This window comes from Streptomyces diastaticus subsp. diastaticus (assembly GCF_011170125.1).
In the GTDB taxonomy this organism is placed as follows: Bacteria; Actinomycetota; Actinomycetes; order Streptomycetales; family Streptomycetaceae; genus Streptomyces; species Streptomyces diastaticus.
Genome location: NZ_BLLN01000001.1, coordinates 284747 through 339491, shown reverse-complemented (window position 1 = coordinate 339491; position 54745 = coordinate 284747). Strand labels below are relative to the sequence as shown.

The 54745-nt window shown below is 74.2% G+C and carries 54 protein-coding genes (2 of these 54 cut by a window edge); 33 read left to right on the top strand and 21 right to left on the bottom strand.

Annotated elements, in window-relative coordinates:
* Positions 1-362: the 5' end (the start) of an IS481 family transposase gene (locus tag Sdia_RS01510; protein ID WP_191835331.1), read on the bottom strand. Its footprint begins 637 nt before the window's first position; only the first 362 of its 999 coding nucleotides appear in the window; it begins with the start codon at positions 360-362; its stop codon lies off the left edge, out of view.
* A 579-nt stretch (positions 363-941) separates the two neighbouring features.
* Here Sdia_RS01510 and Sdia_RS01505 point away from each other — a divergent pair.
* The 4 genes from Sdia_RS01505 to Sdia_RS01490 all read left to right on the top strand — a co-directional run bounded on the left by Sdia_RS01505 (position 942) and on the right by Sdia_RS01490 (position 5599).
* Positions 942-1754, top strand: coding sequence for a helix-turn-helix domain-containing protein (locus Sdia_RS01505; protein ID WP_189500464.1), 813 nt, complete (start codon positions 942-944; stop codon positions 1752-1754).
* Positions 1751-2602: a helix-turn-helix domain-containing protein gene (locus Sdia_RS01500; protein ID WP_100452416.1), complete on the top strand. Its 852-nt coding sequence runs from the start codon at positions 1751-1753 to the stop codon at positions 2600-2602. Before Sdia_RS01505 ends, Sdia_RS01500 begins: the two co-directional genes overlap by 4 nt.
* A gap of 494 nt (positions 2603-3096) precedes the next feature.
* A complete protein-coding gene (locus Sdia_RS01495) occupies positions 3097-4170 on the top strand; it encodes a helix-turn-helix domain-containing protein (RefSeq protein WP_100452417.1) in 1074 nt (357 codons plus the stop codon).
* 439 nt (positions 4171-4609) lie between these two features.
* Positions 4610-5599, top strand: a complete 990-nt coding sequence (locus Sdia_RS01490) for a malate dehydrogenase (RefSeq protein WP_100452418.1) — start codon at positions 4610-4612, stop codon at positions 5597-5599.
* 166 nt (positions 5600-5765) lie between these two features.
* On the opposite strand, the gene Sdia_RS01485 is transcribed toward Sdia_RS01490, so the two are convergent.
* Positions 5766-6554 (bottom strand): hypothetical protein, encoded by a 789-nt coding sequence (locus Sdia_RS01485; RefSeq protein WP_189399918.1) that lies wholly within the window; start codon positions 6552-6554, stop codon positions 5766-5768.
* Between the two features lie 355 nt (positions 6555-6909).
* Here Sdia_RS01485 and Sdia_RS01480 point away from each other — a divergent pair, with 355 nt between their 5' ends.
* The 7 genes from Sdia_RS01480 (at position 6910) to Sdia_RS01450 (ending at position 15720) form a co-directional block, all read left to right on the top strand.
* Positions 6910-7227: a hypothetical protein gene (locus Sdia_RS01480; RefSeq protein WP_100452420.1), complete on the top strand. Its 318-nt coding sequence runs from the start codon at positions 6910-6912 to the stop codon at positions 7225-7227.
* 554 nt (positions 7228-7781) lie between these two features.
* Complete coding sequence (locus Sdia_RS01475) at positions 7782-9284, top strand: aldehyde dehydrogenase family protein (protein ID WP_124287241.1); 1503 nt, start codon at positions 7782-7784, stop codon at positions 9282-9284.
* A gap of 166 nt (positions 9285-9450) precedes the next feature.
* Complete coding sequence (locus Sdia_RS01470; protein WP_100452422.1) at positions 9451-10968, top strand: GMC family oxidoreductase; 1518 nt, start codon at positions 9451-9453, stop codon at positions 10966-10968.
* Positions 10965-12092 (top strand): quaternary amine ABC transporter ATP-binding protein, encoded by a 1128-nt coding sequence (locus Sdia_RS01465; protein ID WP_100452423.1) that lies wholly within the window; start codon positions 10965-10967, stop codon positions 12090-12092. Before Sdia_RS01470 ends, Sdia_RS01465 begins: the two co-directional genes overlap by 4 nt.
* Complete coding sequence (locus Sdia_RS01460) at positions 12092-14086, top strand: ABC transporter permease (protein WP_115069771.1); 1995 nt, start codon at positions 12092-12094, stop codon at positions 14084-14086. Before Sdia_RS01465 ends, Sdia_RS01460 begins: the two co-directional genes overlap by 1 nt.
* A 1-nt stretch (position 14087) precedes the next feature.
* The gene (locus Sdia_RS01455) at positions 14088-15065 is read left to right on the top strand and encodes an ABC transporter substrate-binding protein (protein ID WP_189500465.1); all 978 of its coding nucleotides are present in this window, start codon (positions 14088-14090) and stop codon (positions 15063-15065) included.
* Positions 15066-15252: 187 nt separating this feature from the next.
* The gene (locus Sdia_RS01450) at positions 15253-15720 is read left to right on the top strand and encodes a VOC family protein (RefSeq protein WP_189500466.1); all 468 of its coding nucleotides are present in this window, start codon (positions 15253-15255) and stop codon (positions 15718-15720) included.
* Positions 15721-15779: 59 nt separating this feature from the next.
* Here the strand turns inward: Sdia_RS01450 and Sdia_RS01445 are convergent, their stop codons facing one another.
* Positions 15780-17300 (bottom strand): FG-GAP repeat domain-containing protein, encoded by a 1521-nt coding sequence (locus Sdia_RS01445; protein ID WP_189500467.1) that lies wholly within the window; start codon positions 17298-17300, stop codon positions 15780-15782.
* 587 nt (positions 17301-17887) lie between these two features.
* A complete protein-coding gene (locus Sdia_RS01440; protein ID WP_185393039.1) occupies positions 17888-18733 on the bottom strand; it encodes a M55 family metallopeptidase in 846 nt (281 codons plus the stop codon).
* 348 nt (positions 18734-19081) lie between these two features.
* Between Sdia_RS01440 and Sdia_RS01435 the strand changes: the two genes are divergently transcribed.
* The 3 genes from Sdia_RS01435 (at position 19082) to Sdia_RS01425 (ending at position 20316) form a co-directional block, all read left to right on the top strand.
* Entirely contained in the window at positions 19082-19666 is a 585-nt protein-coding gene (locus Sdia_RS01435) for a DUF2975 domain-containing protein (RefSeq protein ID WP_100452429.1), read from the top strand.
* The gene (locus Sdia_RS01430) at positions 19666-19902 is read left to right on the top strand and encodes a helix-turn-helix domain-containing protein (protein ID WP_100452430.1); all 237 of its coding nucleotides are present in this window, start codon (positions 19666-19668) and stop codon (positions 19900-19902) included. The genes Sdia_RS01435 and Sdia_RS01430 overlap by 1 nt, the downstream gene beginning before the upstream one ends.
* 201 nt (positions 19903-20103) lie before the next feature.
* Positions 20104-20316: a hypothetical protein gene (locus Sdia_RS01425; protein WP_100452431.1), complete on the top strand. Its 213-nt coding sequence runs from the start codon at positions 20104-20106 to the stop codon at positions 20314-20316.
* A gap of 78 nt (positions 20317-20394) precedes the next feature.
* Here Sdia_RS01425 and Sdia_RS01420 read toward each other — a convergent pair whose 3' ends face one another.
* The gene (locus Sdia_RS01420; RefSeq protein ID WP_100452432.1) at positions 20395-20952 is read right to left on the bottom strand and encodes a carboxymuconolactone decarboxylase family protein; all 558 of its coding nucleotides are present in this window, start codon (positions 20950-20952) and stop codon (positions 20395-20397) included.
* Between the two features lie 87 nt (positions 20953-21039).
* Between Sdia_RS01420 and pdxR the strand changes: the two genes are divergently transcribed.
* The 4 genes from pdxR to Sdia_RS01400 all read left to right on the top strand — a co-directional run bounded on the left by pdxR (position 21040) and on the right by Sdia_RS01400 (position 25154).
* Positions 21040-22455, top strand: a complete 1416-nt coding sequence (gene pdxR, locus Sdia_RS01415; RefSeq protein WP_189500468.1) for a MocR-like pyridoxine biosynthesis transcription factor PdxR — start codon at positions 21040-21042, stop codon at positions 22453-22455.
* Between the two features lie 280 nt (positions 22456-22735).
* A complete protein-coding gene (locus Sdia_RS01410) occupies positions 22736-23233 on the top strand; it encodes a hypothetical protein (RefSeq protein ID WP_115069777.1) in 498 nt (165 codons plus the stop codon).
* A gap of 161 nt (positions 23234-23394) precedes the next feature.
* On the top strand, positions 23395-24615 hold the full coding sequence (locus Sdia_RS01405; protein WP_115069778.1) for a glutathionylspermidine synthase family protein: 1221 nt from the start codon (positions 23395-23397) through the stop codon (positions 24613-24615).
* A gap of 23 nt (positions 24616-24638) precedes the next feature.
* A complete protein-coding gene (locus Sdia_RS01400; protein ID WP_100452436.1) occupies positions 24639-25154 on the top strand; it encodes a GNAT family N-acetyltransferase in 516 nt (171 codons plus the stop codon).
* 155 nt (positions 25155-25309) lie between these two features.
* On the opposite strand, the gene rocD is transcribed toward Sdia_RS01400, so the two are convergent.
* A complete protein-coding gene (gene rocD, locus Sdia_RS01395) occupies positions 25310-26551 on the bottom strand; it encodes an ornithine--oxo-acid transaminase (protein ID WP_115069779.1) in 1242 nt (413 codons plus the stop codon).
* Between the two features lie 348 nt (positions 26552-26899).
* On the opposite strand from rocD, the gene Sdia_RS01390 reads away from it, so the two are divergent.
* Positions 26900-27397: a hypothetical protein gene (locus Sdia_RS01390; protein WP_115069780.1), complete on the top strand. Its 498-nt coding sequence runs from the start codon at positions 26900-26902 to the stop codon at positions 27395-27397.
* Between the two features lie 119 nt (positions 27398-27516).
* On the opposite strand, the gene Sdia_RS01385 is transcribed toward Sdia_RS01390, so the two are convergent.
* The gene (locus tag Sdia_RS01385) at positions 27517-27687 is read right to left on the bottom strand and encodes a hypothetical protein (RefSeq protein ID WP_164494925.1); all 171 of its coding nucleotides are present in this window, start codon (positions 27685-27687) and stop codon (positions 27517-27519) included.
* Between the two features lie 230 nt (positions 27688-27917).
* Between Sdia_RS01385 and Sdia_RS01380 the strand changes: the two genes are divergently transcribed.
* On the top strand, positions 27918-28745 hold the full coding sequence (locus tag Sdia_RS01380) for a S1 family peptidase (protein WP_100452439.1): 828 nt from the start codon (positions 27918-27920) through the stop codon (positions 28743-28745).
* Positions 28746-28964: 219 nt separating this feature from the next.
* On the opposite strand, the gene Sdia_RS01375 is transcribed toward Sdia_RS01380, so the two are convergent.
* Both Sdia_RS01375 and Sdia_RS01370 read right to left on the bottom strand, forming a co-directional pair.
* The gene (locus Sdia_RS01375; RefSeq protein ID WP_229831575.1) at positions 28965-29786 is read right to left on the bottom strand and encodes a DUF1206 domain-containing protein; all 822 of its coding nucleotides are present in this window, start codon (positions 29784-29786) and stop codon (positions 28965-28967) included.
* Positions 29787-30625: 839 nt separating this feature from the next.
* Positions 30626-30811: a CsbD family protein gene (locus tag Sdia_RS01370; protein ID WP_100452442.1), complete on the bottom strand. Its 186-nt coding sequence runs from the start codon at positions 30809-30811 to the stop codon at positions 30626-30628.
* A gap of 297 nt (positions 30812-31108) precedes the next feature.
* Here Sdia_RS01370 and Sdia_RS01365 point away from each other — a divergent pair, with 297 nt between their 5' ends.
* The 5 genes from Sdia_RS01365 to Sdia_RS01345 all read left to right on the top strand — a co-directional run bounded on the left by Sdia_RS01365 (position 31109) and on the right by Sdia_RS01345 (position 35549).
* The gene (locus Sdia_RS01365) at positions 31109-31279 is read left to right on the top strand and encodes a DUF5670 family protein (RefSeq protein WP_100452443.1); all 171 of its coding nucleotides are present in this window, start codon (positions 31109-31111) and stop codon (positions 31277-31279) included.
* Between the two features lie 221 nt (positions 31280-31500).
* On the top strand, positions 31501-32514 hold the full coding sequence (gene trpS, locus Sdia_RS01360) for a tryptophan--tRNA ligase (RefSeq protein ID WP_100452444.1): 1014 nt from the start codon (positions 31501-31503) through the stop codon (positions 32512-32514).
* A gap of 127 nt (positions 32515-32641) precedes the next feature.
* Entirely contained in the window at positions 32642-33172 is a 531-nt protein-coding gene (locus tag Sdia_RS01355) for a 2'-5' RNA ligase family protein (protein WP_100452445.1), read from the top strand.
* Between the two features lie 106 nt (positions 33173-33278).
* Positions 33279-34526 (top strand): hypothetical protein, encoded by a 1248-nt coding sequence (locus Sdia_RS01350; RefSeq protein WP_229831576.1) that lies wholly within the window; start codon positions 33279-33281, stop codon positions 34524-34526.
* Positions 34527-34577: 51 nt separating this feature from the next.
* A complete protein-coding gene (locus Sdia_RS01345) occupies positions 34578-35549 on the top strand; it encodes an NAD(P)-dependent oxidoreductase (RefSeq protein WP_100452447.1) in 972 nt (323 codons plus the stop codon).
* A gap of 22 nt (positions 35550-35571) precedes the next feature.
* On the opposite strand, the gene Sdia_RS01340 is transcribed toward Sdia_RS01345, so the two are convergent.
* Positions 35572-36534, bottom strand: coding sequence for a LysR family transcriptional regulator (locus Sdia_RS01340; RefSeq protein WP_181844143.1), 963 nt, complete (start codon positions 36532-36534; stop codon positions 35572-35574).
* 235 nt (positions 36535-36769) lie between these two features.
* On the opposite strand from Sdia_RS01340, the gene snpA reads away from it, so the two are divergent.
* Complete coding sequence (gene snpA / locus Sdia_RS01335) at positions 36770-37417, top strand: snapalysin (RefSeq protein WP_100452449.1); 648 nt, start codon at positions 36770-36772, stop codon at positions 37415-37417.
* A gap of 162 nt (positions 37418-37579) precedes the next feature.
* Here snpA and dprE2 read toward each other — a convergent pair whose 3' ends face one another.
* Together dprE2 and Sdia_RS01325 are read right to left on the bottom strand one after the other, a co-directional pair.
* Positions 37580-38335: a decaprenylphospho-beta-D-erythro-pentofuranosid-2-ulose 2-reductase gene (dprE2, locus tag Sdia_RS01330; protein ID WP_115069784.1), complete on the bottom strand. Its 756-nt coding sequence runs from the start codon at positions 38333-38335 to the stop codon at positions 37580-37582.
* A 32-nt stretch (positions 38336-38367) separates the two neighbouring features.
* Positions 38368-39732: an FAD-binding oxidoreductase gene (locus Sdia_RS01325; RefSeq protein WP_115069785.1), complete on the bottom strand. Its 1365-nt coding sequence runs from the start codon at positions 39730-39732 to the stop codon at positions 38368-38370.
* A gap of 154 nt (positions 39733-39886) precedes the next feature.
* Here Sdia_RS01325 and Sdia_RS01320 point away from each other — a divergent pair, with 154 nt between their 5' ends.
* The gene (locus tag Sdia_RS01320) at positions 39887-40888 is read left to right on the top strand and encodes a YihY/virulence factor BrkB family protein (RefSeq protein WP_100452452.1); all 1002 of its coding nucleotides are present in this window, start codon (positions 39887-39889) and stop codon (positions 40886-40888) included.
* Positions 40889-40909: 21 nt separating this feature from the next.
* On the opposite strand, the gene Sdia_RS01315 is transcribed toward Sdia_RS01320, so the two are convergent.
* A complete protein-coding gene (locus Sdia_RS01315; protein ID WP_371874220.1) occupies positions 40910-42160 on the bottom strand; it encodes a D-alanyl-D-alanine carboxypeptidase family protein in 1251 nt (416 codons plus the stop codon).
* Positions 42161-42296: 136 nt separating this feature from the next.
* Here Sdia_RS01315 and Sdia_RS01310 point away from each other — a divergent pair, with 136 nt between their 5' ends.
* The 4 genes from Sdia_RS01310 (at position 42297) to Sdia_RS01295 (ending at position 45458) form a co-directional block, all read left to right on the top strand.
* On the top strand, positions 42297-42584 hold the full coding sequence (locus Sdia_RS01310; RefSeq protein WP_100452453.1) for an SCO4848 family membrane protein: 288 nt from the start codon (positions 42297-42299) through the stop codon (positions 42582-42584).
* A 22-nt stretch (positions 42585-42606) separates the two neighbouring features.
* Positions 42607-44061 (top strand): metallophosphoesterase, encoded by a 1455-nt coding sequence (locus tag Sdia_RS01305; RefSeq protein WP_189500470.1) that lies wholly within the window; start codon positions 42607-42609, stop codon positions 44059-44061.
* A gap of 166 nt (positions 44062-44227) precedes the next feature.
* A complete protein-coding gene (locus tag Sdia_RS01300; RefSeq protein WP_207205684.1) occupies positions 44228-44686 on the top strand; it encodes an ATP-binding protein in 459 nt (152 codons plus the stop codon).
* A 463-nt stretch (positions 44687-45149) separates the two neighbouring features.
* Complete coding sequence (locus Sdia_RS01295) at positions 45150-45458, top strand: hypothetical protein (RefSeq protein WP_229831586.1); 309 nt, start codon at positions 45150-45152, stop codon at positions 45456-45458.
* A 210-nt stretch (positions 45459-45668) separates the two neighbouring features.
* Here the strand turns inward: Sdia_RS01295 and Sdia_RS01290 are convergent, their stop codons facing one another.
* The 8 genes from Sdia_RS01290 to Sdia_RS01255 form a co-directional block, all read right to left on the bottom strand.
* A complete protein-coding gene (locus Sdia_RS01290) occupies positions 45669-46538 on the bottom strand; it encodes a TetR/AcrR family transcriptional regulator (RefSeq protein WP_100452456.1) in 870 nt (289 codons plus the stop codon).
* A gap of 10 nt (positions 46539-46548) precedes the next feature.
* Positions 46549-47025 (bottom strand): thiol-disulfide oxidoreductase DCC family protein, encoded by a 477-nt coding sequence (locus Sdia_RS01285; protein WP_100452457.1) that lies wholly within the window; start codon positions 47023-47025, stop codon positions 46549-46551.
* Between the two features lie 5 nt (positions 47026-47030).
* Positions 47031-47453, bottom strand: a complete 423-nt coding sequence (locus Sdia_RS01280; protein ID WP_100452458.1) for a hypothetical protein — start codon at positions 47451-47453, stop codon at positions 47031-47033.
* Between the two features lie 172 nt (positions 47454-47625).
* Positions 47626-48384 carry a succinate dehydrogenase iron-sulfur subunit gene (locus Sdia_RS01275; protein ID WP_100452459.1) on the bottom strand — a complete coding sequence of 253 codons (759 nt, stop codon included), beginning with the start codon at positions 48382-48384 and terminating at the stop codon, positions 47626-47628.
* Positions 48384-50138, bottom strand: a complete 1755-nt coding sequence (sdhA, locus tag Sdia_RS01270; RefSeq protein WP_100452460.1) for a succinate dehydrogenase flavoprotein subunit — start codon at positions 50136-50138, stop codon at positions 48384-48386. The genes Sdia_RS01275 and sdhA overlap by 1 nt, the downstream gene beginning before the upstream one ends.
* A 21-nt stretch (positions 50139-50159) precedes the next feature.
* Positions 50160-50636 (bottom strand): succinate dehydrogenase hydrophobic membrane anchor subunit, encoded by a 477-nt coding sequence (locus Sdia_RS01265; protein WP_100452461.1) that lies wholly within the window; start codon positions 50634-50636, stop codon positions 50160-50162.
* Between the two features lie 5 nt (positions 50637-50641).
* The gene (sdhC, locus tag Sdia_RS01260; RefSeq protein ID WP_100452462.1) at positions 50642-51022 is read right to left on the bottom strand and encodes a succinate dehydrogenase, cytochrome b556 subunit; all 381 of its coding nucleotides are present in this window, start codon (positions 51020-51022) and stop codon (positions 50642-50644) included.
* Positions 51023-51159: 137 nt separating this feature from the next.
* Positions 51160-51852 carry a 2-oxo-4-hydroxy-4-carboxy-5-ureidoimidazoline decarboxylase gene (locus tag Sdia_RS01255; RefSeq protein WP_100452463.1) on the bottom strand — a complete coding sequence of 231 codons (693 nt, stop codon included), beginning with the start codon at positions 51850-51852 and terminating at the stop codon, positions 51160-51162.
* Between the two features lie 278 nt (positions 51853-52130).
* Here Sdia_RS01255 and Sdia_RS01250 point away from each other — a divergent pair, with 278 nt between their 5' ends.
* Together Sdia_RS01250 and Sdia_RS01245 are read left to right on the top strand one after the other, a co-directional pair.
* On the top strand, positions 52131-53825 hold the full coding sequence (locus tag Sdia_RS01250; protein ID WP_100452464.1) for a beta-N-acetylhexosaminidase: 1695 nt from the start codon (positions 52131-52133) through the stop codon (positions 53823-53825).
* Between the two features lie 176 nt (positions 53826-54001).
* Positions 54002-54745: the 5' portion of a DUF4328 domain-containing protein gene (locus tag Sdia_RS01245; RefSeq protein ID WP_207205685.1), read on the top strand. It continues 72 nt past the right edge of the window; only the first 744 of its 816 coding nucleotides appear in the window; its start codon is at positions 54002-54004; its stop codon lies off the right edge, out of view.

Here is a 54745-nt window from a genome sequence, read left to right as displayed (position 1 = left end):
GTCCGGTCGAGATGCGACAGGCGGGCCAGGCGGTAGCGGGTGAGCACGCGGTGCACGGTCGAGGGCACCAGGTGCAGGAAGTGCGCGATGCGGGCCGGTCCCCACCGGCGCAGCAGACGGACCTTGATGATCCGCCGCTCGGTACGGGTGGGAGTGCGGCCCGGGCTCGTGCGTGGGCGGCTGGAGCGGTCGGCCATGCCGGCTTCCCCCAGGCGGCGGTAGCGGTCGGCCCACCGCTGGGCGGTGGTGGGCGAGACCTGGAAGCGTTCGGCGGCCCGGCGCAGGGGCCAGCCGTCCTCGACCACGCAACGGGCCAGGCGCAGCCGTCCGGTCTCGGTCAGGGGTGCATTACGGTGGGGCACGAGGGCCTTTCTGGTTGGTGTAGACGTCGCAATCCACACCGAACCGGAAGGCCCTCACCCGTTCAAGATCCCTCGGCCGAGACCTGTCTCACCGTTCACAACCTCCCCGGACAGAACAACTAGGCCGCGGATGCCGGCCGGGCCGGGTCGGGTCGGACGCCGCCGGGCTCGTCGGACGCCGCGCCGGCTCGGTGCCGCCTCGCACGTGGGCGGGCTGGGCCCCGCCTGCCGGGCGGTTCCATCAAGCCCGGCCCGCGTCTGAGACGCCCCCCGCGTACCGGTGCGGGCGCGCCGGGGAGAGCCGGGGCGGACGGACGGACGACCCCGGCCGGCGCTTGAGGCCGGCCATCCACCGGGGGAGCGCAGGGCCCCCGTCCGCGCCGGACGCGCGCCGTACACGCGCCGCAGGCGACGCGTGCCCCGCCCGTCCCGTACATCCCTTGCACCCCAGGCTCTCCGGATCGGGTGATTCCGTCCGGTATGCCGCACTCTCGCGGAGTTTCTCCGCAATGCTTCGCCCGGAAGGCGACCGCCGGTGAGGGGCGTCGGCGGGCGGAGCGGGTGACAGGGGCGGCACACATGGCACGTTGGGCGGAACTGCCCGCTGGGCTCGACCGGCGTGAGCGGCAGCTCGTCGTACAACTGCGGAGGCTGAAGGACCACAGCGGACTCAGCCTGGCCGCGCTGGGCGCGCGTACCGGGTACAGCCGGTCGTCGTGGGACCGGTACCTCGGCGGGCGCGCCCCCGTCCCGCGCGCCGCCGTCATCGGGCTCGCGGAGGTTTGCGGGGTCGACCCGACGCGGCTGCTCGCCCTGCACGAGGTGGCGACCGAGCACCGGGCCGCCGACGGGCACAGCACCGGTACCGCCCAGCCGGGCGCCGACTCCGGCCCCGCCGGCCGCTCCTCGGCGGGGGAGCACCCCGAGCCGCCGGGACTGCCGGGCGGGCGGCGGCGCACGGTGGTGGCCGCCGCGCTCCTCGTGGGGGCGCTGGCGCTGGGCTTCGCGGCGGGGCTGACCACCGGGCTGGTCTCCGGCCCGGGGACGCGGGTCGCGGCCGGGCCCGGAGGCGTGGAGGGCCCCGACCTGGTGCGGCCGGACGGGGCGCGCTGGCGGCGCGGTACGGAGCACCCCTGCGAGGTGCGCCGCGCCGGCGGCCTGCTGCACGCGGGCCACAGCCGGGAACGCGCCGCCTACCTCGACATCAACAGCGCCGGCTGGCACGTCGTCGAGGCGCAGTGCCTGTTGCGCCACCACGGGTTCGACCCCGGCAGTTCCGACGGCCTGTACAGGCCGGCCGTCCAGGCGGCGGTCCGGCGCCTCCAGGCCGACCGGCGTATCCCGGTGGACGGCGTCGTGGGCCCGGACACCTGGGGTGAGCTGCGCCGATGACCGGTGACGTGATGCCCGCGGAGTGCCGCCGCGTCCTGGACGAACTGCGGTCCCTGCGTGAGCGGTCCGGCCGCAGCCTGGCCGGGCTCGCCGCCGCCACCGCGTACAGCAAGTCGTCCTGGGGCCGGTACCTCTCGGGCGCCCAGCCCGTGCCGCGGGCCGCCGTGGTGGCGCTCTGCCAGGTGGCCGGTGAGCCGCCCGCGCGGGTGCTGGCGCTGTGGGAACTGGCCGACGCCGAGTGGAGCGGGCGCGGGGCGTGCACGGCCGCCGGGCCGCCGGAGCCTTCCGGGCCGACGGCCGGTGCGGTGGCCGGGCCGGTGGCCGGGCCGGGGCCCCGCCGGCGCCGGGTGTGGCCGCTGCTCGTGGCGGGTGCGGTGCTGGCGGTCGCCGTCGGAGCGGGTGCCGGGGTCAGAGTGCTCGCCGAACGCGCCCCGCACGCCGCCGCGTCCGAGCCCGGGGTGGGCCCGTGGGAGCGGGCGCCGCTCGTGCACGGCTGCACCGGGCCGGAGTGCGAGGGGCGGGCACCCGGCGTGATGGGCTGCGACCGGGCCGACGCGGTGGAGACCCTCGCCGAGCACCGCACCCCGGAGGGGCGGCGCGTCCAGGTGCGGTACGGGCGGCACTGCCGGGCCCTGTGGGCGCGGGCCAGCGGGCTGCGGGCGGGGGACCGGTTCGTGCTGCGGCTGCCCGGGGCGCCCGCGCGGACGGCGGGGCCGGTGGACGAGGCGGCGGCCGCGGGGTACCTGGCCACACTCATGACCGCTCTGCCCGAGCAGGGCGCGCCGGCCGGTGCGCGGGCCTGTCTGCTGCCGGTGCACGGCGGCGAGGAGTGCGCCTACGTGCGCTGATCCGCGCGGGGCCGAAGGCCGCCGGCCGGGCGGAGGAGGGGAAGGCGCCCGTCCTCTCCCCCGTCGGAGGGCGGGCGCCCGGGTACAGAGTGGGCGAACGCCATGAGCACCTCAAGGTCAGCGCGGGTGCTGTCACACGGAAGTGACCGTTCCGGGGCGGTGTTCCCAACGCGTAACGGCGTCCGTCCCGAGAGGCGGCCCACCGGTGGGAGACTGGGCCCGTCCCGCGCGGGCACGCCTCGCCGGGGCGTGCGGTGTGCGCGGCGGATGCATCCGTGCACCCGTGCGCCCCGTGACCGGGAACTGGCATCCTTGCCGGACGCATCCTCGGGGTAGGTCGCCCCGCGGCCGCACGACCGGCGGCCGCGGCTTCCGGAGGGACCCGGTCCGCCGGGGGCGTGGGGAAATAGGGTGGAGCGGGCGGCACCGGGGGAGGCCGCGCGCAGCACGGGGAGCAGCAGCAGGGCAGGTACGGGGGGAATGGGGGGCACGTCATGGCTCGATGGAAACCACTGCCGGAGGAACTCGATCCGCAGGTCCGTGAGTTCGCGGGGCAGCTGCGCCGGCTGGTCGACCGCAGCGGGCTGAGCATCGCGGCGGTCTCGGACCGCACCGGTTACAGCAAGACGTCCTGGGAGCGTTATCTCAACGGGCGGCTGCTCGCGCCCAAACGGGCGATCATCGCCCTGGCCGAGGCGACCGGCACCAACCCGGTGCACCTCACCACCATGTGGGAGCTGGCGGAACGCGCCTGGAGCCGCTCCGAGATGCGCCACGACATGACCATGGAGGCCATCCGCATCACCCAGGCCCGAGCCGCCCTGGGCGACTTCACGCCGCCGCAGGGCATCGACCTCGGACACCGGGCCCCCAAGACCGGGTCGCGGGCCAAGGCGGACGGCGCGGACGGCCGCGGCTTCCGCGGTGGTGCGGCGGCGGGTGTCCGCGAGGCCCCGCCGACACCCTCCGTGCCCCGCCGGCCGGGCCCGCCCGGCGTCCCGGTCCCGCCCGGGCCCCCGCCCGGCGGCACGTCCGGCGGCACTTCGGGAGGCACCTCGGGCGGCACCTCGGGCGGCAAGGGCAAGGGCACACGCCTGCCGCTGATCCTCACCGGCGCCGTCGCCGCGCTCGCCCTGGTCGCGGGCGGCTTCTTCCTCCTGCGCCCCGCCGGCGAGCCCGCCCCGCAACCGACCGCCAAGCCCTCCAAGACGGCCAAGGCGCTTCCCGCGGGCGTCAAGTGCGCGGGGGCCGACTGCACCGGGGAGGACCCGGAGGAGATGGGCTGCGCGGGCGAGCAGGCGGTCACCAGTGCCACGGCCACCGTCGGCACCACGGTGGTCGAGATCCGCTACAGCAAGACCTGCGAGGCCGCCTGGGCCCGCATCACCCAGGCCGCGGAGGGCGACGAGATAGCCGTCGACGTCGGCACCGAGGCCCAGGAGAGCGCCAAGGTCGCCACCACCTTCGACGCCTACACCGCGATGCTCGCCGTCGAGGACCCGGCCGACGCGAAGGCCTGCGCCACCCTGGTCACCGGAACCACGGGGTGCACGGCCCCGACTCCGTGACGGCGGCCGGGGCGCGGTCCCGGGCGCAGGCGTGCCGGGGCCCCGCCCCCGCCGGAGCCCCGCCCGGGTGACCCGGCCCCGTGCCCGACGGAACGTCACCAGCCGTACGCCCGTGCCACCGAGGGGCAGCCTCCGGCCGCCGCCCGCCAGGGGATGGCGAGGCGCGCGGCGGTGCACGCCCGGCAAGGGGCGGCCCCGGGCACACGGGCCCGGGAGACTCCGACGAGCACCCCCGCGCGCACGTGAGACCCGCCACAGCACCCGCACCTGGCGCCGCCCGGGGAGCGCGATAGCCTGACCACCGGAACTCTCTTGATACCAAGAGATCGATCATCCAGCGCCGCGCGACCCGGGTGCCGGATGACCGGCCCGGGCCCGGCCCGGTGGGTCCACCGCACCTGGGGTACGCCCCACCGCCCGCTGTCTAACGGAGATCGCCATGACCCGCACTCCCGTGAATGTCACCGTCACCGGCGCGGCCGGCCAGATCGGCTACGCGCTGCTGTTCCGCATCGCCTCCGGCCACCTGCTCGGCGCGGACGTGCCGGTCCGGCTCCGCCTCCTGGAGATCCCGCAGGGCCTCAAGGCCGCTGAGGGCACCGCCATGGAGCTCGACGACTGCGCCTTCCCGCTGCTCCAGGGCATCGAGATCACCGACGACCCGAACGCCGGCTTCGACGGCGCCAACGTCGCGCTGCTGGTCGGTGCCCGCCCCCGCACCAAGGGCATGGAGCGCGGTGACCTGCTGGAGGCCAACGGCGGCATCTTCAAGCCCCAGGGCAAGGCCATCAACGACCACGCCGCGGACGACATCAAGGTCCTGGTCGTCGGCAACCCGGCCAACACCAACGCCCTGATCGCCCAGGCCGCCGCCCCGGACGTACCGGCCGAGCGCTTCACCGCGATGACCCGCCTGGACCACAACCGCGCCCTGTCGCAGCTGGCCAAGAAGACCGGCGCGCAGGTCTCGGACATCAAGAAGCTGACGATCTGGGGCAACCACTCGGCGACCCAGTACCCGGACATCTTCCACGCGGAGATCGCCGGCAAGAACGCCGCCGAGGTCGTCAGCGACGAGCAGTGGCTGGCCGACGACTTCATCCCGACCGTCGCCAAGCGCGGCGCGGCCATCATCGAGGCGCGCGGCGCCTCCTCGGCCGCCTCCGCCGCCAACGCCGCCATCGACCACGTCCACGACTGGGTCAACGGCACCGCCGAGGGCGACTGGACCTCCATGGGCATCCCGTCGGACGGTTCCTACGGCGTCCCCGAGGGCCTCATCTCCTCGTTCCCGGTCACCACCGAGAACGGCACCTACAAGATCGTCCAGGGCCTGGAGATCAACGACTTCTCCCGCGCCCGCATCGACGCCTCGGTGCAGGAGCTGGCCGAGGAGCGCGACGCCGTCCGCGCCCTGGGCCTCATCTGAGCCACCCCGCCCGGCGGCCGGCCGGCCGCAGTCTCCCGTGACCGCGCGAGCGCACCGACCACGCGGTCACGGTGACCCAGAAGCAGCCCTCGACCGCCCGTGACCCGGGTGGGCGGGGGCTGCTTCGCGTGGACGACGGGTACGCGGGCCCTGGCTCCGGCCAGTCTCAGAGCGGACCGAGACGGTCGCGCAAGGTCGTCAGGTCCAGCGTGTCCTGCTCGTCCGGGGCCTCGGCGCGCACCGGAGCGCCGTAACCGGTCACGGTGACCGTCTCCTCCTTGGCGTCCGAGGTGCGGGTCGCCTGGACCAGGTGCGTCGGGCCCTCGGAGGCCACGTAGAGGGTGACGCGTTCGCCGCCCTCCTGGCGCAGCAGCGGGACCACCGGGGTGGCCGCGGCCGTGGTCGCGGCGCCCTTGGCCATGCGGGCGCCCTCGTCGGGGGTGGCCTCGCCGATCAGGTCCTCCTTGAGGGAGTCCAGGTCGCAGGCCTCGGTGACGGCGGCGAGGACGCCGTCCCGCGTGGTGCCGTGGACGTAGCGGCCGTGCAGGGTGTCGGCGGCGGCGCGTCCCTGCCCGCCGGGGAGCTGTGCCTCCCAGAAGGCGCGGTCGGGCCTCACCCACACCTCCTCGCCGCGTTTGACCAGCTCGACGGCGCCCCGCCCGCGGGTCAGGGTCACGGTGCCCGCGCACCGGCCCTCCTCGTCCATGGCGAGGTCGGCGGCGGCCGGGTCCTCCAGGGCGCTCGTGCCGCCGTCGAACTGCTCCTGGTCCAGCGTGACGTGGAGCGAGGCCGCACCACGCAACGCGGTACGGGCACGCTCGGCGATCTCCTCGGCGCTCAGCCCGTTCAGGCCGTCCTCGGCGGCGGACGCCGCGCCGGGCGCCGCCAGCGCCACGGCCGCCGCGAGCAGGGTGGACGCCGCCGCTGCGGCCGCCGCCCGGATGGGATGGGGCATGGGGTCACCTCCGCCGGTGGTGCGGCTCCTCCCAGCGTACGAGCGGGGGAGCGGGGGCGCAGATCGGCGGCGGCCGGCACCCGTCCCCCGGCGGCCACGGCGGCCTCGTGGCGCCGGAGCCGGCCGTGCCACAGGTGCGGCGGAGCGGTCCACGCCCGGCGCGCGGCCGGCTCGCGGCCGGGCCCTGCGGGCGCCGGCACCGCCGCTCACCGGCAGCACGTGATGACCGAGGCCGGGCGGAACAGCAGCGGGCACAGCCGGAGGTACCCCGGCCGGTCCCCTCGAGACGCCGACGACAGTCTCAGGTCTTGCTCAACTGAGGTGTAGATCCGGCCGCCTCAGGTAGGTGACCACCATGTGGGGAACACCTAGGAACCAGACCGGGCCGCGATTCGTCCAGGACTCCGACGAGGTCGTCGCCGCCCTGGAGCGAGCCTTCGCCGACGCCGACGAGGCGGAGCGCCCCGGCCTGGAACGCGCGCTCGCCGTGGCCCGTGGCGCCCGCCTCAGCGAGCACGACCTGCGCGCGCGCTGGCTCGCCCAGCGCCTGGCCGCCGTCGGCTTCACCGGCGACCGCGACTCCGTAGCCGCCGTACGGGCCCTGCGCAAGGCCGAACCCGCTCTCTCCCTCGTCGAGGCCGTGGCCCTCCTCCGCCCCCGGAAAACCCCGTAACCCACGGACGAGCCACCTCCCGGGGTACACGCCCCGCAGCCGGGCGGGACCGGAGGGGAGCCCCGCTCGGCCCCAGCGCCGCCCGGCCGCCGGTCACCGAGGGTCTCGAACGCCGCCACGGGCGGACGGCGCGGGCCGGAATCCCGGCGCGCCCCGCGACCCCCGGCCCCGCCGGTGTGCGCGGTCCTTAGTGGCCGGCGGACCGACCGGCCCGGGGCCCGCGACAGCCCGGCCGCCGCTTGAGGCCGTCAGCGCCGGCGCCGGCCGACCGGCCGGAGGCCGTCGCCCGACCCCAGGCCGAAGACGGGCCGGCCGCCCTTGGCCCGACTCCGACGACGCGGGCCCAAGCGCCCGACCGCCACGGACCGCCGCCACCCCATGACCAGCAGTAAGGCCCCGTTTGCCCGGTTAAGGCGCCGTATGCCGTGCGGCGTCGGTGAGTCACCCCACGATGCCCCGCGAACCGGCATGGATGGCAGGCCCATGGGCAGGTGCATCGCGCTGCCGTGCAGGTGGACGGCGGCGCACCCCTTGGATCGAAAGGCAAACACGACGTGTCGGCAGAACAGACCATTTACGTGGACGGGACGTGGCGGGCGGCCGCGTCGGGGGCCGTCCGGGAGATCATCGACCCGTCGGACGCCACACCGTTCGCGGTGGTCGCCGAGGGCGGCACCGAGGACGCGGACGCCGCCGTCGCGGCCGCCCGCCGCGCCTTCGACGAGGGCCCCTGGCCGCGCACCCCGGTCGCCGAGCGGGCCGCCCTGCTGCGCCGTGTCGCCGACCTGCTGGTCCGCGACCGCGAGGAGATCGGCCTGCTGGAGAGCCGGGACGCGGGTAAGACCCTGGAAGAGGGCCGGGTCGACGTCGACTGCGTCGCCGACGCCTTCCGCTACTTCGCCGACCTGGTCGTCGGTGAGGGGGCGGGCCGTGTGGTCGACGCGGGGACCGACGAGGTGCACAGCGTCGTCGTGCACGAGCCGGTCGGCGTCTGCGGTCTCATCACCCCGTGGAACTACCCGCTGCTCCAAGCAAGTTGGAAGGTGGCCCCGGCGCTCGCCGCGGGCAACACCTTCGTCCTCAAGCCCAGTGAGATCACCCCGCTGAGCACCGTCGCCCTGATCCGGCTGCTCGCCGAGGCGGGCCTGCCCGCGGGCGTCGCCAACCTGGTGACCGGCCCGGGCCACACCGTCGGCGCCCGCTTCGGCACCCACGACGACGTGGACCTGGTCTCCTTCACCGGCGGCCTGGTCAGCGGCACCAAGGTGGCCCAGGCCGCCGCCGCCTCCGTCAAGAAGGTCGCGCTGGAACTGGGCGGCAAGAACCCGAACGTGGTCTTCGCCGACGCCTGCGCCACCGAGGACGGCTTCGACACGGCGGTCGACCAGGCCCTGAACGCCGCCTTCATCCACAGCGGCCAGGTCTGCTCGGCCGGGTCGCGGCTGATCGTCGAGGAGTCGGTGCGGACACGCTTCGTCGACGAACTGACCCGCCGCGCCCGGCGGATCCGCCTTGGCCGGGGCACCGAGGAGGGCGTCGAGTGCGGCCCCCTCGTCTCCCAGGCCCAGCTGGAGAAGACCCAGGAGTACGTGGCCTCCGCGCTCCAGGAGGGCGCCGTGCTGCGCACCGGAGGCAAGCAGCCCGAGCCCAGCGAGGTCCGCCCGGCCACCGGCTACTTCTACGAGCCGACCGTCCTCGACGGCTGCCACCGCGAGATGCGGGTGGTCCGCGAGGAGGTCTTCGGACCGGTCCTCACCGTGGAGACCTTCACCACCGAGGACGAGGCCGTCGCACTCGCCAACGACACCGAGTACGGCCTGGCCGGAGCCGTCTGGACCACCGACGCCGGCCGTGCCCGCCGCGTCGCCGCCCGGCTGCGCCACGGCACCGTCTGGATCAACGACTTCCACCCCTACCTGCCGCAGGCCGAATGGGGCGGCTTCGGCAAGTCCGGCACCGGCCGCGAACTGGGCCCCGCCGGACTCGCCGAGTACCGCGAGACCAAGCACGTCTACCAGAACCTCGCGCCCAGGCCGGTGCGCTGGTTCGCCGGCTGACACCCGGCCCGGACGCCGTCCGGGCCGCCGGGCGCCCCACCCCCCACGGGCACCCGCCCACCCCCACACGCAGAGCCACCCCGCAAGTCCCGCAGCACGCAGGCGTTCCGCACCAGGCGGCGACGCCCCACCACGCGCAGCACCTTGCAGGTCAAGGAGGAGCAACATGCCCACGTACGACTACGTCGTCATCGGCGGCGGCACCGCGGGATCGGTGATCGCCTCACGGCTGACCGAGAACCCGGACACCACCGTCGCGATCATCGAGGGCGGCCCCTCGGACGTCGACCGGCCGGACGTCCTCACCCTGCGCCGCTGGATGGGACTGCTCGGCGGCGACCTCGACTACGACTACCCCACCACCGAGCAGCCACGCGGCAACAGCCACATCCGGCACAGCCGCGCCAGGGTGCTCGGCGGCTGCTCCTCCCACAACACCCTCATCGCCTTCAAGCCGCTCCCCTCCGACTGGGACGAGTGGGAGACGGCGGGCGCCGAGGGCTGGGGTGCCGTGCAGATGGAGGCGTACTACGCGCGGCTGAAGAACAACATCGTGCCGGTCGACGAGAAGGACCGGAACGCCATCGCGCGGGACTTCGTCGACGCCGCGCGGGGCGCGCTCGGCGTGCCGCACGTCGACGGGTTCAACAGGAAGCCGTTCAGCGAGGGCGTCGGCTTCTTCGACCTGGCCTACCACCCGGAGGACAACAAGCGCTCCTCCGCCTCGGTGGCCTACCTCCACCCGTACCTGGACCGGCCCAACCTCGACATCATGCTGGAGACCTGGGCGTACCGGCTCGCCTTCGACGGTGACCGGGCCACCGGTGTGCACGTGCGCACCAAGGACGGCGAGGAGATCCTGGTCGAGGCCGGCCGCGAGGTGCTGCTGTGCGCCGGTGCCGTGGACTCGCCGCGGCTGCTGCTGCACTCGGGTGTCGGCCCCCGCGCCGACCTGGAGAAGCTCGGCATCGAGGTCCGCCACGACCTGCCGGGCGTCGGGGAGAACCTGCTCGACCACCCGGAGTCGGTCATCGTCTGGGAGACCGACGGACCCATACCCGAGAACTCGGCGATGGACAGCGACGCCGGGCTCTTCGTCCGCCGCGACCCCAAGGGACGCGGCCCGGACCTGATGTTCCACTTCTACCAGATCCCCTTCACCGACAACCCCGAGCGCCTGGGCTACGAACGCCCCGAGCACGGCGTGTCGATGACCCCGAACATCCCCAAGCCGCACAGCCGCGGCCGCCTCTACCTGACCAGTGCCGACCCCGAGGTCAAGCCGGCCCTCGACTTCCGGTACTTCACCGACGAGGACGACTACGACGCCCAGACCCTGGTCGACGGCATCAAGATCGCCCGGCGCATCGCCCGCACCGAACCGCTGGCCGGGTGGCTCAAGCGCGAGGTCGCCCCCGGCCCCCAGGTCGTCGACGACGAGGCGCTCAGCGAGTACGCCCGCAAGGTCGCGCACACCGTCTACCACCCCGCCGGGACCTGCCGGATGGGCGCCGAGGACGACGAACTCGCCGTGGTCACCCCGGAGCTGAAGATCCGCGGCCTGCACAACATCCGCGTCGCCGACGCCTCCGTCTTCCCGACGATGCCGGCGGTCAACCCGATGATCGGAGTCCTCATGGTCGGGGAGAAGTGCGCCGAGATGCTGGGCGGTGACGCCCGATGAGTGACGCCACCACCGCCAGTAGTACGCCGCCGGGGCAGGACGCCCGCGCGGACCAGGACGCCCCCGTCTTCTCCGTGCAGAACCTCTGGAAGGTCTTCGGCCCGAAGGCCGAGCGGGTCCCCGCCGACCCGGCGCTCGCCGCCCTCGACCCCGTCGAGCTGCGCGCCGCCACCGGCTGCACCGCCGCCGTCCGCGACGTCAGCTTCGACGTCCGCCAGGGCGAGGTCTTCGTCGTCATGGGCCTCTCCGGCTCCGGCAAGTCCACCCTGGTCCGCTGCCTGACCCGGCTCATCGAACCCACCGCCGGCAGACTCGCCATGGACGGCGAGGACGTGCGTGCCATGGACAAGAACCGGCTGCGCCAACTGCGCCGCCGCCGCGCCGCGATGGTCTTCCAGCACTTCGGCCTGCTGCCCCACCGAACCGTCCTCGACAACGTCGCCTACGGCCTGGAGATCCAGGGCGTCCCGCGCGCCGAACGCCGCGCCAAGGCCGCCGAGACCGCCGCCCTCGTCGGCCTCGAAGGACTGGAGAACCGCCGCCCCGGCCAGCTCTCGGGCGGCCAGCAGCAGCGCGTCGGCCTCGCCCGCGCCCTCGCCGTCGACCCCGAGGTCCTCCTCTTCGACGAGCCGTTCAGCGCGCTCGACCCGCTGATCCGGCGCGACATGCAGGAGGAGGTCAAGCGGCTCCACCAGGACGAGGGCCGCACCATGGTCTTCATCACCCACGACCTCTCCGAGGCGCTGCGCCTGGGCGACCGCATCGCGCTGATGCGTGACGGCCGCGTCGTCCAGCTCGGCACCCCCGAGGAGATCGTCGGCTCCCCCGCCGACGACTACGTCCGCGACTTCGTCCGCGACGTGCCGCGCGAGCAGGTCCTGACCGTGCGCACCGCGATGCGCCCCGCCACCGGCGACGAGGCCGAGCAGGGCCCCGCCCTCGCCCCCGGCGCCACCGTCTCCCAGGCGATCGAGGCCGTCGCCCGCACCGGTGAGACCGCCCGCGTCGTGGACGGCGGCCGGTGCCTCGGCGTCGTCGACCACCACCGCCTCCTCGGCGTGGTGGCGGGCGCCGGCCCGGACCCCGCCGGACCGCTCGCGAAGGCGGGGGAGGCGGTTCTCTGATGGCCGTCACCACCGCCCCGGCCGCGGGCACCGACGCCCCGCCGGGCAGTACCGGCGCCGGGCCGCTCGGCCTGGCCCGCCGCCACCCGGCGCTCACCAAGCTGCTGGCCCTCGCCGTCCTCGCCGCCGTCCTGGTGCCGCTCGCCCACGCCCGCTGGGCGTCGGGGAGCTGGCCCGAGGCGCTCACCGTCGACGTCTCCGGGCCGCTCGGCTCCGCCAGCGACTGGATCATCGACAACCGCGACAGCCACCCGCTGTTCCTCTACTTCTTCGGCCACGTCTCCGGCGCCGTCGTCCTGTGCGTACGCGCCGTCTACCTGGTGCTGCTCGCGGGCGGCTGGGCCGGGGTCACCGTGGCCGCCGGGCTGATCGCCTGGCGCGTCGCCGGGGTGCGCCTCGCCGCCGGCACCGCCGTCGCCTTCCTGCTCTGCGGTGCGCTGGGCATGTGGGTGCCGACCATGCAGACGCTCGCCCTGATGATCGTCGCGGTGCTCGCCTCGGTGATCCTCGGCGCCCTGCTCGGTCTCGCCGCCGGTCTCTCCGACCGGGTCTTCCGGCTGCTGCGGCCGGTCCTCGACACCATGCAGGTCCTCCCGGCCTTCGCCTACCTGCTCCCGGTCGTCCTGGTCTTCGGCATCGGCGTGCCCGCCGCCGTCCTCGCCACCGTGGTCTACGCCGCGCCGCCGATGGCCCGGCTCACCGCGCTCGGCCTGCGCGGCGCCGACGCCGGCGTCATGGAGGCCGTCACCTCGCTCGGCACCACCGCCCGGCAGCGGCTGTTCACCGCCCGCCTGCCGCTGGCCCGCAAGGAGCTGCTGCTCGGCGTCAACCAGACGATCATGCTGGCCCTGTCCATGGCGGTGATCGCCTCCGTGATCGGCGCGGGCGGTCTCGGCGACCGGGTCTACCAGGCGCTCGCCTCCGTCGACGTCGGCGCCGCGCTCGCCGCGGGCATCCCCATCGTGCTGCTCGCCGTCGTCCTGGACCGCACCACCGCCGCCGCGGGCCGCCGCATCGGCGCCGGGGAAGCCCCCACGGGCGGCCTGAATCCGGCCGCGGGCTGGGCCGTGGCCGGCGTCGTCACCCTCGCGGTGGCACTCGGCGCCCGGTTCGCCTCCGCCCTGGAATGGCCCACCGCCTGGACGTACGGCATCGCCGAACCGGTCAACAGGGCCGTCGACTGGATGACCGACCACCTCTACTCCGGGGTGCCCTTCATCGGCGGCACCGCCGACTGGGCCGGACACTTCACCACCTGGGTCCTGGACCCGGTCCGCGACGGCCTCCAGTGGCTGCCCTGGTGGGGCCTGCTGCTGATCGTCGCCGCCCTCGCCTGGCTCATCGGCACCTGGCGCACCGCGCTCACCGCGACCCTCGCCATGGCGGCGATCGGTGTCCTCGGCGTCTGGACGCCCTCGCTCGATACCCTCTCCCAGGTGCTGGCCGCCGTCGCCGTCACCCTCGTGCTCGGCTTCGCCACCGGCATCGCCGCCGCCCGCTCCTCCCGCGTGGAGGCCGCGCTCCGGCCCGTCCTGGACGTCTTCCAGACCATGCCGCAGTTCGTCTACCTGATCCCGGTCGTCGCCCTCTTCGGCGTCGGCCGCGCCCCGGCCGTCGCCGCCGCCGTGGTCTACGCGCTGCCCGCCGTCGTCCGCATCACCACACAGGGTCTGCGCGGCGTCGACGCCGGAGCGCTGGAGTCGGCCCGTTCGCTCGGCGCCACCAGCGGTCAGCAGATCCGCCAGGTCCAGTTGCCGCTGGCCCGCTCCTCGCTGCTGCTCGCCGTCAACCAGGGCGTCGTCCTGGTCCTCGCCGTCGTCATCATCGGCGGCCTGGTCGGCGGTGGCGCGCTCGGCTACGACGTGGTGTTCGGCCTCGCCCAGGGCGACCTCGCCGTCGGCCTCGTCGCCGGCGCCGCGATCGTCTGCCTGGGCCTGACGCTCGACCGCGTCACCCAGCCCACCGAACGCCGCACCTCGACGAAGGGGGCCTGACATGAGGCCGATCCCATCGCGCCGGGCCGCCCGCACCGCCGCCGCCCTCGCCGCGTCCGGCGCCCTGCTCGTCGTGGCCGGCTGCGGCGCCGCCGACATGACCCAGCAGGCGTCGCCGTACGCCAACGCCGGGGACGGCAAGTCCGTCACCCTCTCCCTCCAGTCCTGGGTGGGCGCACAGGCCAACGTGGCCGTCGCCCAGTACCTGCTGGAGCACGAACTCGGCTACCGCGTCGACACCGTGCAGATCGACGAGGTCCCCGCCTGGGACGCGCTCAGCCAGGGGCGGGTCGACGCCATCCTGGAGGACTGGGGCCACCCGGAGGAGGAGAAGCGGTACGTCGAGGACAAGAAGACGATCACCGCCGCCGGTGACGTCGGCGTCACCGGCCACATCGGCTGGTTCGTCCCGACGTACTTCGCCGAGAAGCACCCCGACGTCACGCACTGGAAGAACCTCGACAAGTACGCCGACCAGCTCCGCACCCCCGAGAGTGGCGGCAAGGGCCAGCTGATGGACGGCTCGCCGTCCTACGTCACCAACGACAAGGCGCTGGTGAAGAACCTGGACCTGGACTACCAGGTGGTCTTCGCCGGCTCGGAGGCCGCGCAGATCACCCAGATCAAGCAGTTCGCCAAGGAGGAGAAGCCCTTCCTCAGCTACTGGTACCAGCCCCAGTGGCTCTTCGAGAAGGTGCCGATGACGGAGGTGGAACTGCCCCCGTACGAGGAGGGCTGCGACGCCGACCCCGACAAGGTCGCCTGCGCCTACCCCGAGACCCCGCTCCAGAAGTACCTGAACACGGACTTCGCGGAGAACGGCGGCGAGGCCGCGGAGTTCCTCAAGAACTTCGAGTGGACCACCGAGGACCAGAACCAGGTCTCCCTGTGGATCGCCGACCGGAAGATGGACCCGCAGGAGGCCGCCGAGAAGTGGGTCGAGGCCAACGAGTCCACCTGGAAGGCATGGCTGCCGTAGCGGCCCCGCCGTCCCCTTGCCGCACCGGAGCGCCCCCGCGGACCACCCGCCGGGGCGCTCCGGCGCGTGCGCCCCCGGGCCCCCAGTTCTTGATCGTCTTTCGCGGTCCGCGTCCCGGCCCCACGATGGGAGGGGAACCCCGACAGCGACGACAGCGACGACAGCGACAGACTGGGGGAACGACCCCATGGTCGAGAAAAGCTTTCCCGCGCCCGAGTCCGGGATGCTCCTCACCTACTTCCTCACCGTGGCCGACGTGCCGCGCTCCCGCGCCTTCTACAGCGAGGTGCTGGGCGGCGAGGTGATCCTGGAGGAGAACCCCTGCACGGTCCGCCTCGCCAACGGCTGGCTCATCATGAACCCCGGCGGCGGCCCCACCCCCGACAAGCCCGGTATCACCCTCCACCCGCCGGACGACCCCGCCACCGCCACCTGCTTCCTCAACATCAGGGTCGCCGACATCCAGGCGGTCTACGAGGAGTGGAGCGCGAAGGGCGCCGAGTTCGTCACCCCGCCGATCGACCGCAAGGCGGAGATCCGCTGCTACCTGCGCGACCCCGACGGCTACCTGATCGAGATCGGCCAGGCCACCGGCATCCTCCACGGCGTCTACGCCGACCCGCCCGCGGGGGAGGGCGGCGCCCAAAAGGGCTGAGGCGCCCTCCCCGCGTACGGCGGGAAGGGCGCCCCGGAACGTGGTGCCCCGGCGGGCGGTCAGCGCAGGAAGCCGCCGAACCGGGCCTTCGCGACGGGACCGTCCACATGGCCCGGGCCGAAGGCCGAGGCGCCCTCCACCGTCAGGCCCTCGCCGGTGCCGCGCAACGCCCAGACCGCACCCGCCGCGTCGTTCTCCTCGGGCGCGGAGGCGACCAGGTCGCGGTGGCCGTCGCCGTCGGTGTCGAGCAGGGCGCAGGCCGCGCCGAACTCGTCGCCGCTCTCCGCCACGCCGGGCACCCCGGGGGTGTTCTGGTGCATGACCTGGCTGCCCTCGCCCGTCACCCCGGAGGCGGTGCCGTGCAGCAGGGCGAGGGAACCGGCGTCCGTCAGGCCGCTGAAGTCCTCGCCGCTGATCCCGAGCGCGATCTCGGCCCGGCCGTCGCCGGTCACGTCGGCCACCGCGACGCAGGAGCCGAAGTGGTCGCCCTTCTCCTGGGCGCCGTGCAGGCCGGGCAGGCTCTGGTCGAAGGCGTCCTCGCGGCCGCCGAGGCCGGAGGCCGAGCCGTAGCGGACGGTGACCTCGGCGGTGGCCTCCCCGCTGCCGGTCACCACGTCGTCGTAGCCGTCGCCGTCCACGTCGCCGATGCCGACGGCCGCGTCGTCGCCGACGCTGCCGATCGGTCCGGCCTCCTGGGCGTCGCGGAAGCCGGTGGCGCTGCCGGTGAACAGGTGGTGGGCCCAGACGCCGTCGCCCTCGTAGAGCCAGGTGACGAGGTCGTCCGAGCCGTCGCCGTTCACGTCGCCGACGGCCTTCGGCCGGACCGGGCCGCCGACCGAGGTGGGGCCGTCCACGCACGAGTCGTCGTCGGCGCAGGCCGGGCCGTCGCTGTCGTACCCCCACCACTGGGAACGGTCGAGGAAGTCGAGCTGCTCCGCCGGGGTGCCCTCGCGGGTCAGCGGGCCCTTGAGGAGGCGGGCCTCCTGGGTGACCGGGTCGTCGCCCCCGACCTCCGCCGGGCCGAACAGGGCGAGGTCCGTCTGGCCGTCGCCGTCGAAGTCGCCGGTCTGCGGTGTGTGACCGAAGCCGGCCACGGCGGTGCCGCCGGTCAGGCCCTTCGGCGAACCCCAGAGGATCACCGCGCCGGGCTTGGCGGTGGCCGAGCCGACCACCAGGTCGCTGTAGCCGTCGCCGTCCAGGTCGCCCTTGGCGAAGGTCTCGCCGAAGCCCTCCCCGGCGGTGGCCGTGCCGGGCACCCCGGCCGTCGAGCGGCTCACCACGGTGCCGGGCGCCGGCGCGAGCCCCTTCTCGGAGCCGTGGGTCACCGCGACGTACCCGGCCCCGGCCTTGCCGGAGACGGTGCCGCCGGGGGCGCCGGCGACGAGGTCGGCGAAGCCGTCGCCGTTGAAGTCGTCGGCCGCCGCGGCCCCGGCCCGGCCGTCCGCCAGCGCCGTGCCCGGGGCCAGCGCGGCGGCGCTCAGCCCGCCGGCGGCGAGCAGTGCCGCCGCCAGGGAGGCCGTGGCTCTGCCGGACCGCCCGCGCCGGGCCGTGGGGGTGTCGGGGCGTCGCATCCAGGCCATGCCGTCTTCCTTCGTTCGCGGTCACGTACGTCTACTGGGACGCCGCGCCTCCGGCGGAAGTTGCACGCCCCGAGAGCCGGTCGGGGCGCGTGGGGTCAGGCGTCGCGTCCGGGAAGCTCCCGCGTGCGCCCAGCCCGCGCCGCCGGACGAGTGGCGCGCCCTGCACGTCCTGACGGCCGGCCACGTCGCCATCCGGGTGCAACCGAGGAGGCCGCGGAACCGGCCCGGGCGGAAGGGGAGTTCTTCGCGGCCTTGAACCGGCCGGGTGCGGCACGCCGGTCGGGCGAATTCGGCGGGGACGACCCGAGGGGGACGCCCGGATGAGTGGCGCCTGCGGTGACGGCGAGAAGCCGTCGGAGCCCGGTCGGTGGGTGCACGTCACCGTGTGCGGTGCACGTCACCGTGTGGGACGACGGCGGGGCCGCGGGGAGCGGCACCCGCCCGCCCGTCGTGTACGTGCACGCAGTGCTGACCTGGGGCGACGATCCTCGTCACGGCTCCGCGGCGCAGCGCCCGCTCGCCGCCGCCTGCTCCTCATGGACCGCCGGGGTCACGGCCGCCGCACCCTCACCGCCCCACCGCCTCGCCTACGCGGGCCTGATGCTCCCCAGACGTACCAGCAGCACCACCAGCCGGTACGCCTCGGCGAAATCGGCCGCGGTGAAGGTGACCGTGCGGGCGCCCCCGGCGCGGGTGACCCCCGGGACGAGCACGGCCAGGTCGACGGTGTGCGCCGCCGCCAGGTCGACCTCGACCGTCAGCGGCCCGGGCAGTGCCAGGGGCTCGGCCCGCGCCCGCCCGGCGACGGCCTCGGCGGCAGCCCGGCGCAGCCGCTCCCGCGCCTCCTCGGGGTGCGTGGTCGCCGCGGCGAACTGGGCCAGTGCCTCCTTGACGGCGACCGTGTGGACCCCGGGGACCAGCTCGCGCGCCTCCGCGCAGGCCGCGTCGTCGCCACTGAGCAGCACCAGCGGTACGCCCAGATGACCGGCCATGGCCGCGTTCAGGCCGATCTCGCCCAGCGAGCGCCCGCCCACGCGGACGTCGAGGAGGGCGTCGCTCATGGTGTGGGCCAGCACGCCCGGCCCGGCGCCCGCCCGCACGTGGTAGCCGACGAAGAGGACTGCTTCCGTCCGCTCGTCGATCCCGGCGAGCATGCCGAGCGGCCGTGGCTTGCCCCGGACCAGCCGGGCCCGCCGGTCGATCTCCTCGGGCAGCAGATTGCGGTACGACCCGTGCGCGTCTGCCACCCACACCTCGGCACCGGGCTCGGCGTCGAGGACCCCGGCGACGGCCGCGTTGGCCTCGGCCGTCATCAGCGCCCGGCCGCGCCCGTAGTCGTACCCTTCCGGGTTGGTCTCGCCGGGATGCACGATCCCGGAGATCCCCTCCATGTCGACGGAGACGAGGATCCGGGGGCGCTTCTGGTTGTCCATGGGCCGGAGGGTACGCGCCGCTCCGGGGTCGTCACCTGCCGCCCCGCGCCGTGATCCCCGCGCCTCGTGGCCGCGGCCGCGACTGGCGCGCGGCGGACCCGGGACACCGTCGCGGCCGACACCCCGGCCCGCCCGGCGACGTCGTACACCGTCGGCGTCCCCACCGCTCCTTCGCCCACGCGCCCGGCCCGCGTCCCGTCCCCGGCCCACGTGGCGCAAGGGCGTTCCCGCCAGGGCGGTGGGGGTGGGGGCGAGGCGGGGAGGGGAAGGGGCCGCGCTCTGTGGGCTTGTCGATTATCGATATGCTCCGCTACCTTGAACCTATCGATAATCGATAGGGAGGGATTCATGGACACGCGTCTCACGAGGAATCTGTCCGCGGTGGCCCAAGCGCTGTCGGTCGTCTTCGGGCTCGCCTTCCTCGGCAAGGCAGGAGTGCGGCTGTCCGACGACGGGGCCATCTGCGTGGAGACCGGCTTCTGGGCCAACGCCAGGCTGGCCGACCCGCTGTCGGTGGCGCCGGGGGTGGAGGCGTCCAGCAGTGCCGCCCGCCTGTGCCAGGAGAGTCCCTCCGTGGCGCAGCGCCTCGCCGACCTCGGGAGCGCACTGCCCTGGCTGCTCTTCGGCGCGCTGGCGCTGGTCCTCTTCGCGCGGATGCTCAAGGCCGTGGTGGAGCAGGGGCCGTTCACCGGGATGGTGGCGCGACGGCTCACCGTGCTCGGCTGGTTCGTCGCCGTGGGGACGCCGGTGACCGGCCTCGTCGCGGGCTGGTCGCAGGGCTGGCTGGTCGCGAGCATGGCCCCGATGGTGGGTGTGGAGCAGGTGGTCTCCGGGCCGACCGCCCTCACCCTGGCCGGTCTGGCCGCGGTGGTCATGGGGAAGATCATGCGCGAGGGCGTGCGCATGCGAGAGGACCTCGAAGGGACCATCTGATGGCCGAGGAGGAACCGCAGGCGATCAGAATCCATCTCGACCGGCTGCTCGCCGAGCGCGGCATGACCCTGACCGAGCTGTCCGGCCACGTGGGTGTCACCGTCGTCAACCTGTCCGTCCTGAAGAACGGGCGGGCCAAGGCCGTGCGCTTCTCGACCCTCGCGAAGATCTGCGAGGTCCTGCGGTGCCAGCCGGGAGACCTGATCACCTACGTCCCGCCCGGGCCGGAGGAGTAGCCTCCCCTCCCGCCGGTGCCCTCGCACGCCCTCCGGCCCCGCCCCTGCCCGCTCGGCGGGCAGGGCACCGCCTGGCCCGGCCGCGAGCGGGGAACGTCACGCGGCGTCACGCGAACGGGTGCACCTTCCGCCGGACGCGCACCGGAGCCCCGGGCGCCGCGTTTCACTCTCCCGACCGCCCACCGTGTCGCGGAGGTAGCCATGCTCGTCACCACACGCCGCCACACCACCCTCGTCACCCCGCCCTGCCCCGGCCGCGCCTGTCGCACCGGTCTCCACGGCCGTCTCTGGAAGGACACCACCCACCTGCGCAACGCCCCCGACAACTGGCGCTGGTACTGCACCGGATGTGGCCGGCACTGGATGCCCACCCGCGAGCAGTTCGACCGGCACCGGACGGTGCCGGGGACGTAGCGGGGCCGGGCCGGGCACTCCCGCGGGTGCGGGGAGCCCCCCGTGCCCCCCGCACCCCGGCCCCCTCAGCGCCCCGGCTCAGTGCTTGCCCGGCACGTAATGGCCCGGCACGTTGCGGGAGGCGACCGAGAGGCGGTTCCAGGCGTTGATCACGGTGATGGCGGCGATGAGGTGGGCCAGTTCCTCCGCCGGGAAGTGGTCGGCGGCCTTGGCGTACACCTCGTCGGGGACGAAGCCGTCGGTGAGGACGGTGATGGCCTCGGTGAGCTCGATCGCCGCGATCTCCTTGGCCGTGTAGTAGTGCTTCGACTCCTCCCACGCGCTGAGCTGGATGATGCGTTCCAGGGACTCGCCCATCGCGAGGGCGTCCTTGGTGTGCATGTCGAGGCAGAAGGCGCAGCGGTTGATCTGCGAGGCGCGGATCTTGACCAGTTCGCCGATGACCGGGTCCAGCCCCTTGCGGGCCGCCGCGTCGGCGCGGGCCAGCGCCCGGTGGACCTCGGGGGCCAGCTCCGGGAGGGAGATGCGCGGGGTGTGCTCCGGAAGGTGGGCGGCGGTCCTCCCGCCGGACGGGCCGGTGGCCGCGGAGGCGTCGGCGCCGGTGCCGGTGGACGCGTCGGTGTGTGTGGTGGCCATGGTGGTCCTCTCGCCGGTCTGCTGGGTCTGCCCTGTTCGTGACCACGAGCCTAGGAGCAGGGCAGCCCACGCGTATGGTCCACTTCTGTGACGCAATCTTGGGCCAGTCTCGGGATCGACCTGCATCTGGAACCGGCCGGGCCGGGCCTCAGGAAGGGGCTCACCGACGCGCTGCGGGACGCCGTGCGGTCGGGCCGGCTCGCACCGGGGACCCGCCTGCCCTCCTCCCGTACGCTCGCAGCCGACCTCGGGATCGCCCGCAACACGGTCGCCGACGCGTACGCCGATCTCGTCGCCGAGGGGCATCTCACCGCACGGCAGGGGTCCGGCACGCGGGTCGCCGAGCGGGCCGCGCCGGTCCCGGCGGCGCCGCACCGGAAGCGGCCGGTGCGGGTGCCCGGGCGGGCCGGGCCGGCGCACGACCTGACGGCCGGCACCCCGGACCTCTCGGCGTTCCCGCGCACGGCCTGGCTGAAGGCGGCCCGGCGGGCGCTGACCGCCGCCCCCAACGACGCGTTCGGATACGGTGATCCGCGCGGGCGGCCCGAGCTGCGGGCGGCCGTCGCCGACTACCTCGCGCGGGTCCGGGGAGTGGTGGCCGACCCGGACCAGATCGTGGTCTGCGCCGGGGTCGCGCACGGGCTCGGACTCCTGACGGAGGTGCTGTCGAGGCGGTCCGGCCGCTCGGGACGCGCCACCGTCGCCGTGGAGACGTACGGGCTCGGGTTCCACCGGGAGTGGCTGGAGGCAGCCGGGGTGCGGACGGCGCCGCTGCCCTTCGACGCGGACGGGACCGATCCCGCGGCGCTCGACGCGGAACAGGCGGTGCTGCTGACGCCGACCCACCAGTTCCCGATGGGCGGCACGCTCTCCCCGGCACGGCGGGCGGCCGTCGTCGACTGGGCGCGGCGGACCGGCGGGCTCGTCCTGGAGGACGACTACGACGGCGAGTTCCGGCACGACCGGCCTCCGGTCGGCGCCCTGCAAGGGCTCGCTCCGGACCGGGTCGCCCACCTCGGCACCGCCAGCAAGGCCCTCGCCCCGGGCCTGCGCCTCGGCTGGCTGGTGCTGCCGCCGGGCCTGGTGGACGAGGTGCTGGCGGCCAAGGGGTACGCCGACACCTGCGGGGCGCCCGACCAGTTGACGCTCGCCGAGTTCCTCACCTCCGGTGCGTACGACCGGCAGGTGCGCCTGATGCGGCTGCGCTACCGGCGCCGCCGTGACGAGCTGGTGGCCACCCTCGCCCGGCGCGCCCCCTCGGTCCGTGTGGGCGGGATCGCGGCGGGCCTGCACGCCGTGCTGCTGCTGCCGCCCGGCACCGAGAGCGAGGTGCTGCGGGCGGCGGCCTGGCACGGGCTGGGTGTGCAGGGGCTCTCCTGGTTCCGGCACCCCGCCGCCGACGGCGCGGCCGGGGCGCCGGACGGCCTGGTCATCGGCTACGGGCGGCCCCCGGACCATGCCTGGCAGAGTGCCCTGGAGGCACTCTGCCGGTGTCTGCCCTGAGGGCGCCTGGCGGCCGTCCCACCGGCTGATCCAGGCCGGGGCGGAACCGTGCGCCCTCCTGCGGGGTCCCTTCTGGCAGCGGCGACGTAGGCTGCGCATAAAGATGAGTTCCGGTCAGGGAGCCCCCGTCAGGGCTTCTCCGGCCGGTCAACCCCGCCGGGACGGCGCCGCGCACGGCAGACGCCCCGCCCGGGCGACGGCCGCAAAGGACCGTCGGCCACCGGGGAGACGCGTGTCCCGGGCGGGGTCGCAGGGGAGACGAACGGGGAGCTGAGACAGCATGGCCGAGAACATCACCGTGCCCGCCGCCAGGGCACTGGACGCACCGCGGGACGTGCCGGTCGCCGACGGGCGGCCCGCGCCGGCCCGCCGCACCGAGGACGGGCAGGGGGAGCGGCGCAAGAAGGCGGTCCGCCGCCGGGTGCGGTCCAGCACCGTCGCGCTGGGCTCGATGGGCGTGCTGGCCGCCGCCCTCGCCGCCTGCGGATCGGAGCCCGACCGCCGCTGCGTGGACCGCAACAGCTACTCGTACGGCGGCGGGTACAAGGTGGTCGACTCCAGTCAGTGCCGGAACGGTTCCTCAGGGTCGGCCGGCGGCACCGGCGGATCGGCCGGCGGCACCGGGAGCGGCCGGTACGGCAGCGACCGGAGCACCAACACCGGGTGGTACTACGGCGGCGACAGCAGAAGCGGGTACGCGAGCGACGGCTCGTTCAACAGGAGCTCGGTCAGCTCCGGCGGCTTCGGCTGCTCCGGCAAGGGCAGCGGCGGCGGCTGACGCCCTCCCGGGCGCCCGTGTCCCGCGCACTGCCGCGCGCGCCCGCTCCACCCCACCGAGTACGCCCGGGGCGCCGCCCGTCCGGCCCGCGCCCCGGGCCCGTACCCCTGCCCGTGCGGGCCGCGCCGCCCGCGCCCACCGTGTACAGGACGGACCACCCCATGCAGCGTCACACCATCGAGCCGCGTCCCGGCTGGCAGGAGACCGTCGAGGCCCAGGGCGTCATCTACCCGCTGACCCGCCATCCCGACGACTCGCTGCGTCCGTACTGGGACGAGAGCGCCTACTACTCCTTCAGCCTCCCCGAGGTCGAGGCGCTGGAGGAGGTCGTCGAGGAACTGCACGCGATGTGCCTGGCCGCCGCCGCGCACATCGTGGAGAAGGACCGTTTCGCCGATCTCGGCATCACCGACCCGCGCCTCGCCTCCCTGGTCGCCGAGGCCTGGCACCGCAAGACGGAACTGCCGTCCCTCTACGGCCGCTTCGACCTCTGGTACGACGGTTCGGGGGAGCCCGCCAAACTGCTGGAGTACAACGCCGACACCCCCACCTCGCTGGTGGAGGCGGCCAGCGCCCAGTGGTTCTGGATGGAGGAACGCTTCCCCGGCTGCGACCAGTGGAACTCCCTGCACGAACGGCTCGTCGACGCCTGGCGCGCGCAGGCCGCGCTGCTGCCGCCGGGCAGCCCCGTGCACTTCGCGCACACCATCGACGACGAGTGCGGCGAGGACCTGATGACCGTCGCCTACCTCCGCGAGACCGCCATCCAGGCCGGGCTCGCCACCGAGGCGATAGCCGTCGAGGACATCGGCTGGGACAGCCTCTCGCACCGCTTCGTGGACCGGAGGCTGCGCTTCATCCGCAGCTGCTTCAAGCTGTACCCGTGGGAGTGGCTGGCCACCGACGAGTTCGGCCCGCACGTCCTGGACACCCTCGACAACGGCGGTGGCACCGGCTCCACCCTCTGGATCGAGCCCGCCTGGAAGATGCTCCTCTCCAACAAGGCCCTCCTCGCCATCCTCTGGGAGCTGTACCCGGGCCACCCCAACCTCCTCGCCTCCTACCTCGACGGCCCGCGCGAACTCGCCACCACCACCGGCTACGTCACCAAACCCCTGCTCGGCCGCGAGGGCGCCGGAGTCACCCTCCACCAGCCCGGCGAGGCCCCCGCCCCCGGGCCCGCCACCGGTCCGAGCTGCTACCAGCAACTCGCCCTCCTGCCCGACCTGTCGACCCCGGCCCCCGGCGCCCACAGCCCCACCAACCACGTCGTCCTCGGCGCCTGGGTCGTCGCCGACGAGGCGGCCGGGCTCGGCATCCGCGAATCGGCCGGACCGGTCACCGACGGCTACGCCCGCTTCCTCCCGCACGTCATCCTCTGACCCCGACCCTCACGGAGCCCCCGGTGCCCGAACTCCAGCGCCTGCGCGCCGACCACGCCCCCGCGCTGCTCGCCTTCGAACGCGAGAACCGCGCCTGGTTCGCCCGCGCCGTCCCCGACCGCGGTGACGCCTACTTCGCCGACTTCGCCGTCCGCCACCGTGCCCTCCTCTCCTGCCAGGACGAGGGCACCGACCACTTCCACGTCCTGGTCGCCGACGACGGCACCACGGTCCTCGGCCGGTTCAACCTCGTCGACATCAGCGACGGCGAGGCCGAACTCGGCTTCCGCATGGCCGAGTCGGCCACCGGCCGCGGACTGGCCACCGAGGCCGCCCGCGCCGTCTGCCACCTGGCCGCCACCGACTACCACCTCACCTCCCTCCGCGCCCGCACGACCGTGACCAACCTCGCCTCGCACACGGTGCTGACCCGGACGGGCTTCACGGTGGCAGGCGAGACGGCCCCGGACTCGTCCGGCGGGGAGCGGATGCGGCGGTACGCGAAGGCGCTGGGAGGAGACGTGCTCCGGGTGTACTGAGCACGAGCGTCGTTGACGCTGGGGCTGGATCGTCCTCACCGTGCTGGTCGTGGGCCGGCTGGACGCCCCCCCCGCGACCCCTGTCCGGCTGCGGGTGGTGTTGCGGGCACCCGGGGCGGGGCGGACCTGCCGGCGCCGCCCCGCCCGGGACCGGCCTACTCCCTCCCCAGCGCCTCCCGCAGCTCGCCGATCCCCCAGTCCAGGTCCTCCGCCGAGATCACCAGGGGCGGGGCGATGCGGATGGTGGAGCCGTGGGTGTCCTTGACCAGGACGCCACGGGCCATGAGGCGTTCGGAGATCTCGCGGCCCGTGCCGACCGCCGGGTCGATGTCGACGCCGGCCCACAGGCCACGGCCCCGGACGGCGCGGACCGGGCCGTCGGCCTTGACCAGTTCGGCGAGGGCGTTGTGCAGGCGGGTGCCCAGCTCGGTGGCGCGGGCCTGGTACTCGCCGGTGCGGAGCATCGCGATCACCTCCAGGGCCACGGCGCAGGCCAGCGGGTTGCCGCCGAAGGTGGAGCCGTGCTCACCCGGGCGGAAGACGCCGAGGACGTCGCTGTCGCCGACCACCGCCGAGACGGGGACGACACCGCCGCCCAGCGCCTTGCCCAGCAGGTACAGGTCGGGGACGACCTTCTCGTGTTCGCAGGCGAAGGTGGTGCCGGTGCGGCCCAGCCCGGACTGGATCTCGTCGGCGATGAAGAGGATGTTCCGCTCGGCGGTCAGCTCGCGGACCCGGCGCAGGTAGCCGGCGGGCGGCACCAGCACCCCGGCCTCGCCCTGGATCGGCTCCAGCAGCACGGCCACCGTCTCGTCGGTGAGGGCGGCCTGGAGCGCCTCGGCGTCGCCGTACGGGACGATGTCGAAACCCGGGGTGTAGGGCCCGTAGTCGGCGCGGGCCTCCTCGTCGGTGGAGAAGCTGACGACGGTGGTCGTCCGGCCGTGGAAGTTGCCGGCGGCGACGACGACCCGGGCGGTGCCGTCGGGGACGCCCTTGACCCGGTACCCCCACTTGCGGGCGGTCTTCACCGCCGTCTCGACCGCCTCGGCGCCGGTGTTCATCGGCAGCACCATGTCCTTGCCGCAGAGCGCCGCCAGCTCCTCGCAGAAGGCGGCGAACCGGTCGTGGTGGAAGGCCCGCGAGGTGAGCGTCACCCGGTCCAGCTGGGCTTTGGCGGCTGCGGTCAGGCGGGGGTTGGCGTGGCCGAAGTTGAGCGCGGAGTACCCGGCGAGGAGGTCCAGGTAGCGCCTGCCCTCGACGTCGGTCATCCAGGCGCCCTCGGCGCTCGCCACCACCACGGGCAGCGGGTGGTAGGTGTGCGCGCTGTGCGCCTCGGCGGCGTCGACGGCCTCGGCGGTCGCGGAGCCGGGAGCGGGGGAGGAGTGCGTACGAGACACGGGATCTCCGTTCGTCCTGCGGGGGAGGCCGGGGTGGTGGCCCTCTTTCTATCGTCGCTCGCGGTCCGTGCCCGGAAACCCGCCCGCGCCCGGCGAGGCGGTCGGGCGGGGCGGACCGGCGCGCGGAGTCCTTTGCCCAACCGTGACCGGGTCGGCGCCCCGACTCGTCCGCCCCTGCCCGGTTATCCGGCGAATTTCCGTGGTGCGGTGACCCGTTGCCGCCAGGTGCCCGGGGCGTTGGAGAGGTTGTGCGGTGGTTGCTGTGCTCACCTGGGCGCGGGGCCACCGGGACGGCGCGAAGAGGGAAGTCGACATGGCCGGTGAACGGCGAGGAGCGGCAGGAGAGATATGAGCGCGCTGGATTTCTGTGCCGAGGTGCTGATCGAGGGCCGGATCAGGGGGGCCGGTCTCGGCGACTCCATGGCGGTCTGGGACCGCTGCATGGGCTACGAGTACACCGACGGCCTCAGCCGGGGGCGGCTGCGCCGCGACTACGGCCTGGTCGAGATCATCTTCGAGCAGTACGACACCGGCTGGCACGCCACGGGTATCGAGATCCAGGCGTACCGGCTCGGCCGGTTCGGGGTCGGCATCGTGCCGCAGGTGCTCTCGCCGTACTTCGGCGCCGTCGAGAACCGGGTCGACGCCAGGGAACTGCTGGAGACGGTGGCGGCCAAGGGGATCGGGATCGAGGCCGTCCACGAGGAGGGCGCCCGCACCCACGCCTACCGGGTCGACGGCAGCGGGGGCGTGGTCTACGTCCTCATGGCCGAGACGCGCAGCATGAAGGTGCCGTCGGTGGGCGACGTGTGGACGGTGGTGCTGGAACTGCCCGACGAGGAGTGAGGCGCGGGCGGGGTGCGGTGGTGAGGGCCGGTGCGGCCCAGGGTGAGGGAACGATTCCCCTGCCCCCGGCGACGCCGGGTTTCCGCCACCCCGCCCGGCGGGCTCCCCGGTCGCGCGCGTCAGTCCGCGCCCTTCCGGTCCGGGTCGTCCTCGGCGGTGGGCAGCTCGCCGTGCCCCTCGTACCAGGGGTTGACCCAGCCGCAGACCGCGCAGGAGTAGCGGCCGTTCACCCCGTAGATCTCGGTGCCGCACTGGCGGCACTCGGTGCGGGTGATCTCGCTGGCGCTCATGAACGGCCAGCCTAATCGGGCCCGGCGGGAAGGGAAGGAGGCGCGATGGGGCGTGGGGGCGCGTACGAAGGTGGCGGGCGCCGGGGTGCGGAGGCGCGGTGGGAGTGGCTGAAACAGACCCCTTGCCGGACCGGGGGTGTGCGCCAACAATGCGCATGTCAATTCGTCAACTCGTGCCCGTGCCGCGCCCCCCACCTGTCCGGCACGGGCCTCAGAGAGGGTCCCCCCACATGAAGAAGCCCCTCGCCGGCGCGCTGCTCGCCGCCGCCCTGCTCGGTGCCTCCGCCGCCCCCGCCGTCGCCGCTCCCGGCCCCGCCGCGCCCGCCGCCGTGGACCTGTCCGGCACGGTCGCGCTCTCCAACTGTTCCGGCTCCGTCGTGCGCACCCCCACCGCGGAGGCGGACGACCCGGCGCTGGTCCTCTCCAACGGGCACTGCCTGGAGAGCGGCTTCCCCGCGCCCGGCGAGGTCCTCGTCGACCAGCCCTCCTCGCGCTCCTTCACCCTGCTCGACGGCGCCGGCAACGGCGTCGGCACCCTGCGCGCCGCCAAGCTCGCGTACGGCACGATGACCGACACGGACGTCTCCCTCTACCAACTCGGCGAGACCTATGCCGAGATCGAGAGTGCCTACGGCATCGAGGCCCTGGAACTCGACGCCGCCCGCCCCACCGAGGGCACCGCGATCACCGTCGCCTCCGGTTACTGGAAGCGGACGTACAACTGCTCCGTCGACGGCTTCGCCCACCAGCTCAAGGAGGGCGACTGGACCTGGAAGGACTCGGTCCGCTACACCGACGCCTGCGACACCATCGGCGGCACCTCCGGCTCCCCGGTGATCGACGACGCCACCGGCAAGGTCGTCGCCGTCAACAACACGGGCAACGAGAGCGGCGGGGAGTGCACCGACAACAACCCCTGCGAGGTGGACGAGAACGGTGAGGTGACGGTCCGCGAGGGCATCAACTACGGCCAGCAGACCTACACCCTCGTCCCCTGCATCGGCCCCGGCAGCGAGATCGACCTCAGCCGCTCGGGCTGCGCCGTGCCCAAGCCCTGATCCCGTGCACGCGGGCGCCCGCCGGCCGGCGGGCGCCCGCGGGTGTGCGTGGGGACGCCGGACCGGGCGTCCGGCGCCGCGATCTCCGGGCCGGCGAGCCGGTGCGGTGCCGTGGACCACCCCGGGGACGGACCAGGCCGTCGGCCAGGGGCCGTCGGCCAGGGGCCGCCGGGCCGGGCGCGCGCCGGGACGGGCCGCCGGGCTCCCGCCGGCCCGCCCTCAGACCTCGCGCCACCTGGCGTCGGCGAAGGAGAAGAGGCCGAAGGCGGCCAGCCCCACCGCGACCAGCACCAGCAGCCACGGGCCCGCCGGGGTGTCCGCGAAGGAGCGCAGGGTGTCGTCCATGCCCTTGGCCTCGTCCGGGTCGTAGTCGGCCGCCGCCAGCAGGGCGAAGACCCCGGCCGCCGCGAAGACCAGGCCGCGCGCGGTGCCGCCGAGGACACCGGTCACGTCGACCAGCCGACGGGCGCGGCGGGACATGGCGCCCGTCCGCAGCTGCTCGCGGTACTTCCGCAGCACCGCCCGGACCGCGACCACCACACCGGCGGCCGTCACCCCCACCGCCGCCGCACCGACGATCCACTGCCCGCCCGGGAGCCCCAGCGCCCGCGCGGTGATGTCCTGCGACTGGGCGTCGCTGGAGCCGCCCCCGCCCTTCTCGCCCGCGGCGAACGACAGCACCGAGTACGCGACGAAGGCGTAGAAGACCGCACGCGCCGCCGACGCCGGCCGCTTCGTCGCCTTGCCGCCGTCCGGTCCCGCCGCGCCGAACGCCGCCTCCGAGAGCCGCCACAGGGCCATGCCCGCGAGCGCGACGCCGATCACCCAGAGCAGCACCCCGCCGAACGGCCGCCCCCCGATCTCCTGGAGCGCGCCACCCCGGTCGGCCTGCTGTCCGCCGCCCTGGAGCGCGATCTGGCCCGCGAGGACCCCCACCAGCAGATAGATCACCCCGCGCGCGGCGAAGCCGGCGCGCGCCCCGGCGGAGACCACCCGGCTGTCGGCCGCCCGCCGTGCCCGGCGGTGGCCCTCACGTGCCATCGATGAGGAATCCATGGCCACCGGATGCCCCCGGCAAGGGTGAGGAAACGGAAACGGGAGGGGTGGTGGCGGTGCGTTCCGATGACCACGGGCGGCTCCGGCCGCAAGAGGGCGAAGACCCGGAAGGGAATCAGTGAGCGGGCCCGGGCGGGATGTCCCGGGTGGTCCGGAGGGGACGGACCGGCGATCGGAACGGAGACGCGGACCGGATTACCCGGCGGGCGCCCGGAGAACACCGATTCCCTCTTCCGCTTTACGAGGAAGAGGGTGAGGCGGAGTGCGTGACGGGCGGGGGACGTGGCGTACGTGTTCCGTGCCGGATGCCGCTCCCGGGCGGCGGAGGGTAAGTTCATGTATTCCGAAGGGAATTCGCGCAAGAGAAAAGCGGGGTGGCGGGATCGGGTGAATCCCGCCGCCCCGCGCGGCATCTCGGCCGCCCGTCCCCGGGAGTCTCCGTAGCCCGGTCCCGGACCGGTTCCGCGATGGGGAACTCCGGGCCGGAGGCCGGAAAGGAGAGGAGGCGCGGTGGGCCCCGCCGGGAGGGGGAGTAGGGGGCGGGGCCCACGCGCCGGTCTGCTGCCCGGGGGCGGGCCGCCGGGTCCGCGGGCGCCGGGCGGTGAGCGCCGCGCCGGTGCGGTCATCCGCGTCACCGGGCCCGGGGGCGGCGTCGGGCGCCGCGTCGGGAAGCCCCGGCCGTCAGGGCGAGGAGCCGCTGGGCGGCCCGTCGCAACCGTCCGCCGGGGCGTGGCCGTCTGGGCCGCGAGACCCTCGCGTCCGCCGCCGGGGCGGCCCGGCGGACGGCGAGCCCGCTCCTGCGTGGCGCCGCGCGGCCCCGGCGCTCAGTGACGGAAGGCATCCTTGCCCTTCTCCTTCGCCTGGCGCAGGTCGCCCTTGCTCTGCTCGGCCCGGCCCTCCGCGGCCAGTCGCTCGTTGCCCACGGCCCGGCCGACGGTCTCCTTGGCCTTGCCCTTGGCCTGCTCGACGCGGCTCTTGCTCTTCTCGTCGGTCATGCGCTTCTCGTCCATGGTCTGCGACTCCTTTGAGAGAGGGCGTTGAACTCTGCGGGGTCGCATGACCGGCGATCCGGACGGCAAACATCCGCGTCGGAAATCCCTTCCCGCCGGAGCGGTCGGAAACAGTCCGAGGTCTCGCGTACGCGCGCGTTCGACGCCTCACGGCGGGCCGGGCGCGCTCTTCACGCGGTTCTCCGCATCCGGGTTCCCGCCTTTACCAATCTGTGAGGAACGTGCCGCGAATCTGTCCGGTGATCGGGGGCACATGGCCTCTCGACGGAGAAACTGATATCGCGGAGGTTGATCGACATGGTGCCCCTTCTTCTTGTTCTTCTGCTCGCCGTTCTCCTTTTCGGCGGAGGATTCGCTCTCGACATCCTGTGGTGGATCGCCGCGATCGTGCTCATCGTCTGGGTCCTGGGCTTCGTCTTCCGTTCCGCCGGCCCCGGTGGAGCGCGCGGCCGCTGGTACCGATGGTGACCGGCGCCTGACGCGCCCCGCCCCGGCACCCGGGGCGACGACCCGGGACCCCCGCCCCGCAGGGCGGCATGAGCCCCGCACGGCAGCCCGCCGCGCGGGGCTCACCCGTGTGCGGGCGCGCGCCCCCGGTTCCGGTTCGTGCGCTCCCCGTACACCCGGCACCCCCCGGGGTATGACGGGTCCGATTCCGGAGGGCGCCGCGGACCTGAGACAATGGGGCCATGGCTTCTGATCGTCCTCGCGTGCTCTCCGGGATCCAGCCCACCGCCGGCTCGTTCCACCTCGGCAACTACCTGGGCGCCGTGCGCCAGTGGGTGGCGCTCCAGGAGACCCACGACGCCTTCTACATGGTGGTGGACCTGCACGCGATCACGGTCCCGCAGGACCCGGCGGAGCTGCGCGCCAACACCCGGCTCGCCGCCGCCCAGCTGCTGGCCGCCGGGCTCGACCCCGAGCGGTGCACCCTCTTCGTCCAGAGCCATGTGCCCGAGCACGCCCAGCTCGGCTGGGTGATGAACTGCATCACCGGCTTCGGCGAGGCGTCCCGGATGACGCAGTTCAAGGACAAGTCCGCCAGGCAGGGCAACGACCGCACCACCGTCGGCCTCTTCACCTACCCGATGCTGATGGTCGCCGACATCCTGCTCTACCAGGCCGACCAGGTCCCCGTCGGCGAGGACCAGCGCCAGCACCTGGAGCTGACCCGCACGCTGGCCGAGCGGTTCAACGCGACCTACGGCGGGACGTTCACCGTCCCCGACGCGTACATCCTCAAGGAGACGGCGAAGATCTACGACCTCCAGGAACCGACGGCCAAGATGAGCAAGTCGGCCGCCAACGCCAAGGGCCTGGTCAACCTCCTCGACGAGCCCAGGGCGACCGCGAAGAAGATCAAGAGCGCCGTCACCGACACCGGCAGCGAGATCCGGTTCGACCGTGCCGAGAAGGCCGGGGTCAGCAACCTCCTCTCCATCCTCTCCACCCTCTCCGGCGAGACGATCGCCGAACTGGAGGAGAAGTACACGGGCAAGGGCTACGGTGCGCTGAAGACGGACCTCGCCGAGGTCATGGTCGACTTCGTCACCCCGTTCCGCGAGCGCACCCACGCCTACCTGGACGACCCGGAGACGCTGGACGCGATTCTGGCCGAGGGCGCCGAGAAGGCCCGGGCCGTCGCGGCGGAGACCCTGGCGCAGACCTACGACAAGCTCGGCCTGGTGCCCGCCAAGCACTGAAGGGGCACGGGCCGCCGCCCCCCGGGGCGGCGGCCCGGACCCCGGCGGGCGCGGCCGTGCCCGCACCTGAGGGCGGTGCCGTCCGGCAGGGGACGGCGCCGCCACCTTCGAAGGACAGGAGTACGACGTGGGGACCGTAACGCTCGGCGTTTCGCTCGCGGTCCCGGAGCCGCACGGCAGCCTCCTCCAGGCGCGGCGTGCCGGCTTCGGCGACACCGCGGCCTACGGCATCCCGACCCACGTCACCCTGGTCCCGCCCACCGAGGTGGACGCGGCCGCCGTCCCCGCCATCGAGCAGCACCTCGCCGAGGTGGCCGCCGCCGGCCGCCCCTTCCCGATGCGGCTCAGCGGTACCGGCACCTTCCGCCCGCTCTCCCCGGTGGTCTACGTCCGTGTCGCCGCCGGCGCGGACGCCTGCACCTGGCTCCAGAAGCAGGTCAGGGACGCCTCGGGGCCCATCGCCCGCGAGCTCCAGTTCCCGTACCACCCGCACGTGACGATCGCGCACGGCATCGCCGAGGAGGCGATGGACGAGGCGTTCGAGGCGCTGAAGGACTTCGAGGCGAGCTGGACCTGCTCCGGCTTCGCCCTCTACGAGCAGGGCCCGGACGGCGTCTGGCGCAAGCTCCGCGACTTCCCCTTCGGCCGCGCGGGCTGAGGACGGCCCCGGCGCCGGACGCCCCGCCCGCCCGGAGGGCGGCCGGAGGTACGCTGCCCGCGAGTCGAGGGCGGCCCACCACCCGGACCGCCCGGGAGAGGGGACCATGGCGCGCCGTACCGCACGCGCGGGAATGCTCACCGTCCTCGCGCTGGCGCTGACCGGTTGCGGAGCGGACACCACGGGCGGGCAGGACGACGCGCGGACCGGGCGCCCCGGTGTCCCGGAGGGCGCCCCGGTCGCCCTCCGCCTGGACCACGTCGGCGACCAGGACGGCGAGTTGACCGATCTGGCGGCGCTCGGCCCCGACGACCTGTGGGCCGCGGGGCACGACCGGAAGAACGGCGGGTCGACCGGCCGGTACCTGCTGCGCGACACCGGCGACGGCTGGCGGCGCCTGCCGCTGCCCGACGCGCTCGCGGACATCCCGTACCCGCCGCGCCTGGACGCCGCGGGCCCCGACGCCCTCTGGGCGACCGGCACCACCACCGAGCAGGGCGGCCCGCCGGTCATCGCCCAGTGGCGCGACGGCCGCTGGTCCACCGTCACCCCGCCGCCCGAAGGCGACCTGCTCGACCTGGCCGCCTTCGGCCCCGACGACGTCACCCTCCTCCAGAACCCGCACCCGCCCGACCGGGACGACGGCGCCGGGAACATCGTCAGCGACACCCGCACCCAGGTCGCCCACTGGGACGGTGCCCGCTGGACCACCACCCTGCTGCCCTTCACCGCCGCCGCCCTCGACGGGACCTCCGGCGACGACCTCTGGGCCGTCGGACACCGCTCCGAGGGCCCCGGCATCGGCGGCGACGGCCAGGAGATGAACCAGACCGCCGCCCACCACTACGACGGCACCCGCTGGACGGCCGTCGACACCCCGCTGCGACGGTTCCCCGACCCGGTCCCGCCAGAGGCGGGCGCCGCGCTCGACACCGTCGTCGCCGTCGCCCCCGACGAGGTCCACGCGTTCGGCCGGCACTCCTTCAACCACGGCGAGGTGGAGGAGGAACCCGACGACGAACACCTCCGGCTGCGCTGGGACGGCAAGCGGTGGCGCGACCTGCCCGAGGCGGAGGGCGCCTGCGGCACCCGCCCCCCGCTGCTGGTCGACGGCGACACCGGCACCCTGTACGAGAACCTCTGGTACCAGGCCGCCGACGGCCGCTGCCACAAGCTCGACCGCCCCCGGCTGCCCACCGGTGGCGAGGTCCGCGAGAACGCCCGGCAGGGACTCGGGGTCGCCGAGGCCGCCGTCGTCCCCGGCACCGACCGGATCGTCGTCGTCGGCCACCTCGCGGTCATGCAGGGCGGCAACCCCTTCAGCCGCCCCGTGGCCCTGCACGCCACCCGCTGACCGCCCGCCGGGCCGCGCCCGCACCCCGCCCCACGCCGAAGGAGACCCGCCATGTCCGCCCCGCCCCTCCCCGCCGGCCTGCTGGACCGGGCCACCCTCGCCGTGGGCCCCGGCACCGGCCCCGCCGTCGCCGGTGAACTGGCCGCGCTCACCGGCCGCCCGGTCCTCGCCTACGACACCGCCGGGCGGCTCACCGGCGCGCACGGGGCCGCGGACGCTCCGCTCGTCCTGGTCGGCCCCACCCTGCCGCCCGCCCTGCGCGGCGACCCCCGGGTCCGCTGGTTCCACAGCGTCAACGCCGGGGTCGACGCCCTGCTCGACGGCGGCTGGCCCGCCGGAGTGCTGCTGACCCGCACCGTCGGCCGGATGGGCGAGCGGATCGGCCAGTACGCGCTCGCCTGGGTGCTCGCCGACTGCCAGGGCGTCCCCGGCCACCTCGCCCGCACCGCCGCCCGCACCTGGCGCCGCGAGCCCTCCGAACTGGCCGCCGGGCAGACCGCCCTGGTCTACGGCACCGGCCGGATCGGCACCGCCGTCGCCGAGGCGCTGCGCGCGGCCGGGGTGCGCACCGTCGGCGTGGGGCGCGGCGAGCACGCGCCGGGCGGGCCCTTCGACGAGCGGGTCACCGCCGAGGAGGACGGGGCCTGGCTCGGCCGCGCCCGGTTCGTGGTGGACGCGCTGCCGCTGACCGAGGCCACCCGCGACTTCTTCGCCGACACCCGGCTGTCCGCGCTGGGCGGCGCCACCTTCCTCAACGTCGGCCGCGGCGGCACGGTCAGCCTCCCGGCGCTGGGCCGCGCCCTGGCCGCCGGGCAGGTCTCCGCCGCCGTCCTCGACGTCCTCGCCGACGAGCCCCCGGCCCCCGGCCACCCCGTCTGGGAGCTGCCGCGTACCACCGTGACCTCCCACTCGGCCGGCATCACCGCCGACACCGACATCACCGAGGACTTCCGCGCCGGGTGGCAGGCGCTGCGGGAGGGCAGGGTGCCGGAGCTGGCGGTGCGGGTGGGGCGCGGGTACTGAACCGGCGTACGCGCGGGCGGGGTCACCCGCCCAGCAGCGCGCCCGGCCGCTCCGGCGCCCCCGCCAGCCATTCGCGGTACGGGCCCGCCCGCAGGGCCGCCGCCCGGTAGGCGGCGGTCAGCTCCTCGTAGGCGGGGCCGGCGGCGGGGCAGCGCGGCGGGGTGACCAGCAGCAGGCGGACGGCGAGCGGGTCGTCGCGCAGCGGCCGGATGACCATGTCGTCGCGCGGGCCCGAGGTGGGCTGGCAGGGGGCGACGGCCTCGCCGAGCGCCACCAGGGAAGCGGTGGTCAGGTAGTCGCCGTGCAGCACCGGGGGGTCGATCCCGGCGGCGGCCAGCACCCGGCGTACGCCGTCCCACTCGCCGTCCACCGAGGGGTCGACCATCCACCGGTCGTGGGCGAGGTCGGCCAGGTCGACCACCTGGCGGGCGGCGGCCGGATGGTCCGGCGCCAGTGAGATGAACTGCGGTTCGCGTTCCAGCAGGGTGTGCTGCACCAGACCGTCGGGGACGCGCAGCGGACTGCCCTCCACCTCGTGGACGAAGACGAGGTCCAGACGCCCGGCCCGCAGGGAGCGGAGCAGCACGGTGGCCGACACGTCGACCTGGAGGGTGATGTCGGTCTCCGGCATCCGTCCCCGCAGCCGGCGCAGCCAGTCGCCGACGATGCGGCTCGCGGTCGAGCCGACCCGTAGCCGCGGCCCCGGGCGGCCGAGCGCGGCGGCCTCGGCGCGGGCCTCCTCGACCAGCACCGCCATCGAGTCGACCACGGTGCGGGCCCGGGAGAGCACCGTGCGGCCCAGCAGCGTCGGGCGGCAGCCGTCGCGGCCCCGGTGGAAGAGTTCGGCGCCCAGGCTCTGCTCGATGCGGCGCAGTTGGGTGGTGAGCGCGGGCTGGCTCACGCCGAGTTCGCGTGCGGCACGGCGCACGCTCCCGGTGTCGGCGATGGCGCAGAGCGCGCGGAGGTGACGCACCTCAAGCTCCATGCACCGAGGCTAGAAGCGCCCCGCCCGCCCCGCCAGTGGTCCCAAGCACGCCAAATGCCCACAACCACCCGGAACCGTCCGGCAACTGACCGGCCATATAGGACCGGGTTATCGCTGGTTGGCATCATGTGCCCGGCGCCGGCGCGCTCCAGACTCGTTCCCGGACCGAACTCCTCGGTCCGGTACGCGGCGGACCCCACTCCGCCCGTGCCGCGGACAGTCAGGAGACCCCCACATGCGTATGCCCCGGACCGCCGCCGCCCTTACCGGGCTCGGCCTCGCCGTCGCCGCCGCCCTCGGCTCCGTCGCCCCCGCCTCGGCCGCCGCCGAGACCTCCACCCCGCGCTCGGTCGCCGCCTACGAGGCGTCCGGTGAGAACGCCGCCGCCACCGCCGCCTTCCAGAAGGCGGTCATGAAGGCCGTCGCCGAGAAGCGCGCCGCCAACCCGGGCGCGCAGGCCGTCACCGTCACCTACGACGCCTCCGGCGCCCCCACCTTCCGCTCGCAGATCGCCAGCTCCACCTCGATCTGGAACGGCGCGGTCTCCAACGTCCGCCTCCAGGAAGGCTCGAACGCCGACTTCACGTACCGCGAGGGCAACGACCCGCGCGGCTCGTACGCCAGCACCGACGGGCACGGCCGCGGCTACATCTTCCTCGACTACGCCCAGAACCAGCAGTACGACTCGACCCGCGTGACCACCCACGAGACCGGCCACGTGCTCGGCCTGCCCGACACCTACTCGGGCCCGTGCAGCCAGCTGATGTCGGGCGGCGGCCCCGGCCCGTCCTGCACCAACGCCCAGCCGGACGCCGCCGAGCGCTCCCGGGTCGAGCAGCTGTGGGCCAACGGCCTCGCCGAGGCGGTCGCCGGGACCCGCTGACCCGGGGCGGCCCCGGCCGCCGCGTGACAGCCCTGCCGCCTCACCCGGGCGGCGGCGCGGCTCCCTCCCCCATGGGGAGCCGCCCTCGGGGGCCGCCCCTCGCGCCGCTCGCGCGAGGGGCGGCCCCCTCTCCGCCTCCCCACGCCGGCCGTGCCCGGGACCTCAGACCGTCAGGCGGCGGAAGAGCGGCCGCGGCAGGTTCCGTACGGCCGACATCACCAGCCGCAGCCCGCCGGGCACCCACACCGTCTCCGAGCCCCGGCGCAGGCCCAGTTCGACCGCGGCGGCCACCTGCCCGGGGGTGGTGGTCAGGCGGGCGTCGCCGCGCGGGTCGCCCGGGCCGAGGACCGTGCCGGGGCGGACCACCATCACCCGCGCGCCCGTGCCGTGCAGGGCGTCGCCCAGCCCCTGCGCGAAGGCGTCCAGGCCCGCCTTGGAGGAGCCGTAGATGAAGTCGGCGCGGCGGGCCCGCACCCCGGCGGCAGAGGAGAGGACGACCAGGGTGCCGTGGCCCTGCTCCTGGAGGGCGGCGCCGCAGAGCAGCCCGGCGCCGACCGCGCCCGTGTAGTTGGTCTGCGCGACGCGGACCGCGTCCAGCGGGCGGCTCTCGTCACGGGCCTGATCGCCCGCGACGCCGAAGGCCAGGAGCACCGTGTCCACGTCCCCGGAGGCGAACACCGGCTCCAGGGAAGCCTGGTGGGAGGCGGGGGCCAGCGCGTCGAAGGCCACCGTCCGGACCTCCGCCCCGAGCCGGGCCAGCTCCTCGGCGGCCTTCTCCAGCGCGGGGGAGGGGCGGCCCGCCAGGTGGACCAGCCGGGCCCCGCGGGCGATCAGACGGCGCGCGGTGGCCAGGCCGATGGCCGAGGTACCGCCGAGGACCAGCAGGGACCGGGGGAGCCCGGAGACGTCGGTGGACAAGCCGCTCCTTCGCGGGAGGCCCGCGGGCCGGCTCACAGGCCCAGCCGCCGGGCGAGGTCGGAGGTGAAGACCGCGTCCGGGTCCACCGCGGCCCGCAACTCCCGGAAGTCGTCCAGCAGTGGATACATCGAGGGCAGCAGCTCCGGCCGCAGCCTGCGGTCCCGGGCCAGGCAGACCCGGCCGCCGGCCGCCGCCACCTCCTCGTCCAGCTCGTCGAGGAGGACGCCCAGCCCGGCCGCGCCCGCGGGCAGTTCCAGCGACAGGCCCCAGCCGCGCGCCGGGAAGGACAGCCAGCCCGGCGACCCCTCACCGAACCGCTTCAGCAGCCCCGGCCGGGCCGCGCAACCCTGCTCCGCGACCCGGCGCACGACGTGCCGCAGCACGTCCTCCCCGCCGTGCCCGACCGCGCACCGGTACGCCACCGTGCCGCCGCCGCGCCCCAGCGCGTGGCCGCCGTCCAGCGCCGGCAGGGCCGCGGCGAGGCCCCGCAGCGTACCGGCGCGGCTGCGCGGTGCCGACCGGTGCCGCAGGTCGTTCAGGAGGCCGAGGGCCCGGCGGCCCAGCGGCCGGTCGGCGGCCATCGGCGGGACGAGACGCTGCGGCAGCTGCGGGGTGCCCGGCAGGTGCGGCCGGGTGGCCAGCGGGCGGCGGGCGAGCCGGGCCGGGAGGGCCTCCGGCGGGGCGTGGTCGGCGTGGAGCACGGTGCCGCGGCCGGTGGCGGCACCCCGGGCGAGCAGGTCGACGCGGGCGGTGGCGTAGGTGTGGCGCAGGTCGGCGTCGCAGAGCCGGGCCATCAGCTCGTCCAGGTCCCCGGCGCGGTCCGATCCGGTCAGCAGCAGCGAGGTGGCGACCGGCTGGAGCTGGAGGGTGGCGGTGAGGACCACTCCGGTCAGGCCGAGACCGCCGGTGGTGGCGTCGAACAGCGGGGTCCCCCGGTCCACGACGTGCACCGAGCCGTCGGCGGTGAGGAGTTCGAAGGAGAGGAGGTGGCGGGCGAAGGAGCCGGCGCGGTGGTGGTTGGGGCCGTGCAGGTCCGCGCCGACCGCGCCGCCCACCGTGATCCGCTCGGCGCCCGGCGGTACGGGCACGAACCAGCCCAGCGGCAGCAGGAGTTCGGCCAGCCGGCGCAGGGTGATCCCGGCGTCGCACAGGACGGTGCCGCCGGCCGCGTCGATGGCGTGCACCCGGTCCAGCGCGGACATGTCGAGGACGTCACCCCCGGCGTTGCGGGCGGCTTCCCCAGGGGCCCTGCCCCGGCCGCGGGCGATGGCGCCGCGGTGCCCGCAGTCGCGGACGGCCTCGGCCGCCTCCTCGTAGCTGCGCGGCCGCAGCAGACGCGCGGCGGTGGGGGCGCCGCGGCCCCGGCCGGTGAGCGGAACGGTGGTGTCGACAGCCATGTCGGCGACCGTATCGCCCGGAACGCGACTGTTCATGCCGGAACATCCCGAGTTTCACTGAGATGGTCCATTCATTGAATTGTCGGCGCTCATGCCGTAATTGTGGGGGTGTGCGATCGGTGGTGATCGCGATTCCGGAGGGTAGGCGGAGCACGTGGACTGGCTGACGAGACTCCCGGTGGTCGGGCCGTGGACGACCCGGCTCATGCAGACCCACCTGTGGCGCACCTACGAGACGCTCGATCGCACCAAGTGGTCCCAACTGGCCGCCGCGATGACCTACATCAGTTTCCTCGCGCTCTTCCCGCTACTCACCCTGGTCGCCGCCGTCGCCGCCTCCACCCTCTCCAAGGACCGGCAGCGCGAGCTCCAGGACCAGCTGGCCGAGCAGGTCCCCGGCATCTCCGACCAGCTCGACATCAGCTCCCTGGTCGACAACGCCGGGACGGTCTCCCTCATCGCCGGTGCCCTGCTGCTGTTCACCGGCGTCGGCTGGGTCAGCTCCATCCGCGAGTGCCTGCGCGCCGTCTGGGAACTGCCGGACCTGGAGGGCAACCCGGTCGCCCGCAAGGCCAAGGACGTGGTCGTGCTGGCCGGCCTCGGCGCCGCCGGGATCGTCTCGCTGGTCGCCTCCACGGCGGGCGGCAGCGCGGTCGGCTGGATCGCCCGGCAGATCGGCCTCGACGAGACCGGGATCGGCACCGTCCTGCTGCGCGTCGCCGCCTTCGCCCTCGCCGTCCTGGCCGGCTTCCTCGTCCTGCTCTACGTCCTCACCCTGCTCCCCGCCGTGCAGCCCCGGCGCTCCACCCTGCTGGGCGCGGCGCTGATCGGCGCGGTCGGCTTCGAACTCCTCAAACTGCTGCTCGGCGGCTACATCAGCGGGGTCGCCTCCAAGAGCATGTACGGCGCCTTCGGCGTCCCCATCGCCCTGCTGCTCTGGATCAACTTCACCGCCAAGCTGGTCCTCGTCTGCGCGGCCTGGACCGCCACCCCGGTGCCGGACGGCGAGAAGGGCGAAGCGCGCGACGAGGCGGACGAGAGCGGCACCCACGGCGGCACGAAGGGCGGGCCCGGCACCTCTCGCGCCCCCGAACCGGGCGCCACCCGCGCCCGGCCGTCCGGGGAAGGGCCCGGGCGCCCGCCCTTCCAGAGGTAGCCGCGCTCCGGGCCGCCGCCGTCAGCGGCGCCTGCGGCCCGTCCCCTGCCCGGGCAGCGGGCGGCGCCGGTTGACCACGTACACCCCGGCGCCGAGCAGCACCAGCGAACCGCCCGCGACCGCCAGCGCCGTGCCGACCCCGTCCGCCCCGCCGGACGCGGCCGCCTGGGTCTCGCCCCCGGCGGCCGGAGCCGGGACCCCGCCCGCGGCGCCCTCGTCCCCGGGCGCGTCCGAGCCGCCCTTGGCCGGTACGGCGCCGGCCGGCGGGACGAGGGTGCCGACCGGCTCGGCCTTGCCGGCGGCCTCGAAGCCCCAGTCGAAGAGGCGGGCCGTCTCCTGGTAGACCGCCTGGCTCTCCTGGCCGTCCGGGTTCATCACGGTGACCAGCAGCACCCGGCCGTCGCGCTCGGCGACCCCGGTGAAGGTGGCCCCGGCGTTGGTGGTGTTGCCGTTCTTCACCCCCGCGATCCCCTCGTACCGGTCCAGGCCCACCGCGCCGGTGAGCAGGCGGTTGGTGTTCTGGATGCCGAAGTGCTCGCGCTTCTTGCCCTTCTTCTTCTCACCGGGGAACTCCGCGCTCACCGTCGAGCAGTACTCCCGGAAGTCCTTCTTCTGCATCCCCGACCGGGCGATCAGCGTCAGGTCGTAGGCGCTGGAGAGCTGCCCCTTGGCGTCGTAGCCGTCCGGACTGACCACATGGGTGTCCAGTGCCTGGAGCTCCTCGGCGTGCGCGTTCATGTCGGCGACGGTCTTGTCGATGCCGTCGTTCATCGCGGAGAGCACGTGCACGGCGTCGTTGCCGGAGGAGAGGAAGACCCCGAGCCACAGGTCGTGGACGGTGTACGTCTGGTCCTCCTTGACGCCGACCAGGCTGGAGCCCGCGCCCACGCCCGCCAGCTCCTCGTTGGTGACCAGGTGCTTCTCGTCCTTGGGGAGTTTGGGCAGCACGGTGTCGGCGAAGAGCATCTTCAGCGTGGAGGCCGGGGGGAGCCTCCAGTGGGCGTTGTGCGCGGCCAGCACGTCGCCGCTCTCGGCGTCCGCGACGATCCAGGACCGCCCGGACAGCTTCTTCGGGAGCTTGGGCACCCCCGGACCGGCGTTCACCTGCGTACCGGCCTGCCCCAGCCGCGCGCCGCCGATCTCCGACATCTTCCCCGGCGGCTTCGCCTTGTCGTCGCCGGGCCGGTCGGCGGCGGCGGCCGGGACAGCGGCGGAAAGAGTCAGCAAGGCGGCGGAGGCGACCAGCACGGTGGTCTTACGCAAGGCAGGCACGATCGAGAACGTACAGGTACGGGCGAATACTGTCTGCGCCTCCGTCGTCCGATCGCGTACCGCCCCGAGCGGAACGCCTGCCACCGGCTCCCGACCCCGGCGCGGGGAGGCGGAGCCGGGCCGCGATACTGGGCGTATGAAGCTCAGCCGCCCGGTCTCCTGGTTCCTGCTCGCCTTCGGGGTGTGGAGCTGGTTCATCTGGGTCACCTTCGTCAAGAATCTCTGGAACGACGCGAGCGGGCTCGCCTTCGACGCCGCCGGTGACCCCACCGGTTACTTCTGGGTCCACCTGCTGCTGGCCGTGACGTCCTTCCTCCTGGGGACGGCCGTGGGAGTCATCGGGTTGCGCGGCCTGCGCGCCCTGCGGCGTGAGAAGAACGGCGCCCCTCTCTCCCGCCCTGCCCCGCCCGGCCCCACCACCTGACCCCGAGGACCGAACGAGCGCCATGAACCCCCTCTTCGTCGTCGTCGCCTGCGCCGTCCTGGCCTCGCTGGTGGCCCTGCACTGGTACGTCTGGCGCCGCGTGGTCCGGGACACCACCCGGCCCGGCTCCCCCGTGCGCCGCGTCGCCACGGCGCTCCTCGTCCTCGGCCCGGTCCTGTTCGTCGGCGCCTTCGCCACGGGCCGCTCCGGGCTGCCGTTCCTGCTGAAGCAGATCATCGCCTGGCCCGGCTACCTCTGGGCCGCCGTCTTCCTCTACCTGCTGCTGGCGCTCCTCGCCGGCGAGCTGGTCCGTCCGGTGCTGCTGCGCGTGAGGGCACCGCAGGAGCGGGAGCGTGACACCGGCCCAGCGGCCCCTGACGCGCCCGCCGAACCCTCGGTGCCGGCGGACTCCACCGGCGCCGCCACGTCCGGTGAGCCCGCCGCGACCGGGACCGGCACCGCCACGTCTGGTGAGCCCGCCGCGACCGGGACCGGCGCCGCCACGTCTGGTGAGCCCGCCGCGACCGGGACCGGCACCGCCACCGGCGGCTGCGCCGTCGCCGAGCCGGCCACCGAGGCCGCCCTGGCGCCCCCGGCGCCGCCCGCCGGCACCCTGCCGCCCGGCGACCCGGACCCGAAGCCGCGCCCCACCCCCTCCCGCCGCCTCTTCGTCTCCCGGATCGTCGGCGGGACGGCCGCCGCCGTCGCCCTCGGCACGGTCGGCGCCGGAACGTACGGCGTGCTGCGCGGACCCAGGCTGAAGCACGTCACGGTGCCGCTGGCCACGCTGCCGCGCGCCGCCCACGGCTACCGCATCGCCGTCGTCAGCGACGTCCACCTCGGCCCGATCCTCGGCCGGGGGCACACCCAGCGGATCGTCGACACGATCAACTCCGCCCAGCCCGACCTCGTCGCCGTCGTCGGCGACCTGGTCGACGGCACCGTCGCGGAACTGGGCCACGCCGCCGAACCCCTCGCCCAGCTGCGGGCCCGCGACGGCAGTTACTTCGTCACCGGCAACCACGAGTACTTCTCCGGCGCCGCCCAGTGGGTCGACCACGTCCGCGAGCTGGGGCTGCGCCCGCTGGAGAACGCCCGCGTGGAGAAGGCCGGCTTCGACCTCGCCGGGGTCAACGACGTCGCGGGCGAGAGCTACGGCCAGGGCCCCGACTTCGTCCGCGCCCTCGGTGACCGGGACCGGTCCAGGGCCAGCGTCCTCCTCGCCCACCAGCCGATCGTCATCGAGGAGGCGGTCGAACACGGCGTCGACCTCCAGCTCTCCGGCCACACCCACGGCGGTCAGCTCTGGCCCGGCAACCTCGTCGCCGGCCTCGCCAACCCGACCGTCGAGGGACTGGAGCGCTACGGCGACACCCAGCTCTACGTCTCCCGCGGCGCGGGCGCCTGGGGCCCGCCGGTCCGGGTCGGCGCCCCCTCCGACATCACGATCGTCCAGCTCGCCGCCAAGCGGAGCTGACCCTTCCGACCCCTTCGGCGGGGCGTGGGCGCGTCGTGCCGCCCGCCGCCCGTCCGATCGAGGGTCGCCGCCCCCGGGCCGTTCCGGAGTGCTCCGGGGCGGCCCGCGACCCTTCCGTGACGTGCGTGACGTTGCGTCATGTGAGGGAATTGTGTGCACTGTGGGGATGACGGAGTCGGTTGTGCTGAGACGCAAGGCGTTCCGGCTGCCCCGGCACCCCGCTTCGGTGGGCGAGGCCAGGCAACGGACCGGGGAACATCTGGGCCGCTGGGGGCACCCGGCGGGGAGTGCGGTACGCGAGGAGGCGGTCCTGCTCGTCTCCGAGCTGGCCGCCGACACCGTGCTGCACGGTCCCCGCGACGAGCCCGACTTCGAGGTCGCCGTCACCGTCCTCGCCCACGGCTCCTGCCTCGTCGAGGTCTCCGACGGCCTCCCCGACGAGGCCGTCCTCCCCGCCCCCGAGCCCGACGCCGCCGGCCGGCTCCCCGCCCCCGCGCCCCCTCCCGGCGAGCTCCTGCCCGGCCACGCCCGCTCCCTCGTCGCCGCCCTCTCCGAGGCGTGGGGCGTCCGCGACCGGGGGCGGTACGGGAAGACGGTGTGGGCGCTGGCGACGGTGGGCCGGTGAGAGAGGCCGGCGGTCCCGCCGCCGCGCCCCCGGCCCGGGGACGGCGCCGGGGCATCGCCGCCCGCCTGTTCATGCTGCTCGCCGCGGGCGCCACCGCGTCCGGCTGCACTGGGCCCTGGCCGTCCACGTGCGGAAGGCGGCCGGAGCCACCGCTCCCTCGCCGTGGGCCGGATCGACTCCCCCCGCTTCTGGCGCGGCCGGTCGCGCGGGCGCGAGGCCACACGCGCCGTCCTCCACGTGGCCGCGCGACGCCGCGAGGAGATCGCCGCCCCCGCCCGGCACCGGCCCTGTACGAACGTCTCCGCGAGGAGCCCTCGACGTCGACGGGGGCGGCGCCTCGCAGAACCCCCTCGGCGCGACGGCGCCGGCACTCCGGCGGCCGGGGCGTCGCCGTTCGCCGCGGGACCACGTGCCGTGACGCCGGGTGTGCGAGGTCGCGGGCTAGGGTCGCCCTGTGCGCTCGATGCCGTCGTCCGACATGGTCAGCCTGATCTCCTTCCTCGCCGTTCTGCTGATCTTCTTCAGCATCGACGTGCGGTCCAGGGATTCCGCCGCGTCGAAGCCCTGGCAGGCAAGCCTCTTCGAATGGTCTTCCCGCATCGGGGGAGTCGCCACGGCCTTCTCCCTGGCCCTGGGCTGGGTGGACCTCTTCCTCCCTGACGACAGCACCGTGATCCACGTGATGTTCGTGGCCGGGCCCGGATCGCTGGCGGTGTTGTGCGCGATCGTGCTCGGGCTGGAAATGCTGTGGCAGCGAGAAGACCCGTCCTGATCGGGGCCGCCGCGGCGACACCTCGACGTCAGCGGTGACGAGGACGCGAAGCCGGTTCCCCTCGGAAGCGCCCCGCGGGGCGTCCCTGACCATCGCGCGCCGGTTCCGCCGGCTGAGGGCCGTACCGCTGTGCGGGGAGGCCGGCACGGTCCGCCGGGGACGGGACCTGGCTGCCGCGCGTCGGTCCGGCCTCGGCGGGAGGACCGGCCCTCAGCCGGTGCCGGGGCTCTCGTCCGGCTCGTCCGTTCCGCTGGGTCCCGCCCCCTCCCCGTTCACCTTCCGCCGCCCCTTCGCGCTGATCGTCTCGCTCGCCCCCGGCAGGAAGTCCATCAGCAGTTCGTGGACCTCGTGCACCAGCGGCCGTAGGACCCGGAAACGGGACAGGGCCACGCCTCGGGCGGTGAGGCGGGCGCCTCGGACGGCGAGGCGGTGGCTGCGCTCGGTGTTCTCGGAGGAGTCGAAGACCCAGTAGAGGACCAGGCCCATCTGGGCCAGCCACATCAACTCGGGCAAAACGGCCGCCAGTTCGGCGGGAACCTTCGTACGGGAGCCGGTGAGGACCTCGCGCTGGATGGCGATGGCGGCGTCGCGGGCGGGGGAGGAGTCGGTGGAGAAGGGGCTCAGGGGGCTGGCGGGGTCGGCGGCGTTCTTGAAGAACTGGGCGGCGAACTCGTGGTACGGGGCCGCGATGTCGAGCCAGGCGGTGAGGACCCCGGCGAAGCGCTCCTCCAGGCCCGTCCCGCGCGCGAGGACGGGGGCCACGGCCGCCCGGTGTTCCTCGGCGATGCGGTCGTAGAAGCCCTGGACCAGGTGTTCCTTGGAGGCGAAGTAGTAGTACGCGCTGCCGGTGGAGACGCCGGCCTCGCGGGCGATGGCGCGCATCGTGGTCCTGTCGAAGCCGCGCTCCTGGAAGAGGCGCAGGGCCGTCTCCAGGATCAGGGTGCGGGTCTGCTCGCTCTTGGCGGTCCGGCCGTCCGGCTCCTTGGCCGCCGGGTCCGCCGTACCCGCCGGTGCCGACGGGGCGGCCGCCCCCCGCGCGCTCGCCCCGTCGTGTTCCTCGCTGGTCTTCTTGCCTGCCACGCGGCCGAGCCTAGCCGTCCGCCGGGCAGGTCGTGTCGCACCCCGGGGGCTCGAAGACCCAGCCCGTACGGGGGTCGTACCGCCAGCCGTCCGTGGCCGGGTGACTGGCCCCGCCCCGCTGCCGGGTGGTCTCCCGCAGGCGGGCGGCGGCCAGGACCGCGCCCCGGGCCAGGAGGGCGCCGGAGGTGGTGGTGGCGAGGCGGTGGGCGAGGGCGCGGTAGCCGTCCAGGGCCCACAGGACGGTGATCCAGGCCGCCGTCCCCCGGAAGACCTGGCCGCCGTCGCCCACCACGGTGATCTCGTCCAGGGTGGCCGCGTGGTCCAGGCCCGGCAGCAGCTCCCTGGCCCGCTCGGACCCGGCCGGGACCAGGTCGAGCGGGACGAGCCGGCGGCGGCGTTCCAGCCGGCCGCGCAGCTGGGTGCAGAGCGGGCACCCGGCGTCGTAGAGCACGGTCAGCCGCCGTACGGGCCGGCGGGTGGCGGGCACCGGGGTCAGCCCTTGGCCGGGGCCGCGAACGGGCCGGGGGCCAGGTGGCCGTCGGGGGTGACCGGCGGGTGCGTCTCCTGGTCGCGGATGCCGCGGCGGCGGATCTTGGAGAGGACCCAGACGTTGCCGAGGTGGAGGACGCCGAGGACGAGCAGGACGACGCCGAGCTTGGCGGAGAGTTCCTCGAAGAGGGCGGCGGTGGAGGCGATCTCGTCGCCGCCGCGCAGGTAGAGGGCGACGAAACCGAGGTTGACGAGGTAGAAGCCGACCACCAGGAGGTGGTTGACGGCGTCGGCCAGCCGCTCGTCGCCGTGCAGCACGTCGGCGATGAAGAGGCGGCCGTTGCGGCTCAGCGTCCGGGCCACCCAGATCGTCAGGGCGATGCTGACGAACAGGTAGACGGCGTACGAGACCACTGTGAGGTCCATGTGCCCCACCCTTCTTGAACGTGTTCAAAAAGCTGTCACGCGTGACGGTAGACCTCTTTTTGAACATGTTCAAGAAAGCTGCCCCGGGTATGCCGAAGGCCCCGCCCCCGGACGTACCGGGAACGGGGCCTTCGGGCCTGAGCAGGGCTCTGAGCGGGTCCCTGGGGGAGGCTCAGTAGCGGCGCGTGATGAGCGCCTTCTTGACCTCGGCGATCGCCTTGGTCACCTCGATACCGCGCGGGCAGGCGTCCGTGCAGTTGAACGTGGTGCGGCAGCGCCACACGCCGTCCTTGTCGTTGAGGATCTCCAGCCGCTGCTCGCCGGCCTCGTCACGCGAGTCGAAGATGAAGCGGTGGGCGTTGACGATGGCGGCCGGACCGAAGTACTGGCCGTCGTTCCAGAAGACCGGGCACGACGAGGTGCACGCGGCGCACAGGATGCACTTGGTGGTGTCGTCGAACCGCTCGCGGTCCTCGGCCGACTGCAGGCGCTCCCGGGTCGGCTCGTTCCCCTTGGTGACCAGGAACGGCATGACGTCCCGGTACGCCTGGAAGAACGGCTCCATGTCCACCACGAGGTCCTTGAGGACCGCGAGGCCCTTGATGGGCTCGACCGTGATGGGCTTCTCGGGGTTGATGTCCTTGATCAGCGTCTTGCACGCGAGACGGTTGCGGCCGTTGATGCGCATGGCGTCGGAGCCGCAGATGCCGTGGGCGCAGGAGCGGCGGAACGTCAGCGTCCCGTCCATCTCCCACTTGACCTTGTGGAGCGCGTCGAGGACCCGCTCCTTGGGGTCGATCTCCAGCGCGAAGTCCTCCCAGGCGACCTCGTCGGAGACCTCGGGGTTGAACCGGCGCACGCGCAGCGTGATCGTGATCAGGTGCGACGCGGTGGCGTCCTGGACCGGCTTGTCGAGTACGGGGGTAGCCATCAGTACTTACGCTCCATCGGCTGGTAGCGGGTCTGGACGACCGGCTTGTAGTCGAGCCGGATCGACTCCTGGCCGTCGTCGCCGACCTCGCGGTACGCCATGGTGTGGCGCATGAAGTTGACGTCGTCGCGGTTCGGGAAGTCCTCGCGGTAGTGGCCGCCGCGCGACTCCTTGCGGGCGAGGGCGGACTGCGCCATGACCTCGGCCAGGTCGAGCAGGTTACCCAGCTCGATGGCCTCCAGCAGGTCGGTGTTGAAGCGCCGGCCCTTGTCCTGGACGGAGACGTTCTTGTACCGGGCGCGCAGCTCGGCGATCTTGTCCACGGCCGTCTTGATGGTCTGCTCGGTGCGGAAGACCATGACGTTGGCGTCCATCGTCTCCTGGAGCTCGGTGCGCAGCTCGGTGACGCGCTCCGTGCCCTTGGAGTCCCGCAGCCGCTCCACCTGCTCGATCACCTGGGCGGCCGGGTCCTCCGGCAGCTCCACGAAGTCGTTGCTGTGGGAGTACTCGGCGGCGGCGATGCCGGCCCGGCGGCCGAAGACGTTGATGTCGAGCAGCGAGTTGGTGCCGAGGCGGTTGGCGCCGTGCACCGAGACGCAGGCGACCTCGCCGGCGGCGTACAGGCCCGGGACGACCGTGGTGTTGTCCGCGAGGACCTCACCCTGGACGTTGGTGGGGATGCCGCCCATGGCGTAGTGCGCGGTCGGCTGGATCGGGATCGGGTCCGTGTAGGGCTCGATGCCGAGGTAGGTGCGCGCGAACTCGGTGATGTCCGGGAGCTTCGCGTCCAGCTGCTCCGGCGGCAGGTGGGTGAGGTCCAGGAAGACGTGGTCGCCCTCGGGACCGCAGCCGCGGCCCTCGCGGATCTCCGTGTAGATGGAGCGGGAGACGACGTCGCGCGAGGCGAGGTCCTTCATGACGGGCGCGTACTTCTCCATGAAGCGCTCGCCGTCCTTGTTGCGGAGGATGCCGCCCTCACCGCGGGCGCCCTCGGTCAGGAGGATGCCCATGCGCCAGATGCCGGTCGGGTGGAACTGGAAGAACTCCATGTCCTCCAGCGGCAGGCCCCGGCGGAAGCAGGCGGCCTGGCCGTCACCGGTCAGGGTGTGCGCGTTCGACGTCACCTTGAAGAACTTGCCGGTGCCGCCGGAGGCGTAGACGACCGACTTGGCCTGGAAGACGTGGATCTCGCCGGTGGCCAGCTCGTAGGCGACGACGCCGGCGGACTTCTTGACCCCGTCGACCTCGGTGATGAGCTGGTCCAGGACGTAGAACTCGTTGAAGAACTCCACGCCCTCCTTGACGCAGTTCTGGTACAGCGTCTGGAGGATCATGTGGCCGGTGCGGTCGGCCGCGTAGCACGCGCGGCGGACCGGGGCCTCGCCGTGGCTGCGGGTGTGACCGCCGAAGCGGCGCTGGTCGATCCGGCCCTCGGGCGTCCGGTTGAACGGCAGGCCCATCTTCTCGAGGTCCAGGACCGCGTCGATGGCCTCCTTCGCCAGGATCTCCGCGGCGTCCTGGTCGACCAGGTAGTCACCGCCCTTGACCGTGTCGAAGGTGTGCCACTCCCAGTTGTCGTCCTCGACGTTGGCGAGGGCGGCGGCCATGCCGCCCTGGGCCGCGCCGGTGTGGGAGCGGGTCGGGTAGAGCTTGGTCAGCACGGCGGTGCGGCTGCGCTTCGTCGCCTCGATGGCGGCGCGCATGCCGGCGCCGCCGGCGCCGACGATGACGGTGTCGTACTTGTGGATCTTCATGTCGTTGCCTCAGCCCCGTGCCTAGCGGATGTTCGGGTCGAAGGTGAAGATCACCAGCGTGCCCAGCAGGATGGTGAACACCGTGGCCGTGTAGAGCAGGCCCTTCAGCCACAGTCGGGTGTTGGCGCGCTCGGCGTAGTCGTTGATGACGGTGCGCAGGCCGTTGGCGCCGTGCAGCATCGCCAGCCAGAGCATGGCCAGGTCCCAGATCTGCCACCACGGGGACGCCCAGCGGCCGGCCACGAAGGCGAAGCCGATCTTGGAGACGCCGCCGTCCAGTACCAGCTGGATCAGCAGGTGGCCGATGACCAGGACGACGAGGACGACACCGGACAGGCGCATGAAGAGCCACGCGGCCAGCTCGAAGTTGCCGCGGGTCGACTTCGGCGTCTTGCGGGTGCGCTGGCGGGGCGGCTCGATGATCGGCGCGGGGTGGTCGACGTCGTAGAGGGAGACGCCCTCGACGGGGCCGACGGCGGCGTTGGTCTCAGTGGACATCGGCGTCAGCTCCCGAACAGTTCGCGTACGGCGTGGCCGAGGACGGGGTACAGGGCCCCGACCATCAGAACGAGCCACACTCCCACCACGGTCCACAGCAGCTGCTTCTGGTAGCGGGCGCCCTTCGACCAGAAGTCGACGGCGATCACCCGCAGGCCGTTCAGCGCGTGGAAGAGCACGGCGGCGACGAGGCCGTACTCCAGCAGGGCGACGATGGGCGTCTTGTAGGTGGCAACGACCTCGTCGTACGCCTCAGGGGAGACGCGGACGAGGGCGGTGTCCAGCACGTGTACGAACAGGAAGAAGAAAATGAGGACGCCGGTGACTCGGTGAGCCACCCAGGACCACATTCCTTCCCGGCCGCGGTACAGCGTTCCAGCCGGCACGGAAGAACCCTCCGGGGAAAGGATTTGGGGCCTGCCGGCTTCCTAGGTCGGTCTTGGCCCGGCCGGGTACGGTCCACCGGCCCTGGACATCGTAGCGACGTGTTGTCGGTTCCTTCGCGCGGGGGCCTCCGGTGTGATCAAACTGGCACGTACGGACTATCGGGACGCCCGGAATCCCGCGATTCCCGGCATACGGCGTCTTCTGCCGACCCGTGCGCGCGGCCGGGGCCGCGCCGGCCCGGGGCCGGGAGTGCGCCGGACGGGTGAGCCGCGCCCGCCGCCCGGCGCGCCAGCCGGCCCCGCACCAGCCGCCGCAGCTCCTCGGTGGCCAGCGCCAGCTCGGGCTCCTCGGCGTTGTCGAGCCGGGTGTGGATCGCGGTGAGCCGCTGGTTCAGCGCGTGGGCCGGGGCCTGCCCGTCCAGGCAGACCACGAAGGGGAAGCCGAACTTCGCCGCGTACGCCGTCTGGGCGTGGACCAGCGCGGTGTCCGCCGCCGAGTAGCCGCTCGGCGGGGCGGCACTGCGGTCCGCCTCTCCGGTCAGCGCCTCGTGCCGGGCCGCCGGCGGCAGATCGTAGAGCGCCTCGTCGCCGGCGGCGAGCAGGGCGCAGACATCCGGGTACGGGCGGTGGGCCGCCAGTCGCTTCGCCCAGTCCGGGCTCGCGCAGCAGGTCAGGAGCGTGGCGACGGCCCGGTCGGCCGGGTCCGAGTTGAGCCGGGCGAGTCCGGGCGGCACCGTGGGGTAGCCGGGTACGGCCGGGGCGTGGGTGCTCCGGCCCGGTTCTGCGGGCAGCGTGCGCTCCTCGTGCGGGGGCGGGGACAGGGCGGCCACGCTAGCGACTGACGACGGAAAGAGACCGACGCGTGCACGAATTTCATCCGAACGGGAGAGTTTCCATACGTTTCGTGGACGGCCACACGCTGCGCTGACACCCCCAGCCGAGCGATTTTCCGCCCATTGGGGCGCCCGGGCGTGTCCTCCACGCCCCCGATGCCCCCGACCGCCCCACCGGACGGGTGACCCGCGCCGCCTCCCCACCGTTCACCCGGACGGCGCAGCCCCCGGCCCCGACTCCCCACGCCCCCTCCCCGACGACGTACGGAGCCCCCATGGACGCCGACCGCCCGCGTGAACCGCAGGACCCCGACGGCCCCGGCACGCCCGCGGGCGGGTCCGGGCCGGCCCGGCCGCGCGGCCACCGCAAGCCTCGCCGTGGCGGGCGGGCCCGCCACCTGCTCGGCATCGCCGTGATCGTCGTCGCCGGCGCGGCCGCGCTGACCATCGCGGCCTGGCCGCACGAGGACCGGGCGCCCGACGGCTCCACCCCGGACAGCGGTTCCGCCGAGGCGCCGGTCCGTGACCCCTCCTCGTACCCGGTCTCCGAGGAGCCCGGCACCGTCCCCTCGGTGCGCGAGCACCAGGCGGCGCGCGGGCCGGGGTGGCAGCCGGGCGACGGCAGCCGGGTCGTCGTAGCCGACGGCCGGCTCGCCGACGAGGGGAGACTGCTCGCCCGCGAGCTCGGCATCGACTACGGCGGGCAGAAGGAGCCGGAGCGCGGCGACGTCCGCCTCGACGTGGACGGCGACACCCCGGGTGGCCCCCAGTCGTACGAGCTGCGGGTCGCCGACGGACAGGTCCGGATCACCGCCCCCGACCAGGCCGGCGTCTTCTACGGCACCCGCACCCTCAAGCAGGCGCTGCGCACCGGGTCGAGCGCGCCCGAGGGCGTCATCAAGGACGCGCCCGCCAAACCGCAGCGCGGCTTCATGCTCGACATCGCCCGCAAGCCCTACCCCGCCGACTGGATCGAGGACCGGATACGCGAGCTGGGCGACCTCAAGTACAACCAGCTCTCGCTGCACTTCTCCGACGACCAGGCGTTCCGCGTCGAGTCCGAGAGCCACCCCGAGATCGTCTCGGACGACCACCTCACCAAGGACCAGGTCCGCCGCCTGCTGAAGGTCGCCGCCGAGCGGCACATCACCGTCATCCCCGAGATCGACTCCCCGGGCCACCTCGGCGCCGTCATCAAGGCCCACCCTGACCTCCAGCTCCGCGCGGCCAACGGCGACACCCCGCGCGGCGCCATCGACCTCGCCGACCCGGACTCCGCCCGGATCGTCGACGACCTGCTGAAGGAGTACGCGGACCTCTTCAAGGGCGGCTACTGGCACCTGGGCGCCGACGAGTACCCGGCCCTGATGGCGCAGAACCCCGAGCAGTCCTATCCGGGGCTCGCCCGCGCCGCCCGCGACAAGCACGGGCAGAACGCACGCGTCGAGGACCTCGCCACCGGGTGGGTCGCCGACCGGGCCGCCACCCTGCGCCCCTACGACCGCACCCTCAAGGTCTGGAACGACGGCCTCTTCGCCGACACCGAGGTGAAACCGCCGAAGGGCCTGGAGGTCGAGTACTGGACCGGCAAGGAGATCGGCGCGCGCCCGCCCACCCAGTACCTGGAGGAGGGGTTCAAGCTGATCAACATGAACGACGAGTACCTCTACTACGTGCTCGGCGAACCCCAGACCTTCACCTATCCCACCGGCGAGCGCATCTACCGCGAGTGGACCCCGCTGGTGCTGCGCGGCTCCGAACCGGTCGCCGGCCGGTGGAACGACGACATCCTCGGCGCCCGCTTCGCCGTCTGGGGCGACATCGCGGACGCCCAGACCACCGCCCAGATCGCCGAGGGCATCCGGATGCCGCTCGCGGCCCTCGCCGAGAAGGTGTGGCACAGCGGGAAGCCGGAGCTGAGCTGGACCGAGTTCCGCCAGCTCGCCCGGAAGGCGACCGCCGGAGACTGACGCGCGTACCGGGGCAGAAGCTTCCGGACGCGCCCGCACTGCCTTACTCTTCGCTGGTCAACGCCCCGTCCGCCGCCGGACGTACGTCCACGGACGGGGCTTCCCGCCGTGCGTGGCCGTACGCCTCGGGGGAGGGGCGCGGGCGCACGGCCCCACCTGTGGGGGGTTCCTTCGTCATGCTCTGTGTCAGATGCCGCACCGCCGAGGTCCAGCCGGCCTCGGTCCGGTGCGAACTGTGCGAGGCCGCGAACCGGCTCGACGGCCGCACGCACCTCGGCGGCCGCACCAGGGTCCCGGTCAGGGGCGACGCCGTGCTCCGTTCTCCGGTCGCCCTGGGGTGGGCGACCGCGGGGCTGTTCGCGCTGGTCGGCCTCGCGGACCTGGCGGGTGCCGTGCTCGACCTGTCGACGGCCGGATTCGCGGACCGGGTGGCCGGCGGCGACTGGACGGCCGAGGGCGAGTGGGCACGGGCCGAGCGGGCCACCGACCGGGTCACCAGCTTCTGGCTGCCGGCCTACCTCGGCAGCATCGTGGTCTTCCTGGTGTGGTTCCGCCGCACCCGGGTCAACGCCGAGGTCTTCGACCCGTACGGCCACACCATGCGGCGTGGCTGGGCGGTCGGTGGCTGGTTCGTGCCGGTGGTCAGCCTGTGGTTCCCGCGCCGGATCGCCTCCGAGACCTGGCACGCCTGCGTCTCGCCCGTCGACCGGCGCGGCACGCTGCTGCTCAACCTCTGGTGGAGCACCTTCCTCGTCGACAACCTCCTGAGCAGGGGGGCCGCGCGGGTGCTCGACCGCGCCGAGGAGGTGGACGCCCTCGCCCGCGGCTACCGCTACATGGCGTACTCCGAGATCTTCAGCGTCGTGCACGCGGTCATCGCCGTCCTCTTCGTGCTGGCGCTGACCCGCCGTCAGGACGCC

What these genes read in the sequence shown, in the direction of transcription:
- Sdia_RS01280 (WP_100452458.1), bottom strand. Translation starts at nt 47,453, where the DNA reads ATGGACCTCACAGTGGTCTCGTACGCCGTCTACCTGTTCGTCAGCATC.
- Sdia_RS01305 (WP_189500470.1), top strand. Translation starts at nt 42,607, where the DNA reads ATGAACCCCCTCTTCGTCGTCGTCGCCTGCGCCGTCCTGGCCTCGCTG.
- Sdia_RS01450 (WP_189500466.1), top strand. Translation starts at nt 15,253, where the DNA reads ATGGTCGAGAAAAGCTTTCCCGCGCCCGAGTCCGGGATGCTCCTCACC.
- sdhA (WP_100452460.1), bottom strand. Translation starts at nt 50,138, where the DNA reads ATGAAGATCCACAAGTACGACACCGTCATCGTCGGCGCCGGCGGCGCC.
- Sdia_RS01480 (WP_100452420.1), top strand. Translation starts at nt 6,910, where the DNA reads ATGTGGGGAACACCTAGGAACCAGACCGGGCCGCGATTCGTCCAGGAC.
- Sdia_RS01430 (WP_100452430.1), top strand. Translation starts at nt 19,666, where the DNA reads ATGGCCGAGGAGGAACCGCAGGCGATCAGAATCCATCTCGACCGGCTG.
- Sdia_RS01295 (WP_229831586.1), top strand. Translation starts at nt 45,150, where the DNA reads ATGCCGTCGTCCGACATGGTCAGCCTGATCTCCTTCCTCGCCGTTCTG.
- Sdia_RS01350 (WP_229831576.1), top strand. Translation starts at nt 33,279, where the DNA reads ATGGCGCGCCGTACCGCACGCGCGGGAATGCTCACCGTCCTCGCGCTG.
- Sdia_RS01385 (WP_164494925.1), bottom strand. Translation starts at nt 27,687, where the DNA reads ATGAGCGCCAGCGAGATCACCCGCACCGAGTGCCGCCAGTGCGGCACC.
- Sdia_RS01485 (WP_189399918.1), bottom strand. Translation starts at nt 6,554, where the DNA reads ATGCCCCATCCCATCCGGGCGGCGGCCGCAGCGGCGGCGTCCACCCTG.
- Sdia_RS01490 (WP_100452418.1), top strand. Translation starts at nt 4,610, where the DNA reads ATGACCCGCACTCCCGTGAATGTCACCGTCACCGGCGCGGCCGGCCAG.
- Sdia_RS01425 (WP_100452431.1), top strand. Translation starts at nt 20,104, where the DNA reads ATGCTCGTCACCACACGCCGCCACACCACCCTCGTCACCCCGCCCTGC.
- Sdia_RS01340 (WP_181844143.1), bottom strand. Translation starts at nt 36,534, where the DNA reads ATGGAGCTTGAGGTGCGTCACCTCCGCGCGCTCTGCGCCATCGCCGAC.
- Sdia_RS01435 (WP_100452429.1), top strand. Translation starts at nt 19,082, where the DNA reads ATGGACACGCGTCTCACGAGGAATCTGTCCGCGGTGGCCCAAGCGCTG.
- Sdia_RS01375 (WP_229831575.1), bottom strand. Translation starts at nt 29,786, where the DNA reads ATGGCACGTGAGGGCCACCGCCGGGCACGGCGGGCGGCCGACAGCCGG.
- Sdia_RS01420 (WP_100452432.1), bottom strand. Translation starts at nt 20,952, where the DNA reads ATGGCCACCACACACACCGACGCGTCCACCGGCACCGGCGCCGACGCC.
- Sdia_RS01505 (WP_189500464.1), top strand. Translation starts at nt 942, where the DNA reads ATGGCACGTTGGGCGGAACTGCCCGCTGGGCTCGACCGGCGTGAGCGG.
- Sdia_RS01410 (WP_115069777.1), top strand. Translation starts at nt 22,736, where the DNA reads ATGGCCGAGAACATCACCGTGCCCGCCGCCAGGGCACTGGACGCACCG.
- Sdia_RS01370 (WP_100452442.1), bottom strand. Translation starts at nt 30,811, where the DNA reads ATGGACGAGAAGCGCATGACCGACGAGAAGAGCAAGAGCCGCGTCGAG.
- Sdia_RS01365 (WP_100452443.1), top strand. Translation starts at nt 31,109, where the DNA reads ATGGTGCCCCTTCTTCTTGTTCTTCTGCTCGCCGTTCTCCTTTTCGGC.
- Sdia_RS01250 (WP_100452464.1), top strand. Translation starts at nt 52,131, where the DNA reads ATGGACGCCGACCGCCCGCGTGAACCGCAGGACCCCGACGGCCCCGGC.
- Sdia_RS01445 (WP_189500467.1), bottom strand. Translation starts at nt 17,300, where the DNA reads ATGGCCTGGATGCGACGCCCCGACACCCCCACGGCCCGGCGCGGGCGG.
- Sdia_RS01300 (WP_207205684.1), top strand. Translation starts at nt 44,228, where the DNA reads ATGACGGAGTCGGTTGTGCTGAGACGCAAGGCGTTCCGGCTGCCCCGG.
- trpS (WP_100452444.1), top strand. Translation starts at nt 31,501, where the DNA reads ATGGCTTCTGATCGTCCTCGCGTGCTCTCCGGGATCCAGCCCACCGCC.
- Sdia_RS01495 (WP_100452417.1), top strand. Translation starts at nt 3,097, where the DNA reads ATGGCTCGATGGAAACCACTGCCGGAGGAACTCGATCCGCAGGTCCGT.
- Sdia_RS01470 (WP_100452422.1), top strand. Translation starts at nt 9,451, where the DNA reads ATGCCCACGTACGACTACGTCGTCATCGGCGGCGGCACCGCGGGATCG.
- Sdia_RS01310 (WP_100452453.1), top strand. Translation starts at nt 42,297, where the DNA reads ATGAAGCTCAGCCGCCCGGTCTCCTGGTTCCTGCTCGCCTTCGGGGTG.
- Sdia_RS01460 (WP_115069771.1), top strand. Translation starts at nt 12,092, where the DNA reads ATGGCCGTCACCACCGCCCCGGCCGCGGGCACCGACGCCCCGCCGGGC.
- Sdia_RS01265 (WP_100452461.1), bottom strand. Translation starts at nt 50,636, where the DNA reads ATGTCCACTGAGACCAACGCCGCCGTCGGCCCCGTCGAGGGCGTCTCC.
- Sdia_RS01380 (WP_100452439.1), top strand. Translation starts at nt 27,918, where the DNA reads ATGAAGAAGCCCCTCGCCGGCGCGCTGCTCGCCGCCGCCCTGCTCGGT.
- Sdia_RS01455 (WP_189500465.1), top strand. Translation starts at nt 14,088, where the DNA reads ATGAGGCCGATCCCATCGCGCCGGGCCGCCCGCACCGCCGCCGCCCTC.
- Sdia_RS01440 (WP_185393039.1), bottom strand. Translation starts at nt 18,733, where the DNA reads ATGGACAACCAGAAGCGCCCCCGGATCCTCGTCTCCGTCGACATGGAG.
- Sdia_RS01405 (WP_115069778.1), top strand. Translation starts at nt 23,395, where the DNA reads ATGCAGCGTCACACCATCGAGCCGCGTCCCGGCTGGCAGGAGACCGTC.
- Sdia_RS01325 (WP_115069785.1), bottom strand. Translation starts at nt 39,732, where the DNA reads ATGGCTGTCGACACCACCGTTCCGCTCACCGGCCGGGGCCGCGGCGCC.
- Sdia_RS01390 (WP_115069780.1), top strand. Translation starts at nt 26,900, where the DNA reads ATGAGCGCGCTGGATTTCTGTGCCGAGGTGCTGATCGAGGGCCGGATC.
- Sdia_RS01500 (WP_100452416.1), top strand. Translation starts at nt 1,751, where the DNA reads ATGACCGGTGACGTGATGCCCGCGGAGTGCCGCCGCGTCCTGGACGAA.
- Sdia_RS01465 (WP_100452423.1), top strand. Translation starts at nt 10,965, where the DNA reads ATGAGTGACGCCACCACCGCCAGTAGTACGCCGCCGGGGCAGGACGCC.
- Sdia_RS01275 (WP_100452459.1), bottom strand. Translation starts at nt 48,384, where the DNA reads ATGGCTACCCCCGTACTCGACAAGCCGGTCCAGGACGCCACCGCGTCG.
- snpA (WP_100452449.1), top strand. Translation starts at nt 36,770, where the DNA reads ATGCGTATGCCCCGGACCGCCGCCGCCCTTACCGGGCTCGGCCTCGCC.
- Sdia_RS01345 (WP_100452447.1), top strand. Translation starts at nt 34,578, where the DNA reads ATGTCCGCCCCGCCCCTCCCCGCCGGCCTGCTGGACCGGGCCACCCTC.